This window comes from Pedobacter sp. (genome assembly GCF_045628745.1).
Taxonomy (GTDB): domain Bacteria; phylum Bacteroidota; class Bacteroidia; order Sphingobacteriales; family Sphingobacteriaceae; genus Pedobacter.
In genome coordinates, this window is record NZ_JAZQPU010000420.1 from 1 (window position 1) to 50,511 (window position 50,511).

The window sequence follows — 50,511 nt, forward strand, 5'->3', positions numbered from 1 at the left end:
CCTCATTTTTCTTGGGTTCATTTTGATTACTGAAGTCAGGCATAGGAGGGGGGATGTAAACAGGATAGGCAGGATCCTCAATCCCGAAATAGTAATTCACCTTTCGGTAATAGTTGATTAGCTGCATGTGTTTTTTTTGGATGTACTCCCCAATGTCTAATCGTTTACCGCAGCAATTGACGAACCTCGTGCCCGTTGATTTTGAGGGATCCTCCCAGATCTCAGCTTCGTACAGCTCCTTGAAATTTTGAATGAATACCTGGTGAACCTGATAAATTATGTTTTCTGCTACCGGCTTGGCCAAAGTCATTTTTTTAACCCGGTAGTTTCGCTTTTGGATTTCAACAACATCCTTTCTGATTTTTTTCAGATATTTCAATGCTGTATCATTATCCGCAGCCTTTGGTGCTTCCAGTAGTGGCGTTGCATTTTCAACTTTTAGGGCTAATTGCTGGTGCTTCCAGTAATATTCCACTTGCTCATGCTTGTCAGCCAGGAATCGTTCAAGCCACTTGAAAATGATTGAACTATCCAAACGGTCATACACTTCACCGTATGCGTTTTGTTTTGCTTTAGTAAAACATAATGCCACATCATCGACTTTGAGCTCAGGGTACTCCCTTAAAATCATCATAGCAGTATCTGTAACCTGAAACGCACTCATGTTTTTGCCGATATTGAACGAGTTGGCCAATTCCCCCACCAACACAACCATCAGCGCTAAACCTGCTTTTGGATAGTTTGCTTCGAGATATCCAAAAGTTTTGGATTGACTATGGAAGCAATCAATTTCACTCTTTAGGTGCTGTTCCTCGCAGTAAACCGCGGAGGCTGTCAACAAGGAGATTTCTATCATCCCGCAGTTCATCAGCACGGGCAGCTGTCGTTCTATTTCTTGGGGTGAAATGATTTGGAGTTCCATTTGGGATGTTTTTTACTGGTCTTGGTTGTGATTTTGTTGTTTGGTACTTTGGCACCCAGTAGAGGAAGTGTCTTAAGACTTCATCTTTTGATTTTCCGGAAATTTCGCGGAGCACACTTTTTGTTTCATAAAAAGTTTCAAAAAGCTTAATTACTTCCGGCGGCTTTAAGCTTTGCTGTTTTTGAATTAGGGTAAACATTGAATGACCTTTTAAAAAATTTATCGACGCAATTTTTTCTTCTTCGTTTACCGCACCTTCCACTAGTGGTGGAATAATTATTTCTTCTGTTTCTTCAAAATTTTCATTTTGTAAAATCTCTTCTTCTTCTACTTCTATATTTATTACATTAACATTTACATTACCATTTACATTAACAGTTGATTTTGTTGGTTTTTTTTCAACAGAATCAACATGTGTTGATGTTTGTTTAGGTGTGTTAACACTTGTTGGTTTTGTTGATTTTTGATCGGTTTTGCTGCTTTTTTTCTTAGCCGCAGCACTAGCTTTTCCTGCCTCAGATCTTTTTTCCCTAGTAGCATCCCACTTAACTGAATCTCTATTCATTTGCTGCTTTATAGGCTCGAAAACGATGTCAACTAGTAAATCATTAACTACTGGATTTAAGTCATTAACATACTGGAGAATGATTAAAAAAAGCTCTCCAGCCTTATCTTTTGGCATTTTTGCTACTGTATGCAATAGGTCAGAATACAACACGAATGATTTCTTTCTCTCAGCCATTACACTTTACTTTTTAATGTTATTTTTATTTGATTCTCTTTGGGAACTACTCCGTAATAATGCCGGTACAGGTAGGTGTAAATTAGAGCTGATGGTAGTTTATATTTTTCTGCCAATTCGTCGAGCGCAGCACCTGAAATGAAGCTTTCAAATACATCCGCCATCTCATTAGCCGTAAGCTTTGTCGAGTGGAAAAGGGCTTGAAATTGTTTCATTGCGCTATGCCGCTTTAAGTTGTTGAACCCGCTTGATTATGACTTGCATATTGCTGTTTACCAATTCAATTATCTGATCATGGTATTCAGTCAATTTATTTTGTAGACCTCTTGATTGCAATATCTTCATTCCGGACAATGACACCTCAACTGTTTCGACTGGCTTACCCTTTACTCTGGCCGAAAACACTAACGAGTCTTCTTTTGTAAAGTATCTGTTAGAATACACGCAATGCTTATGTGTATCTGCTTCTTCAATAAATTCCTGAACACTTTCCAAAACTTTAATTTCAAGGTCTTTATCAGTAAAGGATATACCGAAGAAAGCTGCTTTGGCCTTGGCGTATTCCACCTGATCAGATTCAGCCTGCTTCATTCTCTTTTCAATGTCTTGCCTTTTCTGTATTTCGGTTTTCTTCTTAACCAGCCGATCATGTTCATCCTTTAAATTTTTTGGACACACATACTTTGCGTTACGAAGGTCTTTTCCAAACCAGTCAAGCAGATCGAGGTAATCAAGCCAGGTGATGGCATCCTTTACAATGTAGCCAGTACGGATACATATTTTAATGGATGGCCAATGGCGATAACTTCCGCTACTCCGGTCGCCCAGGTGAACACGCAATAGATCCATTTGCTTAGACTTTATAAGCGTTTCAGCTTTCGTGTCATTAACAAGGCTCCTGAGAAGGTTAAAAGGAATTATAGAGGTAACCTTTGAAGTAAATCCGTTACGCATGTACTCCGGCTGCAAATCCATTTCAGGGTATATTTTATAAACCTGAATGTTATACTTCCATTGATCACGCTTACTTTTCAGGCTCATTTCACCACTGCAAAAATGATCATACGACAACCCCATTCCACCCACTTGGACACTCATAATTTCAAACTCCCCGTTAGGCAATATCCAATGCTGCATGATTTCCCTGGTATAGCATTCCGGCTTTTGCTTTGATTTCATACGGCAGTCAATATGAAAGTATCTAACCACCTGAAATTCTTCCATAACTTCGAGAACCGCGAACCTGGCTTGTTGCCTTGATTTTTGCTTTTGTGTGGTTTCTAAACATAATTTCCAATTACACCCAGGACAAACCTCAGATTTAATCCTCAGCGATGTAGTTGGCCACACCTGGCCGCAGCTTAAACAGTTCGTCCACATTTTATTTCTGTACCCAATATGGTCGATACAGTTTTTAAATGCCCAAGCTTCAAGCTTATCAGCCAATTTAGGAAGACGAAGACTAAGGTCATTCACACGTACCTGGCGTTTTGATTGTGGTCTCATAGCTAATTAAAATAAAGAGGTTTGATTAACAGGGACTAATTCTATTGCAGTTGCCTGTTTAGGGGCTTTTTTCTTGTTTAATTTAGTATTGGTATTCGGTATTTTTGCATCAAGCGACTGGTTTACAACCACGGTACAATTTATTTTAGGACCTGGCTGAACATCGTTTTCATCATAGTAATGAACAGCCATGCCAAATACCTCTTCATCACCAAATCCATTACGACCACTTTTCTTGACCTCATTAAGTATGTAGGTAATACATTCTTTTATAGATTTTTTAGGCTTTCCCAGCGTTACAGCAAATAGTGGGTCTTTTTCAGCTAAATTTTTTAAATATGTAGAGATGATGTTCGTGAATATATCTGATGCTTGCATAATGTTACTTTGAAAATATTTGACAATTGCTTTAGCTGTATTTGAATGAAATTTTATTGTGGGATCCGCGATTGTAGATTTCCTCCAGCAGCTCCACATACTGCTTTACATTAATGCATTTTACCAGTGATCTGGATTGAGTTTCAAGTTTCTTTTCCATCACGGCTGGATCATACTTGCCGGTTTTAATCAGCTTATAAATAGCCAGGACAAAGTTTCTATCATAGGCCCAGTCAATGATATTCCGAAACTTCTTTAATACACCGGCAACTTCAGTAGCTTCATTAATATTCAATACATCCACTGAACCACTTTTTAAGGCAGACATGTCACGCTTACCTTCCAGGGATAAAAGCATTAAGGCTGTTGATGGAGGTAATTTTGAATGCTCAGACAAAAACTTGCTTAGCACATCAAAGCCTGGTGCTTTCTCTATGGCCCAATAATTAATGTAATCCATGGTGCTCCAGTTTTTCTTAACCGAATTCAAGTCACTAAGGTCTTTTTTGCTCACAGCAGCATCAACAATATAAAATATTGGTAATCCCAATTTCTCTGCAGCCTCTAAACGGTGTTGCCCATCAATCACTTCCATTCCTGGATTGACTACAATGTGATTTAAATGAAGCAGGTTGTTCTTAGAAATTGATTTAACAAGCTTATTGACGTGCGCCTGATCAACTTCTCTATTACTGACTATCTGCTTGAAAATGCTGTAATCAGTGGTTTGTTGGATGTTTGACATATAATTTAACTAAAGGGACTCTTCTTTGTAATAGACTTTATAATAGTTCAAGCTTTTCTCTTCATCAAAGCCGCGTTCTATTAAATCACTGCTGCCATGGATGTAGATATGAAAGTTTTTATCCAGCTTAATGATGCTCTTGAATTTTTTAGATTGCTTTTTAACCGCAGCCCCAGAGATGTTAAAGCATGATGGAATATTCGCATCAAAATCTTCATCGTAAATGCTTTTATACTGCTTAAAGGATTCCTTTGCCTGTTCATTGTTCAGGACCTCACTGGAGTACTCGTCTACATCAAAGCTTTCCTTATCCTTGAAGTACTGGGCAGACTTGTTTAAAAGGGCTGCTTTTGCGCCTTCTGAAATGTCGAAATCTTCATCCAGTTTGGAGGTAATGAAGTTTTTGCAAAGGCTGATCATGTTTGATGTTTGCTGGTAATCATCATTCACCACCTTTAATCTTAAAAATTCATCTTTCCAGTAAGAACTATCTTTGCTTTTTTCATCCAGGCATAGTACTGTAAATCCTTTTTCAGATTCAGCATTAATGATCAGGCACCCTTTATCCAGGTTGGAAATGTTGACCGCCTCGTTTTCAAACTGAATATTAAAGCCTTCCTGTACTGGATTTACTTTTAGGTAGGTTTCTTTGTTCTCCGATTTGAAAATACCTACAGCATGGTGCAGCTCACCTTCAAATTGAATGTTTTCAAAGTAGGCTACATAAAGCTCACCTGATTTGATTTTAGGATGGTTGGTTACCTCATATAGAAATTCAGCTATACGTTGTGTGATCCAGTGGAAGTCCGGCGAATAACTTTTAAATGCCATGTCAGCTTTGGCATGTATATCGTTTAATCTTAAATCACCATTTGGGTGGTAGAAGTTAAAAACTTCATTGACCTTCGCAAAAGGGCTAAGAAAATAGTGAAGGAAGTAGTTAGCCTGGTCAGCTGTTAATTCCAACTCATTGTCAGAAAGAACAAAAAATTCGTCGTTCGCTTTGTTGCCAACCCTGTGGACTGATAACGACCTTAAAGCCGCTTCGTAAAATGATAACATAGATTTATTGTTTAACCAGGTTTAATGATTGAGCCTCAATTAACCTGGCATTGATATCCTTAATAGTGGATGTGCCGGTTTTGATCTCGTTAATTAATTTTTCCGCAGCGTCTTTTACGTTGGATGGAACGAAGCTGTAGCCTAACATTATAGCTAACTCAGATAAGGTGTAAGCTGACGCAACAGGAATTGAAACGCCAATATCATGTCTATGCTCTTGGTCAATAGAATTGACCGCCTCTGTAGTGTCCGTCCAGATCCACCGCTCATTTAGTTCTGTAATATGATCAGGGTTGCCAAACCATGAATACTTACTTGCCTGGCTAACATTTAAAGCCTTTAATTGAACTGCCTGTTCAAAAGTTATTAATTGCCAGTTCATATTTAACCCCCAATTTCTCTATGTGAAAACTCAGACCTTAAAAGCATGTAAAACTTTTCTTTTATTGTTTTACCGAAGTACAGTTCTTCATTGATGTCATAGAATTTGGATATGAAGTCAAGATTGCCGAAACGGAAATAATTGTTTTCAATTTCCAGCGCCTGAATATCATAGTGCTTAACTTCTGTTAATAAATTAAGGTCCACACCAAACTTTTGAAAGATCACTTTCTCAAACTTTTCTTCTATTGGACCATAGCAGTCCTGGATTAACATTTTTAAAGGCTTAATGACATCGCCCAGGTAAGCCTCCGCAGCATCATGCAATAAAGCGGCTTGTTTTAAGTGATCTGGGCAAAGGTGCCAAACCAACATCGTGTGCTCAGCAACAGAATAGAAATCTTTAATCTGACCTCCGAAGCGGCAAATGTTTGTTAAGCCTGTGGAAATATCCTGAAGGGATATCATTGCAGGGGTAGGGTTGATGTAGTCAATCAGGCGACCTGTAAAGCTGTTTGCTAAGCCTTGATCTGATTGCTGTATCGGTTGAATATAGTGATCCTCATTCATTATATTTTCCTTTTTGGGTTAAACATTACTGGTTCTTTGTTAGCCTTATTCAGATAGTTATTGATCCTTTCGGCTTTTACTTCTGGCCGGATGTCAAATGGTAGTAGCATCCATATGCCCGGTCCTATCTGGCAGGACCGTTGCCCCACAGGAATTACACCTGTTGGATTTTGTTTTTTGTGCATGGCGGGTTGTATATAGGTTTTAAAATAAACTCTGTTGGGTTTTTAAGGCCGTTTTCTGGCCATATTTAGTGCGTTGGTGCAGCAGCTGTAAGTTTTGAAACTGGTTACTCATTCGGTTAAGCTCCTGATCTAAATACCCGCTCAGTTCTTCCTTTTCAAAGCTTAGCCAATAACCAATATTGACGTTGCTGACAATGAAGCCAGGCGATAACAAATCATTGTGCCTGATGTAACCTAACAGCTCTCTAAGTGTCTGAGGGGATATAATTCCCTTGCCAGATGCCTTTAAATGAAACAATAGATCTGCTGTTTTAACCGCTTTCGCTTTGCCTGAATACCTATCCTTAAATACCGACATTAAGTCCTGTACCTGGTTAAGTTTTTGAGTGTCTAAAGTGGTGTGTTTCATATTCAAAGTATTCAAAATTTGAATCAGTTACCTAGTATAGACCAGGCAAACACAATGGTCAAAAAAAAGACTGATAACACTGTTGCCTTGGCCGTAATCTTAATAAGCCTCTTGCGTTCAGCATTCTTAAGCTCCGTGTAAAAGACATTAATAATACAGATGTTAGCTGTGTTTTGGAATTTAGGATTAGTAAAACATTTCATAGCAATAGTTTTAAAAGGTGTTATTCTGCAATTTTAATTCGGCAAGCTGTGCCTCCAGTACTTCAATTTCTTTTATTTCCGCAGCAAACATTTCGTTTGCCCTTATCCGGTCATGAGCTTTTTTGACAGTTAGCGTTTCAACCGCAGCCCGGTGCAGAATTTCTTTTTTAGTCAGCTTCTTAGGTTTTGGTATAGGCTCCTCTTCAGCTATATAGGCAATTCGCATCATTACCTTAGCTCCTTATCTACGTACTCCTTAAAGATATCATCAAGCTTTCCCTTCAGTGATGGATCTTTTTCGATCATATCGCATTTCTCGTTAGCCAGGATCTCAATAATTTCTCCTACTGCAGGGCCTAGTGTATCAAGTAGGGGTGGAAACTCACGGATTGCATCATTAATAATCCCAAGTGAGTGTGTTAATTTTTTGAAGCCTTTTAGTTGCATACGGTGTTCGTGTTCTAAAATGTTACAAGTCCAAGTTTATAAGCCAAGCCAACTAAGGCAGGTTTTCTTTCTAATCCGCTTTTACGGCAGATACTATCTTTATGGTGGCGTAAAGTATGCTCACTGATATTAAGTTTATCAGCAATCTCTTTATCCAGGAGACATTCACCAAGGCATTTCAATACTGCTACTTCACTTTTGGTCAATATGCCGTGTTGAAGTTTAATGGAAGAGCAAAGTTTCCCTTCGTATGGACACATGCCACGGCGGCCGCATTCAATATATTCCGCTGGTTGTATTTTTCCATCGGGAGAAATATCTGGATTACTATCATAACCACCCCATTTGCATGCGATGAACTGACGCATCTGAGTTGCTAAGTCAACCATACCCCAGGCGATCAAACAAGCAATCGCAATTGGATCCTTCTCCATTTCGGCATTTACAATTGCAATAACTTCAGATGGAAAGTCATCAAAAGAATATCTTTTGCCATTGTACATACACATGATTTCAGCCTGAAAAATAAAAAATTCAACTGAACCGTCTACAATACCGGCTGGTATACGTTGGTTGTGGTCGACTAAATTCATTTGATAGCTTTTTTATATGCTGCTTTTTCTTCTGCAACCTGTTGTTTATGCTCTTTAATAACAATTGTAGCCATATCAAATACTTCTTTTCTATATCGTTCAGGATAATTGAATATCATCTTCACTGAAGCCGCAGAAATACCACCACCCAACTTTTCAGCAATGGTTTTATAGGCTCCCTTTGGAAGTTTTTTCTTTATATTATTTAATTCCTTTTTGCTAAACATGGCAGAAAAATGCTATTGTGATGTTACTGTATTTGTTATTTCTTTGTTACTATTAATGCTTAACAAAAGTCAACAACAATATTGACTTTTGCAATAGTAAAACATTTAAAAGTAAACATAAACCATGCAAAAGTATTTAACGTGTTGACTAATAGCGCTATAAATTTGTCATATGTCAAATAAAGAAGGAAAATCCCTGGGAGAACTAATCAAAGAGGCTTTAAAAGACAAAGGATTGAATCAATCTGCCGTAGCTAAAAAGATGAATGTAAGCAAGCAGGTGATTAATCAAATAGACAGAAGAAAGTCCTTTGACTTACCCTTTCTTACTTTGTTAAAGGATGTTACGGGAATTGATTTCACAGATTATTATTACAATTCAAATAAAATTATCTCCCCCAAGCCAGCGGATTTGCAGTCAATAGTGGCTGAGCCAAATGTCAATATGTATAGCTCAAATCAGACGGTAGAAATGTCATTAGCAATAAAAGTTAAAGCAAGTCAACAGGATCTGGATAAGATGGGTGAACTAATACTTGGTTTTAAAAGAGAAGCTACCAGGCTAGGTTTTACATTAATATAAAACACGCATAAGGAATGATTAATAATTGAGTATAAAAAACACGAACATATAATTAACGCAAACAAAAAACAAAAATGGCTTTATTAGACCACAACGGAGAAAGTGAGTTTCCTTTCTCTAAAAACCAAGTATTCGATGCATTATGCATTGCTATACCTTCAATCTCTGGACTCAAAATCGAAAAATCCGACAAGTTAATGGGTAGGGTGCTCGTTAAAGCAGGAGTAAGCTTAGCGTCCTGGGGTGAAAATATTCCAATTCAATTAATTGAAATAAGTGAATCAAAAACTAAAATTCAGATAACCTCTAGCCCTAAGACAGGTATTTTAATGGGCGGCGCATTTGATATGGGTAAGAATAGGAAAAATATAGAAGATATTCTTAGTGCGACGTCAAATGTCTTAGCGAACGGCAGCTTAGCTGGTGGTTTTCATCCGCCATTAATTAAACCCAAAAAGAAACTAACAGTCGGCAAAGTAATACTGTACGTATTTCTTGGATTTATTGCTTTAGGTATTTTAAGAGGAATGTTTGCCAACAGCACTACCCCGGACGACAGCACGTCAACAGAAGCTTCAACAACTCAAATTGAGAATGTATCTCCTAAGCCCGAAGTTCAGGCTGACCCGGAAGATAATGCAATACTTTTAAAATTAAAAGCTAAAGCTAAAGAGGACTGGCCTGATGATTATTCTACTCAGGAATTTTGGGTACACCAAGAGATGGAGGATTATCAGTACATGAAAACTATTAAAGCAGGACCGATTAAACGAAAAGCGCAACGCGATTGGCCATTAGATTTTTCAACTCAAAAATTCTGGTACAACGAACAAATTCAGGCTAAAGAAAGAATGAATTAAAATCTTATTGTTACCTGAGGCATGATGTGAAATATTCACGCCTCAGGTAACATAACTCTATTGCAGCTGTTTAAAATTGAATATAGTGAATAAATTGTAAAATAATAATACCAGCCTACACACTAAAACAACCTGTATAACGCTATAAAATATTATGATCAATCAAGAAAAAGAACGTCTTAGGATGTTTATGGAACTGGAAAATATAGAGCAAAGTGATTTGGTTATCTTAAGTAAAAAGCCACAATCAACAGTCAGCAAATGGTTATCTGGAGATCTTAAAATCCCGCCCACGCTGATCAGAGATATGCACTTTAAATATAAGCTTAACTTCAACTGGTATTATGCTGGCACCGGCAGGCGTAAAGTTAGCGAACTGGATAAGAAAACCTTATTGACGGATACCACTGATTTAAAGGCAAGGATTCTCCAGGATGCCGCAAGAATTGATGACCTGGAAAAAGTTGTAGCAAAATTGGTTAGGGACGTATACAGTTTGGATAAGAAGTAATAAGCTAAAATTTATCATTAACGCTTTTGTTTAGAGGGAACACTCCGCACTTTATCTGACACGACATGGACACAAATAATAAAAAAAATAAAGCAAAATCAAGAAATATTGATAGTTTTGCCCTCTCAAACGGGAATTTAATTGAGCAGGTGGAGTCCCTTCATCCGCACAAAAATTGATTCCTCCGAAAATTTCGGGGGAATTTTTGTATAATTTAGAACTTAAATATTGATTCGGACATATGAATATTACACAGGAAAAAATTAACGACTTAAATGCAGTTGTAAAAATTAAAATAGCACCTGAAGATTATACTGAAAAGGTTGAAAAAACCCTAAAAGATCAAGCAAAAAAAGCCACTCTCCCAGGATTCCGTAAAGGAATGGTACCAGTAGGGCATATCAAAAGAACGCATGGAAAAAGCATCCTTGTAGAAGAAATAAACAACTTATTAAGTGAGACGTTAACGAAATATTTAACTGACAATAAAATTGAAGTCCTTGGTCAACCATTACCGATCATGGATGATGCTACAGCTTACAAATGGGATGGCACAGATTCTTTTGAATTTGACTATGAAATTGGTTTAGCTCCTGCAGTAGAGATTGAAATTTCAGCTAAAGATGTATTTACAGAATATGTGGTAAAGGCAGATGAAGAAACCCTTGCTTCCCGCATTAGAAATATCCGTCGCAGCTATGGCAAAATGACAAATCCTGAAGTTTCGGCAGAGGATGACGTACTTTATGCCGAATTAACACAACTTTCTGCTGATGGTTCAGTTTTTGAAGGTGGCATAACAGCAACAGGGTCTATCCGTTTGGATGCCATTAAAGACAAGAAAATCTTGAAAACTTTAATTGGTTTAAAAAAGGACGATGTTGTTGAATTGGATGTTCAAAAGGCATTCGATAAAAATGCAGGAATCATTGCTAAGTTATTAAACATTAGCGAAGAAGAGGCTGCTGAACTTGATGCTAAATTCCAGGCTACCATTAAAAATGTAAACCGGTTAGAAGAATCAGATTTAAACCAAGAGTTCTTTGATAAAATATTTGGTGAAGGTGTAGTAACAGACGAAGCTGGTTTTATAACTAAAATCACAGAAGAAGTGGAAAGCATGTTCAAACAAGATGCGGATCGCAAATTGCAAAATGACATGTATACACAACTTGTTGATGGTGTAAACATTGAGTTGCCTGATGAGTTTTTGAAGAAATGGCTAAAAGCAACCAACGAAAAATTAACTGATGAGGAATTAGCAGAAGGATACAATGATTTTGCAAAAAACCTTAAATGGACTTTAATTGAGAACAAATTAATTAAAGATAACAACATCGAAATTAAATATGAAGATGTTTTCCAGACGGCTAAACAACGTTTAGATGCACAGTTCAGAATGTATAGCCCTGCTCCAATGCCAGAAGATCAGTTAGCACAGTACACTGCTACTTTTCTTCAGGAAAAAGACAATGCTAACCGCATATTTGAAGAAGTGAAAGCGATTAAAGTATTTGAATACATTAAATCGGTTGCTACTTTAAATCAAACAGAAATAGCTTATAATAAATTTGTAGCATTAGTGTAGATCCTATTTTACACTTCCTGGTATAATTTAAAGATAAGGCGGCTTTTTTAAGGCCGCCTTATCTATATATAAGCTAATTAATTTTAGAATACAATATTAAATCATCAATTTAGTTTTATAAAATATAGATACTTATGAAGATCGATAAAGACGAATTTAGAAAATACGCAGTTAAGCATCATCGCATAAACGGTTTAAACGTTGATAGATTTATTGGTCAGACCAATATGTCGCCAAAAAGCATGACACCCTATATTATTGAAGAACGCCAGCTTAATGTAGCACAAATGGATGTTTTTTCACGTTTAATGATGGACAGGATTATCTTTTTAGGTGATGCGATTCATGAAGGAAACGCCAATATTATACAGGCTCAATTGCTGTTTTTACAATCAACAGATAACAATAGGGATATACAGATTTATATCAATTCTCCCGGAGGCTCTGTTTATGCAGGTTTAGGTATTTATGATACCATGCAATACATTACGCCAGATGTAGCTACTATCTGTACAGGTATGGCTGCTTCAATGGGTGCTGTTTTACTTGTTGCAGGTGCAAAAGGAAAACGTGCAGCATTGAAACACTCCAGGGTAATGATCCACCAGCCATCTGGAGGTGCACAAGGTGTGGCATCTGATATGGAGATCAATTTAAGAGAAATGCTTAAATTAAAGAAAGAATTATATGACATCATCGCCGATCATTCTGGTCAGACGTATGAGTGGGTTGAAAAAGCTTCAGACCGCGATTACTGGATGACATCAGGAGAAGCCAAAGACTTTGGAATGATTGATGAGGTGTTAGGAGGAGTAAACAATAAATAATAAAATGGCTAAACAAAATAAAGAATCCCGCTGTTCTTTTTGCGGTTCTGGTAAGCAGGATACTTTAATGCTTATTGAAGGTTTAGATGCATTTATATGTGATAAATGTGTTGCCCAGGCCAACCAGTTATTGGTTCAGGAGTTAGGTAATAAGAAAGCTAAAAGCTTAGATGCTGCAGTAACCTTATTGAAACCTTTAGAAATTAAGCAGCACATTGACCAGTATGTTATTGGTCAGGATGCAGCAAAAAAAGTACTTTCTGTAGCCGTTTATAACCATTATAAAAGGCTAAGCCAAAAAGTTAACCAGGAAGATGAAGTAGAGATTGAGAAATCTAACATCATGCTTGTTGGTGAAACTGGAACAGGAAAAACTCTTTTAGCAAAAACTATTGCTAAAATTTTGCATGTACCTTTTTGTATTTGCGATGCTACGGTATTGACTGAAGCAGGATATGTTGGAGAAGATGTAGAGAGTATCCTCACCCGTTTATTACAGGCAGCAGATTACGATGTGGCATCTGCAGAACGCGGTATTGTCTATATTGATGAAGTGGACAAGGTGGCACGTAAAAGTGACAACCCTTCTATTACCAGGGATGTTTCTGGTGAAGGTGTACAACAAGCGTTATTAAAGATTCTTGAAGGTACGATTGTTAATGTTCCCCCTCAGGGCGGACGTAAACACCCTGATCAAAAAATGATCCCGGTGAATACCAATAACATCCTGTTTATCTGTGGTGGTGCTTTTGACGGTATTGAACGTAAAATTGCCAACCGTTTGCGTACGCAGGCTGTAGGTTACAAAGTTAAGAAAGACGATGTTGATTTAGACCTTAAAAATCTATATAAATACATTACACCACAGGATTTAAAATCATTCGGTTTAATTCCTGAGTTAATTGGTCGTGTACCTGTTTTAACACACTTAAATCCTTTGGACAAGGAAGCTTTAAGGAACATCCTAACAGAACCTAAAAATTCTTTGTTCCGCCAATATGTGAAGTTATTTGAATTTGAAGGTGTAAAGCTGGTTTTTGAAGACGATGTTTTAGATTTTATTGTTGATAAAGCAATGGAATATAAGCTTGGCGCAAGGGGGCTACGCTCCATCTGTGAAGCCATTATGCTGGATGCCATGTTTGACATTCCTTCTGACCCGACGGTGAAGAACTTGAATATCACACTGGATTACGCAGTAGAAAAATTTGAAAAGGCCGACTTTAAGAAATTAAAGGCAGCTTAAGAAAAATCCCCGGAATATCCGGGGATTTTTTTTTACCTTGTTTTTTAGCCAAAATTGGCGAACAGCTGTTGAGCTGTATTGATTAAATAAAAGATACAATATGAATGAAGAAAAAGAGGTTAAGAAAGTAGCAAAGGCTTCAGGGAAAGTCAAAAAGGTTAAAGAAGTAGATTCTCCCATTAAACCGGGCTTAAAAACAAAAGAAGATATCGTTAAAAACTGGCTTCCACGTTATACAGGCAGGCCATTAGAAGAGTTTAGCAAGTATATATTGCTCACTAACTTTAGCAAATACCTGCAGATGTTTTCTGAATGGAACGACAATGCGCCAATTATGGGTATAGACAAGCCTATGCAAAGTGTAACGGCCAATGGCATTACCATTATTAATTTCGGAATGGGGAGCCCGCTAGCAGCGACGATGATGGATTTATTATCTGCCATTAAGCCCCAGGCAGTGTTGTTTTTAGGTAAATGTGGTGGTCTAAAGAAGAAAAACCAAATCGGCGACCTTATTCTTCCAATTGCAGCCATAAGAGGCGAGGGTACTTCAAATGATTACCTTCCGGCAGAGGTGCCAGCGTTACCAGCCTTCGCGCTTCAAAAAGCAATTTCTACAACTATACGTGACCATTCCAGAGATTACTGGACAGGAACTTGTTATACAACCAACCGTAGGGTGTGGGAACATGATAAGAAGTTTAAAAAGTATTTAAATAGTTTGCGTGCGATGGCCGTAGATATGGAAACAGCGACCATTTTTACCACAGGTTTCGCCAATAAAATCCCTACGGGTGCTTTATTGCTTGTATCAGACCAACCGATGATTCCTGAAGGTGTAAAAACCACAGAAAGCGACAGCAGTGTAACCAATAATTACGTGGAGACCCATCTCAGAATTGGGGTCGATTCACTTAAGCAGTTAAGCAATAATGGCTTAACAGTAAAACACCTTAAGTTTTAAGGTATTCACAAACCTACATGCTATGTTGTATTTGACAAGCTTTAATGCGGTTCTTCTGTGTTTTTAGGGAAATCAAATAACAACATGGTTCCTGTATGGTGACTTATTTCTGCCCAATCGGCCACATCAAAATTCAAGATGACCACACCAGAGGTTGGAATATTATAAATAGCAGTATCAGCAAGATAGTTGGCGAAATCGGTAAAACCGGGGTTATGCCCAAACATGGCTATGGTATCAAAGACATTGGGTAAACCGTTAACCACTTGAAGTAAGGCCGTGGTGTTAGCCTCATAAATGGAAAGCTCTTTTTGAATTTCATCTTCGGGAATATTCCAGGCTTCGGCAAAGTGCCTGGCCGTGCTGATGGCACGTAAAGCAGGGCTGCTGACCAATAAAGGGGCTGTGAGTTCCTTTGAAGCTAATTTTTCTGCCATGGCAAAAGTGTTCTTGTTGCCTTTGTGGTTCAGGGGCCTGTCGAAGTCTTTTAAATGGAGATGACCATGATCTGATTTTCCATGTCTTACCAAAAGTAGTTGTTTAGCCATTAAGTTTCTGTATAATTTTATCTATAACAATAATAGGCGACAAATTGTTCATACAGGCAAAGTCGCCTCTATAGCAGGGGATATTGCCATAAATAGAACACGGTCTGCATTCCAGGTCAATTTGAACCGCATCATTGATGGATTGACCGTAGCCCATAAATCCAGCAAAAGGATGTGTAGCGCCCCAGATGGAAATTACCGGAATTCCTTGAAGTGAAGCAAGGTGCATTCCAGAAGAATCCATGCTCACCATCAGGTCCAGGTGAGTGATCAATGCAAGTTCAGCTTCTAAATTGAGCTTGCCGATAACAGATACTATATTTTGGTGTTTGCTTTCCCATGCTGCGGCAATGGCTTTTTCTGCATCACCACCACCAAATACAAAGACCTTATAACCCAGTTCTGCTAGTTTTAACAATACCATTTCAGTTTTGGCCAAGGGGTAAACTTTCTGGGCATGTTGTGCAAAAGGACTAAAGCCAATGAATTGCTGTGTTTTCACTTCTCCCAGAAAAGGGTGGAGCGCCGGGTTTGCTGTTATGAGCTGCTTGCGGAGTTGATACGACAGTTTAATAGGATAACCTAGCTTTCTAAAGACGTCCGCGTAGCGTTCAACTGTTGTTTTAAGGGGTTGCAGAACTTTATTAACCTTTCGGGTCAGTTTTTTTTTATCAGTACGGCCTTTATCAACACGGCATATTTTTTTGCCGCAAAGAAAAAACAAAATGCACAGGATAGTACTCCTAAGGTTGTTGTGCAGATCGGCAACAGCAGTGATGTCTTGTTGTTTGAGTTCTACGAAATACTTTAGCAACCCAAAAAAGCCTTTATGCTGCATTTTTGGGTTAAAAGAGTGTACATGCAGCTGATCAATACCCTTAAAAAAAGGCTGAAAGAGCCCTCTAGTGGCCATTACAATCGTTGTTTGGGGATGCTGTTCAATCAACTCACGGATAACCGGAGCGGTCATCGCTACATCGCCCATTGCTGAAAACCGGATCACCAAAAGTTTAGATGTCCTGGTCATGACTTATTTTTTTGTATAAAGGATAGGATTAAGGCTAGGGTCGTTATACATTTTCATCTGTTTGTAGACCTTCATGTATTTATCACCATTTTTGATATCTTCCATCAGCTCATCAAGGCTTAAAGAAAGGTCTGTCCGTTGCATTAACAAGGTATTTAACTTAATGGTACAAGTGCTAATGTGTTCTGCTGAAGCATCCGTTCTTAATGTTTCTTCCTGCATATGGAATACTTTCAGCGCCAGGATAGACAAGCGGTCAATAACCCATGCAGGGCTTTCAGAATTGACTTTAGCATTCGTTTTAGGGCTGATATTTGCATATTCCTCTAAGAAATAGCTATCGATATATTCAACTACGTCTGTACGTTCCTGGTTAGACTTATCAATTCTTCTTTTCCATTGTAAGCCTTCTACAGGATCAATATTTGGATTGCGGACAACATCTTCCATATGCCATTGAGCGGTATCAATCCAGCATTTCATGTACAATAAATGCTCAAGGGTATTGATGGCATAAGGATTTTGTACTTGATGATCAATATTGTTATACTGGTGATAATCATTTATCACATCTTCAAATATCTTATTGCAAAGCGAACTTATCATCGGCTAAAGGTAGGTATTATCTCTTTTTTTGTGGAAATATTCTGTAATCTCTGCCAATGAAAAGGCATTCAAACAATTGTGAGCAGTTAAGCCGCCCTTTCTGGCTATTAATGTGCCGTAATGCATGTCGTGAAAACCCTCCATACGGTGAGCATCAGGATTAATAGAAAGCAAAACACCTTTTTCAAGTGCATAGCGATGCCAGCGCCAGTCGAGGTCTAAGCGTAAAGGGTTGGCATTAATTTCAATGACCACCTGGTTAGCTGCACAGGCATCAATTACTTTGGCATAATCTATAGGGTAACCTTTGCGGCTCAGCAATAACCTGCCTGTAGGGTGACCCAGAATAGTGGTATAAGGATTTTCTATAGCTTTAATTAACCTTGAAGTAGCTTTTTCTTCATCTATTTTGATGTTGCTATGTACAGAGGCCACCACAAAATCGAAGGTTTTCAAAATCTCGTCTTCATAATCCAGTGAGCCATCATAAAGGATGTCACTTTCTATTCCTTTAAAGATCTTAAAAGGAGCTAATTTGAGGTTTAATTCTTCAATTTCCTGATGTTGTGCATACACCCGTTGTTCTTTAAGGCCATTGGCATAAAAGGCAGATTTGGAGTGATCACATATGCCCAGGTAGGTTAAGCCTAAATCATTTTTACAATAGTTAGCCATTTGTTCCAGCGTATGGATACCATCGCTATAAGTGGAGTGATTGTGCAGCGTACCTTTAAGGTCGTCCTGTTTAATTAATACAGGTAACTGGTTTGCTTTTGCTAAGGCAATTTCATTAGTCGCTTCTCTTAATTCCGGTGCAATATAAGCTAGGCCTGCTTTTTCATAAATAGCCTCTTCTGTAGTATAAATGCCATTTCCAGCAAGAGCCAGCACTTGCTTTACATGTTCTTCATTTCCGGTTGAGGTTAATAATTGTAGGTAAAAATCTGCCTTACTGACCAACGATAGTTTTACCTCTAAGCCGAAAGGAGTGGCAGCGATATAAGAGAGTTCTGCTTGTTTTTGAAATTCGACACTTTCAAATAGATATAACTTTTCGGCTGTAATTTCCGGGGCGTCGGTACCGATGATGAATGTAATGTCATCAACAATTTCACAACGCCGGCGAAAATCACCGGTAATTTCTACTAAGGGTGCATTTTCAAAGTTGTTGAGCCATAAAGAAATGTCTGCATGAAGTTCGTTAACCAAATGTTCTGCCTGTGCGTAAAGAAACTTACCGGCGGCAGCCATTTTAAATTCAATAACTTTCTTAATCTCTTCTTGCGTCTTTAGTCCGAAACCTTTAGCTTCGATCAACCTATTTTCATTGCAGGCATAATACAGCTCCCCAACATTCTCGATGCCGAGGTCTTTCCAGATGACTACAATCTTTTTAGGCCCGATGCCCTTAATGCCGAGCATTTCTACCACGCCCTCAGGAGTGTCCAGGAGTATTTGTTGCAGATCAGCAATAGTGCCTACTGTTAAAAGCTCCCAAACTTTAGCAGACATGCTTTTGCCCAGTCCATCTATTTGTTCTATTTCCTGGAGACTTTTGTCTTTAATAGCAAAGGGTAATTTATCTATTTTAAAGGCAGCATTAGCGACCGATTTAATCTTAAAAGAATTTACCTGGTGCAGTTCCATTAATTGGGAAAGCAGTCGGAAGGTACGTGCAATGGTTTTATTTTCCATGTATGGTTTTACTGTACTACAATTTGAAAAGGCATGCGTGCCTGAACACCTGAATGAAGGATAGCCTTTTTCATTTGCTGGTAAAGCATAAAGTTATCGCCAAATTCTTGTTGAGCATAGTATAATTTAATTTTATCAGTAGAGCTTTGCATTAAAGAGGCCAGTGGATCTGTTTTTTCTGGATATTCTACTACTCTGTATTCTTTAATATTTGCTTTTTTTGCGGCGGCAACGATGGCATCATTGAAGTTTCCAACACGGTCTGCAAGGCCAATTTTAACAGCATCTGTACCTACCCAAACACGTCCGCCACCAATTGCGTCAATTTGAGCTTTTGTTTTTTTACGTCCATCTGCTACGCGGCCAATAAAAGTATCGTAAATATGGTTAACTTCAGTTTGAATGATGAAGCGTTCGCCCGGTGTCAAAGCCCGGTTGACACTCATGATATCTGCATATTTACCTGTTTTAACTCTATCGAAAGTGATGCCCAGCTTATTGTTCAACAAGTTCTGGAAGTTAGGGATAATTCCAAATACACCTATGGAACCTGTGATGGTGTTAGGCTGCACAAAGATAGAATCTGCAGCAGCACCAATGTAATAACCGCCTGATGCCGCCACATCACCGAAGGAAGCAATAACAGGTTTTACTTTTTTACTCAGGCTAATTTCTCTCCAGATAACATCAGATGCAAGTGCACTACCTCCACCAGAATTTACACGGAGTACAATAGCCTTGATGCTAGAATCTTGTCTTGCTTTTCTAATAGCTCTGGAAACTCTTTCCGAACCTATAGATTCATCATTTCCCTCACCACTAAGAATCTCCCCATTGGCATAGATGATGGCTATTTTCTTTCTGCCAATTTTCTTTTCGTTAGCTACATTTTCAGCATAATCGTTGATAGCAACCATTTTAATTTTATCGTCCTTTTCAATATCACTCAGCGATTTTAACTCGTCGATCACCTGGTCTTTATATCGAAGTCCGTCGACCAATTTATGGCTTAAAGCATCTTGAGGAAGTTGAATTTTATAGTCATTAGCCCAATTGAATAAGCTGTCTTTTGCGATAGATCTTGTGCTTGCAATACCATTTAAGAAAGTGTCATATAAGCCACTTACATAGGCGGTGACTTGCTGACGATTGAAATCGCTCATTTTATCATTGATAAAAGGCTCTACAGCGCTTTTGTAATTTCCTACACGAATAATTTGTGCTTCTACGCCAATTTTTTCCAATGCACCTTTAAAGAACATTAATTCTGAGCTGAAGCCTTTAAATTCAAGGCCGCCCTGCGGGTTTAAGTAAACTTTATTAGCTGCGGAAGCAATATAGTAAGCATCTTGAGAGTACACTTCGCTGTAAGCGATGATTTGCTTTTTGCTGGATCTGAAATCAATTAAGGCATCCCTGATTTCTTTAAGCGTAGCTTTACCTAAAGAAGGAGAGCTTGTTGTCAGGTAGATCACTTTAATATTGTCGTCAGTTTTGGCATGTTTAACAGCCTGGATAAAATCGCGGATACCAATAATATTTTCTCCAGAGCCTATCAGTGGTAATTTCTCAAATTTATTATTTGGCGTCCGTTCCTTAATCCCCTTATCGAGGTTTAAATAAAGGACACTATTGGCAACAACTGCTACTTTTTTGTCATCACCGATAGAAGATACCAGTGCAGAAATAAGTACAATAAAAAACAGGCCAATGACGAAGATAGAAATGATAAATCCAACAACGGTAGCGAAAACATATTTAAAAAACTCTCTCATAGGAAGGTTAATAGTTTTAATAGTTTGTAAATATAGGAATCCTAAATGAGCTCACAGCTTACAAAAAGCAATAAGCTCATAAATGTTTCCTAACTTTAGGCGGTTAAGAAATGACCTTTTATATGTTATTAGATAGTAAAGTAGTTTATTTGTTACTGGGAAGTAATTTAGGCGATCGGGAGCAATTGATTGAAGAGGCTATTACAGCTATTAGCAGTAGAATAGGACAGGTTAAGGCAAGGTCATCCATGTATGAAACAGCAGCCTGGGGAAAAGAAGACCAGCCTGGTTTTATCAATTTTGCACTCGCTGTAGACACTATGATGCCTGCTATTGAAGTATTAGCGGAGGCTTTAGCAATTGAAAAGGAATTGGGAAGGGTAAGGTTAGAGAAATGGGGGTCACGATTGATCGATATTGACCTGATTTTTTATGCGGATGCTGTGATTGATATTCCGGGGAAGCTACAAATCCCACATCCTGAAATGCATAAAAGGAAATTTGTGTTGGTGCCTATGGCAGAAATTGCAGCAACAGTGGAGCACCCTGTATTAAAGAAGACGGTGTTAGAATTATTAGTGAGTCTGGAAGATGATTTAACTGTACAAAAAATATAAACTTATAATTATTATAATGCTTAGTGAAGAAAAAAACAATCAACCCTTAGATCTTTCTTATCTAAGAGAAATTTCTGGCGACAGCCATGAGTTCATGATGGAAATGATAGATATGTTTAAACAACAAACACCTATCTATATGGCAGACCTTAAGCAGGCCCTTGTAAACCAGGATTGGTTAAAAGTATCAAGCTGTGCACATAAAATAAAGCCCACATTTGCTTATGTAGGCCGCGAAGATGCCAAAGCCCACATGCAGGTAATGGAGCATGACGCCAGAGACCAGAAAGATTTGGACGGATTGGAAACTAAATTTGACCAGATCAATGATTTCATCATCGTATTGAATAAACAACTGGATGAGGCAAAAGCAGAACTGCAGAAAAATATAATGCTTTAACGGAAATCGTTAAAGCATTATAAATATTAAATATCGCTGTTTTTGAAGTGTAAAAACGATGAGGCGATATACAAAATCAATACAAAAGGTATGGCTGCAAATTTCATAAATGCTATTAATGCAGCGGATACGATAAGGAATACATATTTAACTTTGTTATCCTGCCATGTTAGTGAACCAAACTTCAAGGAGAAGATTTTGATTTCACAGATCAGCAGCCAGCTCATCAGGATGGTTAAACCTACCAGCACAAAGGTAGATTTAATTATTTCCGGATAATCATTTTGGATAAAGGGCAAAGAAACAATAAACAGCGTATTCATAGGGGTGTTAAGCCCAATAAAATCTTCAGTTTGCCGGGTGTCAAGATTGAATTTGGCAAGCCTGAGGGCAGAAAATATCGTAATCAAAAAAGCCACATAAGGAAGATAAGCTGAGGTGTAATTACTTTGAGTGATCAGTTGAAACATCACTACCCCGGGTAAAAATCCAAAGCTAACCATATCCGCAAGAGAGTCTAATTCCTTACCGATTTCAGATTTCACATGAAGTATTCTGGCAGAAAAACCATCAAAGAAATCAAAAATACCTGACATCAATACTGCGTAAGCGGTTATGGTCAAATCCCCTTTAAAGGCAAATACGATGCCAATACACCCCGAAAGGAGGTTTGCGCACGTTAATGCGTTAGGGATATGCTTCTTCATGGATTAGCTATTCATCGAAATTAGAAATTCTTCATTAGACTTTGTGTTTTTGATTTGTGCCTGAACAAATTCCATCGCTTCCTGTGCATTCATATCTGCAAGGTGGTTACGTAAAATCCAAACACGTTGTAAGGTATCTCTGTCATGCAGCAAGTCGTCTCTACGCGTGCTTGAAGCGGTGATGTCAATAGCAGGGAAAATTCGTTTGTTAGATAATTTACGATCCAGTTGAAGCTCCATGTTACCGGTACCTTTAAATTCTTCAAAGATGACCTCATCCATTTTAGAACCTGTATCGGTTAATGCCGTAGCAAGAATCGTTAAGGAACCACCTCTTTCAATGTTTCTGGCTGCACCAAAGAAACGCTTAGGCTTATGTAAAGCATTAGCATCTACACCACCGGATAATATTTTTCCTGAAGCAGGAGCCGTTGTGTTATATGCCCTGGCTAAACGGGTTATAGAGTCTAAAAGAATCACTACATCATGACCACATTCTACCAGTCGTTTTGCTTTTTCCAAAACAATGTTGGCAATTTTTACGTGACGTTCAGCAGGCTCATCGAAAGTAGAAGCAATGACTTCAGCGCGTACACTTCTGGCCATATCTGTAACCTCTTCAGGTCTTTCGTCAATTAAAAGAATAATCAGGTATACTTCTGGGTGGTTATTTGCAATTGCATTAGCCACTTCCTTTAAGAGGTTGGTTTTACCAGTCTTTGGTTGTGCTACAATTAAACCACGCTGACCTTTACCAATTGGGGTAAATAAATCAATAATCCTGGTTGAATAATTATTAGAGTCGTTAGAAAGGTTAAATCTTTCTGTTGGGAATAATGGCGTAAGGTAATCGAAAGGAACACGGTCACGAACATCAGCAGGTAAACGACCATTGATGGTTTCTACCCTTACCAAAGGGAAATATTTCTCACCTTCTTTTGGTGGTCTGATGCTTCCTTTAACAGTATCGCCGGTTTTTAAACCAAACAACTTAATCTGCGATTGAGAAACATAAATATCATCAGGAGAAGATAAGTAATTGTAATCTGCAGATCTTAAAAATCCATAACCATCAGGCATAATTTCTAATACACCTTCATTGGTGATGGTATTGTCGAAATCAAGGTTTGAATAGCTGTTTTCGTTAGTTTTGTTAGGCTGATTTTTAGGTCTGTTATCCTCTCTTGCAGGTTTTTTATTCCTTTGTTCCGGATGACTAGGCGCAGGTGGAGCGTCTACAGTTTCTGCAGCGGCCTTAGGTTCATTAGCTTTAACCTCAACACTTTCAGCAGCTACAGGACTTGGTGTTTTCTCTTCTGCTAAAACTTCAGGAAGGTTTTCAAATGGTTTAATCAAAGGCTCATCAAACAAGATATCTTTAGTTGGCGTTGGCGTGTCCATTTCATCTTTCGATGCAATACGGGCACGTTTTCTTACAGGTTTTTCTCCTGTATTTACTTTAGATAACCTGGGCTTGGTAATTTTTGCAGGGGCAAGTTCTTTTTCAGCTGCTTCTGGTACAATGTCCTGCTCTTTAATTTGAGCGATAATTTCTACCAGTTCGGCCTTACGCAGCTCATCAGCATTTAGAATACCTTGAGCCTTTGCCAGCTCACGCAATTCAGCAGTGAGCTTTTCATTTAATTCTGTTTTATTAAACATTATATAGTTGTAGAGAATTTTTTATTAAAGTGATTGTTGACTGAACAGCAAAAAAACGCAATAGTGATTGTAATTTAGAAACAAGATGTTGAGATTTTCTGGGAATGATCAGATAACTTTTAGAGAATTATGATGCAATTGTATGTAATTGTAACCTAAACTCCAAGTAAAACTTGAAAATTATTTTAATTTAATTTATAGCAATGTTCAAATATACTGATTATTTACCTGTATAAAATGGCATATTTGCAGCAAAAATTGCCACATGACCAAAGTCCAATTATTTGAAGAAATAAAAAAGAAGCGATCATTCTTATGTGTAGGTCTCGATCCTGTTTTGGAAAACATACCTCCACATTTGTTAAAATACAATGACCCGATTCTGGAATTCAATAAACAGCTGATCGATGCCACACATGATCTATGTGTAGCTTATAAACCTAATACTGCTTTTTATGAAGCCAATGGCATCAAAGGCTGGCAGAGCTTAATAGACACCTGGAAATACATTCCTAAAGAAATTTTTACCATTGCAGATGCAAAAAGAGGTGACATTGGAAATACTTCTGCCATGTATGCCGATGCTTTTTTTAAGGAGGAAAAATCAGGAATGGGTTTCGATGCGGTTACTGTTGCTCCCTATATGGGTGCAGATTCTGTAGGTCCCTTTTTAAATCACCAGGATAAATGGGTAATTCTTCTGGCCTTAACCTCTAACTCCGGGCATAGTGATTTTCAGGTGCAGCCATGCCCTGAAGGAAAACTCTATGAAGAAGTGATCCGTGTGTCATCACAATGGGCAAACAGTGAACAATTAATGTATGTTGTTGGCGCTACAAGAGGTGATGAATTTAAAAACATCCGCAGACTGGCACCAGACAATTTCTTATTAGTGCCAGGTGTTGGTGCCCAGGGTGGAAGTCTTTCTGCCGTTTGTGAATATGGATTGAATGATCAATGCGGTTTGCTGGTTAATTCTTCCAGGGGAATTATCTATGCAGGTAAAGGCGAGGATTTCGCTGAAAAAGCGAGAGCTGAAGCTTTTAAACTGCAGCAGGAAATGGAAACTATACTTCTTGAAAAAGGCCTTATATAAATTGTATAAGCTTTTGTAGAAAAGCTAAGCAACCTGTATAATCAAAGCTACAATGTGAAGGGTTGATTAAATAAATCAATGCCTTTAGACTAGCTTTAAGAGATGCTATTCAAAGAAGATTTTTTGCATTTCATCTGGAAATTCAGGTTATATAACCCCAAGGCACTACAAAGTCAACCTTGGGGTCATCTTCAAATTATTAAAACAGGGTTCTCGCATCATCATGCAGGACCTGATTTCATAGAGGCTAAAATTAGAATCGAGGAGACCATTTGGGTTGGACATGTAGAGATTCACTTGAAGTCATCTGACTGGATGCTGCATCAGCATCAACATGATACTGCCTATGACAATGTGATATTACACGTTGTTTATGAAAATGATCAGCCTATTTACCGCAAAAACGGCAGCGAAATTCCAGTTATAGCACTCAAGGGTATGTTTGATGAGGCTATATGGTCTAATTATAGTGCCTTAATCAGTGCCACTCATTACTTTCCCTGCGAAATGCAGCTCCGGCAGGTAGATCCCATGATTGTCAATGGTTTTCTAACGCGACAATTGATAGAAAGGCTGGAAATAAAAACAACAGTCATATTGCAGCAATTGGAAGTTTATAAAGGTGATTGGGAGCGAACATTCTATTATTTTTTGGCCAAAAGCTTTGGTTTTAAAGTCAATAGCTTGCCCTTTGAGCTGCTAGCGAGTTCTTTAAATGTCCATTTATTGAAAAAATACCATAACCAGCCTTTGCAAATTGAAGCCCTGGTATTTGGACAGGCGGGGTTTTTAAATGCTGATTTTGAGGGTGGCTACCCACAGCAATTAAAAACGGAATATGAATTCTTAAAAATGAAACACCAGTTGTTACCGCTGGATGAGTCTTTGTGGAAGTTCTTAAGAATGAGGCCACACAATTTTCCCACCATCAGGCTTGCTCAATTTTCTGCACTATTTTTGCGGACACCAAATTTGTTTTCTAAACTTCTGGAGGTGGATGCTTTTTCTGAATACTACGCTCTTTTCCAACAGTTACCGGTGCATACGTATTGGGAAAATCATTTTCATTTTCACAAAACAACGAAGAAAGTAAATCATCAAATTGGCAAAGCATCAATAGAAAGTATTTTGATCAATACCATTTGTTTGTTTTTATATGTTTATGGAAAATATACAGACCAGCAACGATATGTGGATAGGGCATTTGATTTATTAAGCTATTTACCTGCTGAAAAAAATGCCCTTGTTGAAAAATATAAACTTGCTGGAATACAGCTGGAGAGTGCTTTTTTATCGCAAGCTGTTTTGCAGTTAAATAAAAACTATTGCAGTCAAAAAAAATGTTTAAATTGTAGTATCGGAATCAAAATACTAAAGAAATAACTATGTTTCAGCAGGTGGTCACTTATTTTGAAAAACAGAGTTTTGGCGTTTGTACTTATCTTGCTGAAAGATTAGGGATGTCTATCAGTAGAATACGGCTTTTCTTTATCTACTCTTCCTTCCTCGCGGTGGGATTTCCAATCATTTTTTATGTACTCGCAGCGTTGGTACTAGATGTTCGCCGATACATTAAAAGGATAAGGTTAAGAATCTGGGATATCTAAAAACGTGTCCACATCAGCAATTTTATATTTTTTATAGCACTGTATTTAGAATCCTGAAAATACATCCTACTATATATTTATATTTGTTGATTATAAATACGAACAAAAAAGATGGCGTTAAAGGGAAACCAGTTTAAATCTAATTCATTCAAAAACGATTCCATAGATGGTGCAGGGGCAAGATCATCTGCAAAACCACAAAAGGAGAGATTTGAATACATGCCTCGTTTTGATTTTCAGGATGGAAGATTCATCAAAATATTGGGGCTGTTTTTTATCATCCTGGCACTTTATTTCCTCATTGCTTTTACTTCGTATTTATTTACCTGGCAGGATGATTACAGCTATGTAATGGAGGCCAATGGTGGCTGGAGTAATTTATTTAAGACCGCTGAGGAGTTGAAAGCAGTGCAACTAGCACCTGTTGTCCAAAATTGGCTCGGTAAATTTGGCGCACTATTGTCTCACCAATTCATTTATGAATGGTTTGGTCTGGCCTCCTTTCTCTTTATTTTTGTGTTTTTTGTGATCGGCTATCGCTTGTTATTTAAAGTGAAAATCTATCCATTAGAGAAAACGCTGGGTTACAGTTTATTTTTTTTACTGTTCTTATCCCTATCCTTTGGGTTTTTCCATTCCTTAATTGCTGAAGCACCTCATTTTTTAGAAGGAGAGTTTGGTTATTGGGCAAATCGTTTACTGGTTGCGCAAATAGGAACAGCAGGAGTGGGTGGTTTACTGACCTTTTTAGCCCTTACTATTTTAATTATAGCCTATAATATTGATTTTAAATGGCCCGCCCGAAAGGTTGTTTTAGCAAATGATGTTGATGCTGAAATAGAAGTTGATGGTCCGGAGCCTGTAATGGTGGTGAGCAACGAGGTTAAATCTGAGCCTGTGGAGTTTTCCATCAATGACAAGTTTTCTAATCAGAAAAGAAAAGAGCAAAATATCGTATTAACACCTAATCGTTTTGAAGAGCCATTGGTAGAAGAAGTAATTCCACCGATAGTAGAGCGTGTAAAGGAAACCGTGAAAGTGGCAGAGCCGGTTAAAAATGTAATACATGTGCCGCTGGTTGTGGAAACTGAAATTGAAAAGCCTTTGCCACAGCTGACCATTGAAAAGACAGAAGAAGAGAAAAAATCTGAAGAACTGGTAGAACAGTTTGGCAATTATGACCCTACTTTGGATCTTGCCAGTTATAAATTCCCGCACCTTGACTTGTTAGAAAATCATGGATCAAATAAGATCTCTGTGAATGCGGAAGAACTGGAGATTAATAAAAATAAGATTGTTGAAACCCTGAATCATTATAACATTGAGATTGATAAAATTAAGGCTACCATTGGCCCAACGGTAACCTTATATGAGATTATCCCTGCACCAGGGGTAAGAATCTCTAAAATCAAAAATCTTGAAGATGATATCGCTTTAAGTTTAGCCGCATTAGGGATCAGGATTATTGCCCCTATGCCAGGTAAAGGAACTATTGGTATTGAGGTTCCAAATTTGCAGCCTGAAATGGTTTCTATGAGAAGCATTTTGGCAACGGAGAAATTCCAATCCACCACGATGGAGTTACCTATAGCCTTAGGGAAAACAATTTCTAATGAAGTGTATATTGGTGATTTGGCAAAAATGCCCCATTTACTTGTTGCCGGGGCAACGGGTCAAGGTAAGTCGGTAGGGATTAACTCCATCCTGGTGTCGCTTTTGTATAAAAAACATCCCTCGCAACTTAAATTTGTTTTGGTTGACCCTAAGAAAGTGGAGCTTACCTTATTTAATAAAATTGAGAGACACTTTTTAGCGAAGCTTCCCGGAGAGGCCGATGCGATTATTACAGATACCAAAAAAGTAATTACAACCTTAAATTCATTGTGTATTGAAATGGATCAGCGTTATGATTTATTAAAAGATGCACAGGTTCGGAATTTAAAAGAATACAATGAGAAGTTCATCAAAAGAAGGTTGAATCCGAATAACTCACATCGCTTTCTGCCTTATATCGTGCTGATTGTGGATGAGTTTGCCGACTTAATGATGACTGCAGGTAAGGAGGTTGAAACACCAATTGCCAGGCTGGCACAATTAGCAAGGGCTGTTGGTATTCACCTGGTGCTTGCTACACAAAGACCATCGGTAAACATCATTACAGGTACTATTAAAGCGAATTTCCCGGCAAGGCTTGCCTTTAGGGTATTGTCAAAAATTGACTCCCGTACTATTTTAGACAGTGGTGGTGCAGACCAGCTCATCGGTAGAGGAGATATGTTGTTATCGACAGGAAATGACCTGATTCGACTACAATGTGCCTTTGTGGACACGCCGGAAGTAGACCGTATTTCTGAGTTTATTGGCAACCAAAGAGGATATCCAGAGGCCTATCAATTGCCTGAATATGTAGATGAGGCAGCAGAAAATGCAAAGATGGATTTTGATGCTTCAGACAGAGATGTGATGTTTGAAGACGCAGCAAGACTGATTGTTATGCACCAGCAGGGCTCCACTTCATTGATACAACGGAAGATGAAATTGGGTTATAACAGGGCGGGAAGAATAATAGATCAATTAGAAGCTGCAGGAGTTGTAGGGCCCTTTGAAGGAAGCAAGGCTCGTGAAGTGTTGATTCCTGATGAATATGCTTTGGAACAATTCTTGGATAACCTTAATAGTAAATAGTACAAAAATATACCCATGAAAAAGATTATCCTGTTGTTCGTATTGTTAACTGGTGTTGCGTTTTCAAGCTTTTCACAAAGTGCGGCTAAAGCGAAATCCATATTAGCGGAAGTCAGTAAAAAATACAAATCATATAATGTAGTGAAAGCAGCGTTTACTTTGACTATAGACAACCCTAAAGCTAATCTTAAAAGAACCGAGAAAGGTACTTTATACGTTAAAGCTAACGCCAACAAATACAAAATGATCATGACTGAAAGAGACCTGATCAGTGATGGGAAAAACCAGTGGACCTATTTGAAAGACGACCAGGAAGTTCAGTTAACCGCAGTAGATCTTACGCCGGATGCCTTAAACCCTGCTCAAATTTTCACTTTATATGAAAAGGGATTTAATTCTTCGTATGTTGGGGAAACTAAAGTAGGCAGCAAGATCTATCAGACTATTGATTTAACGCCATTAGATGCTAAGAAAAGCTATACTAAAGTGAAGCTAAGTATCGATAAAACAGCAAAGCAAATTGCCAAAGTATTGATATATGATAAAGATGGCAGCAAATATACTTACAGTGTGCAATCATTTTTGCCAATGGCAAGTATAGCCGAATCTACTTTTGTGTTCGACGCTAAAAAATATCCTGGTGTTGAGGTCGTAGATTTAAGATAAGTTTTGATATTTTTAGCCTGACCTTATTGAATAGATTTTGAAAATAACTTTTTTAGGTACTGGAACCTCTCAGGGGGTGCCCGTTATCTGTTGTCAATGTGCGGTTTGTACTTCAACAGACTATAGAAACAATAGGTTAAGGACTTCCTTACTCCTGGAAACTGGCGATAAAACCGTCGTTATTGATAGCGGACCTGATTTCCGTTACCAAATGTTGCGCGCCGGAGTTAAAGACCTTGATGCCATAGTTTTTACCCACGAACATAAAGACCACATAGCAGGCTTAGATGACATCAGGCCTTTCAACTATTTGCTTAAAAAGAATATTGAGATCTATGCCGATGTAAGGGTGGAGAAAGCCTTAAAAAGGGAATTCTCTTATATATTTTCTGAAATACAATATCCAGGCTTACCTCAAATAAATCTTCATGAAATTGATGGCGAACCTTTTTCAATAGGGGAGAACTTATGGATTCCCATTGATATCATGCATTACAAGCTGCCTATTTATGGTTACCGCATCAATGATTTTACTTATATCACTGATGCCAAAACAGTTGCTCAAAGTTCTATTGATCAAATTAAAGGGACTAAGGTTTTAGTGGTCAATGCTTTGCAAAGGGCAACGCATATTTCTCACTTTAACCTGGAACAGGCAATTGCCTTTGCCAAAGAGATTAATGCCGAAATGACCTATTTTACCCATATCAGCCATAATTTAGGTTTGCATGAAGATGTAGAAAGTCAATTGCCGCCAAATATCAGACTGGCTTATGATGGATTGACTTTTGATGTTTAAAATTTAACTTTTCTTGATAAACTTTAGCGAATAAATCTATATTTGCAGTATCATACCCAGGTGGCGGAATTGGTAGACGCACCACCTTGAGGGGGTGGCGCTTGTAAGAGTGTGGCAGTTCGAATCTGCTTCTGGGTACCATTAGGTCCCGTATCATGAAGAATGGTATGGGACCTTTCTGTTTTAGACACCTTTTTGGCAAATAATATTTACCTAATCGGTGAGCAGGTATTTGGAGGGCATTAACAGGGCCTTCAGTTATCAATCGATATAGGAAGGCCCTACGAAGGCCCTACCAATGCCCTCTAAATGATATGGAAACTATTAGCTGCAAATTACCTTAAAGACATGTGGGCACACCCTTATTCATCGATTCGTTTGTAATTTCTATGTTAACCAACCCACTAACATTAATTTTAATGCTAACTTTAAATGAGTTATATCATTCACCTTAATTGTTATCTTATGGCAACTATTTATCACAAAACCCTACTTACAGGGATTACTTTTATGGCCGCAATAGTTGGCTGTAACAACAGTGAAGGAATTTCTAAAGCACAAAATCCTGTAGATACCTCTACCGGTGCATCAGTAGAAACACAAAAACCCAATACGGACTATAAACCAGCAGTACCTGGTCAAACCCGTGCACCGGCTGTTAAAACAACTACCCCATTAAATATTACAGTCATCAACAGCAGCTTAAAACAACCATGGTCAATCTGTAATCTACCCGATGGTCGTTTTTTGGTAACCGAAAAATCCGGTATCATAAAAATCCTCAACGCAGATGGCACTACAGCACACTCCGTTACGGGCTTGCCTGCAGTAGTTAATGAAGGTCAGGGAGGCTTGCTCGACGTGATCATTGATCCTCAGTTTACAAGCAATAGAATGTTGTATTGGGGGTTTTCACAAGCTACGCCACAGGGTAATGTTTTAGCTATTGCTAAAGGGAGGTTGGCCAATGATGAAAGTAAAATTGAAAATGCTATTGTCATTTACCAGGCAACCCCTGCTTATAATGGTACTCTTCATTATGGCTCCCGCATCCTGTTTGATGCACAGGGAAACTTGTTTGTGAGTGCTGGAGAGCGCTCCTCTGAAGAAACACGCGTTAAAGCACAAGACCTTTCCACTTCCCTGGGCAAGATTCTACATATCACGAAAGAGGGCAAGCCAGTTCCTAATGGCCCCTTTGCCAATACAGCCAATGCGAAGCCTGAAGTTTATGCTTACGGCCTTCGCAACCCCCAGGGGCTGGCATGGAACCCTATTACCAATGAATTATGGGAGGCTGAATTTGGCCCCCGTGGAGGTGATGAAATTAATATCATCAAACCGGGGAAAAACTATGGCTGGCCGGTTATTACCTATGGCCTGGAGTATAGTGGCGAAAAGGTAGGTGAGGGCATCCAGCAAAAAGAGGGCATGGAGCAACCTGTTTACTATTGGGATCCAAGTATCTCTCCTTCTGGAATTACTTTTTACAATAACGATTTGATTGCTGAATGGAAAGGTAATCTATTTGCCGGCGGATTAGGGGGCGCGCATATTGCCAGACTAGTCATCAAAGACAATAAAGTGATTGGTGAAGAGCGCTTATTGAAAGATCTTGGTGAACGCTTCAGGGCATTAACAGCAGGAAAAGATGGTGCCTTATATACAGTTACCGATGGAGGTAAACTATATAAAATAACTAAAAAATAAAACAAAATCTGCATGAATATTTTAATTAACAGCACGCTAAACCTCGACCATCAACTTAAACTAAAACAAGAGCTAGCTGGAGATAATAAACTGATATTTAAGAATAACCTTTCTAATGAAGAACTTTCAACGGAGCTGGGCTCCGTTGAAGTAATTTTTGGTAATCCTCCGCTTTCCATTTTCAACAATGAACTTCCCCACTTACAATTCTGGCAAATAGACTCTGCAGGTTTTGACCAGTATCAGCAACTTAAACTGGACATTCCTGTGGCCAACATGGGTACATTTTTTGCCCTCAGTTGTGCTGAAACTATTGTAGGAGGAATTCTATGCTTTTACAGGCAAATACACCAGCTGGTGCGGCTGCAAAGCCAAAAGAAATGGGAAGGAAAAATCATCAGGACACAACTTCAAGGGATGAAAGGTAAGAATGTTCTTATTTTAGGCACAGGTGCCATTGCCTTAGCCGTAAAAAAATTGCTGTCACGCTTTGATTGTCAGATCAGAACCACCGCCAGAAACAACCCTCTTGCAGACCTGCATGATACACAAGAAATACTTGACATATTACCAAATATTGATGTAATAATCAATACCTTACCTGGTACAGCAGATAAATATGTTGCTACTGAATTCTTTGAATCCCTTAAACCAGGGAGCCTCTATGCGAGTGTAGGGCGCGGTAACACTACTGATGAAGCAGCCCTTACTAAAGCCCTTCATAACGGCGTTCTGGCTGGTGCTGTGTTAGATGTTACGGCCATTGAACCATTGCCCACAACTCACGTCTTTTGGGATATGGAGAATATAATTTTAACCCAGCATACTGGGGGTGGTGATGAAAATGAAGACGATGGTAAACTCGACCAGTTCATTAAGAATTTCAATAAATTTGTTGCTGGTGAGCCTATTGATGACCTGGTGAACCTGCAACAGGGCTATTAAATCCATAGCGCTGAACAAACTATATGGCCAATGTCTTGTTATCTTTCACAAAACAGGCAAATATGAAAAGCAAATATATCTACCAGGCCATGGCACTTGGCTGCATTGCAGGAATGAGAAGTATTTCAGCATTAGTGATCAGTACTAACCTCGCCAGTCAGGCCTCTATTTTTAAACCTAAAAATCCATTACTGAAGTTTCTTGCAAAACCATCGTTGAAGATTGCTGCCTATTTGATGGCTGCAGGAGAAATGGGTGGCGACAAATTACCAAGTACACCTGACAGAATTAAACCTGCTCCCCTCTCTGGAAGAGCCATAATGGGTGCTGTTTCTGGTGCTGTAATTTATAGCCTAGCGAGGAAAAACCCCTACGAAGGGGCATTAATTGCTGGCTTAACAGCGATAGCTTCTTCCTATACTTTCTATTACCTGCGTAAGGAAATTAAAGCGAAGACTGGAGCGCCTGACCTGCTATTAGGCTTAACGGAAGATGCTATTGTAGCATCACAGGTCATCCGCTCCAGAAAGGGATAATTATCCCATTTTAAGTTTTTTCTCAATATCGTTCACGTAAGTCCTGAACTTCTTGTCAGTCTGGATCAGGTCTTCTACGGTCTGGCAAGCATAAATTACAGTAGAGTGATCTCTGCCGCCAAAAAATGCACCGATAGTTTTTAAGGAAGACCTTGTCATTGCTTTAGATAAATACATAGAAATCTGACGTGCCTGAACCACTTCTCTTTTACGGGTCGACGCTTTAAGCAAGTCCATAGGAACTTCGAAATATTCGCAAACCAATTTCTGGATCACATCCATCGAAACTTCTTTATTGGTGTTTTTGATGAAGTTTTTCATCATTGCTTTAGCCAATGGAAGATCGATTTCTTTTTTATTTAAAGTAGATTGAGCTAGCAAAGATACCATGGCACCTTCAAGCTCTCTTACGTTATTATTGATGTTATGCGCCACATATTCAACTACTTCTTCTGGAAGATCTATACCGTCTACATACATCTTCTTTTTAAGAATAGCAATTCTGGTCTGTAAATCTGGTAAGGTTAAATCTGCTGAAAGTCCCCATTTAAAACGACTCAACAAACGCTCTTCCAAGCCAGATAAGTCTTTTGGTGCTTTATCGGAAGTAATAATGATTTGTTTTCCTGACTGGTGTAAGTGGTTGAAAATATGGAAAAAGATATCTTGTGTTTTCTCTTTTCCAGCAAAGTTATGCACGTCATCCATGATGATTACATCCATTGCCTGGTAAAAGTTCACAAAATCATTGATCGTATTGTTTTTTAAGGATTCTACAAACTGCTGGCAAAATTTTTCACAAGAAACATAAATGACTAGTTTATCAGGAAGTGTTTGTCTGATCTGGTTACCTATGGCTTGCGCTAAGTGAGTTTTCCCCATCCCAGACGGACCATAAATCATTAAAGGATTGAATGATGTTTCTCCAGGTTTTGCAGCAACAGCGTGACCCGCAGAGCGTGCCAGGCGATTGCTATCGCCCTCTACATAATTCTCGAAAGTATAATTGGCATTCAGTTGTGGATCTACCTGAATTTTTTTTAATCCTGGAATGACAAAAGGGTTTTTGATATCGCGGTTAATGTTAACCGGAACCGGCATGCTTTGTTTGCGGTTATCAGAACCATTACCACTTGAAGGCATTTTAGTAGTATATGGCAAAACCCCATTTGAGCTTTGATCAACTACAATATTGTATTCCAAACGTCCTTCTTCACCTAGTTGCAACTTCACAGTACGTCTAAGTAAACTTACGTAATGCTCTTCTAACCACTCATAAAAGAATAAACTCGGCACCTGTATGGTTAGAACTTTCTCCTCCAATTTAAGAGGCGCTATCGGCTCGAACCAGGTTTTGAAACTCTGGGCCGGGATATTATCCTTAATAATTTGAAGACAGTTATTCCATACTTGTATACAAGTGTTATTCATAGTTATGCTTTCGTTTTATTGATTTCTAAACTCCCGGAGTAAGAAGAAATACTCGTGGTTGGGGATGCGAAGATCACAAATTTTACTAACATTGAGTAGGAATATTTTGTCTTTTTTCTAACTAATTCATTTGCACAATCATACGAAGTAGTTTACAGAAAAAATTGTGGATAAGTGTTTGAACAGATAATTTTTTGTGGAAAAAGGTAACAAAAATCATTGTAAAATAAAAGTAGGCATGAAATTTATTATACAAGAGTATGATTAAAAAAAATTACGCTAAAGGAATAAGTTTCCACGCTTCCCTCCTCTTGCTGGTGACCCTATTTACACTGCAAGCCTGTAAAAAAAGCCGTTCGGATATAGGACAGGTTTTTTTCAAAGAAACAAAAAATAAAGTTTTCAAAAAAGTAGAAAATGATGCTTTCGTTGCCGTTTTCAAAAAAACCCTCGAAGAAAAGAAAGCACATTTAAGAAATCCTAAATTCATTACTGCTTTTTATGAAAGCAACGATTTTGACCCTGTTTTGGTTTCCCAGCATTTGCCAAAAGACCAGTTGAAAAATATGGCTACTTATTTCTCTAAAGCAAATACACATGGCCTGGATCCACAGCTGTTTGCCGCGAATACAATTAATAATCTCCTAACAAAAGTATATGAGAAAGATTCGATAAAATCTGTAGAAGCTGCCTATAAAGTTATTGCCGAACTGGAAATTATGACCGCGAACTCCTTGATCGATTATAGCAACGCTTTAAAATTCGGCGTAATCAGTCCCAGGAAAATTTATGCTAGTTACCATACGGAAACAAAACGCCCTGACAGCAGCTCCATGATGGCTGTGTTAAATGTGACTGACCTGAACAGTTATTTAGACAGTATTCAACCTAAGGGTGCCCAATACCTTGCCCTTCAAAAAGGCTTAGCCAATGGTGTTACCGCAGCAGGACTTACTGCAGAAGAGACGGCAAGGGTATTAGAGGTAAACTTGGAAAGACTAAGATGGAAGAACAGAAATGATGACAAGAAATTTGTAATCGTCAACATTGCAGATTTTAGATTAGATGTTATTGAAGATGGTAAATCTACTTTAAACATGAAAGTATGTGTGGGTGAAGGCCGCAAATTGAACAGCACTGACATCTTGAAAGAATATGATGAGAATGATTTAAAGAAAGATCGTCCGTTTTCAAGAGAAACACCACAATTGGGCAGCATGATCCATAGTGTACAAGTGAACCCAATATGGAATATTCCAGAAAGCATAGCTACAAATGAAATTTCTAAACATGCTGCTGCCGACAGGTATTACCTGGCTAACAATAACATTGATGTATATAAAGATGGAAAGATCATAGAAGATACGGAGTTGATAGACTGGACGGCTGCTGATGCAGGCAAAACTTATGCATTTAAACAACGTGCTGGAAATGACAACTCTTTAGGAAAGATCAAATTCTTATTTAACAATGAATTTGCAGTTTATCTACATGATACGCCAGCCAAAGCAGCATTCGACAAATCAGTGCGCGCAGTAAGTCATGGCTGTGTACGTGTAGAGAAACCATTAGAACTTGCTCAAGCCTTATTTGGCAACGGTGCTACCTTTGAGAAAATCAAAACAGAGATGGCGCAAACAGAAAATCAAGAGGCAAGAACGGTAGCCCTGCCAAAGCAAATTCCTGTTTACCTTACTTATTTTACTTGCTGGGCAGCGGAAGACGGTGCATTACAAATTAGAAAAGATGTATATGGTCTTGATGTAGTGCTTTACTCCTACCTGCAAAAACTAAAAGCAAGCTAGGGATTAACCCAGCCTGCTTTTAATTTATAAATATAAATAGAATTTAACCTTAGATGCTGGATACAGTGTCTAAGGTTTTTTGTTGTCCTAAAGAGTTACTGGCAAGTTGAGCAGCCAAGCCTTGATTTAAGTATTTTGAAGAGTAAGACTCATCACTCACATTAATGAAAAGTACAGTTTTACCTCCAATGGCATCAATAACGGTATTAGCTAGTTCAGGCGCTACAGCAGGGCACCCCTGACTACGACCTAATCTTCCTAAAGCATTAATTGTACCCTGGCTTACATAAGATGCACCATGAACAACAATTGATCTTTTACGGGCATTGCTATTAAAGCCTTCATCCATTCCATCTAAACGTAAAGACCTACCATGTTGTCCATTATAAATCTCTCCGGTTACATAGAAGCCAATACTGCTTTGGAATGAATTATTAACATTAGAAAAGTGTGTAGCTTTATCGGCTCCACTATGTTGGCCATGAGCAACCCAGGTATTTAAAATCAACCTCTTTTGGTTAAGGTCAATAATCCATAAACGTTTTTTAGTGCTGTTCTGGTCAAAATCCGCAATTGATAAAATTGATTTATCTTCAGCTACTTTTCCAGAAATTTTAAGGTTATAAAACCCGGTAACTGCCTTTTCAAAAACTTCCATAGATAAACCATTCTGTCCAAGTGCCGCTGAGTCATAAATATCCCTAAGGTAAATATTGTATTCACTGTCTGCAGTGGCGGTAGCGCTGATTTTTTCAATAGTGGTAATTTTTCCGGCAGATTTCCAGCTAATAGAGGTAAGTGCAACTAAGATGACCAGGATTCCGGCTATTCCTACAACGTATTTTTTCATAGTTATCAGGTTAGGTGGTGCGATGAATAAGACAATTTTGTTTATGTCTTTAACAAATAAGTTATACAAATGTACGAAAAAGAATTAACTTAAAGAATTACCCTTAATCTATTACTTTTTTGTGACTTATAGAAATTTTTTATTTTATTTATTTTATGTTGCAATTAAGTGAAAACTTATTTCCCAGGATCAGGAAAACAACCTTCCCTGGTAACCCTCGTGCTGGTTCCCTAAGGTATCCTCTCCAAAATTAGAGGTTGTAATGCCAAGCAAACGCACACTTTGACCTTGCATGTCAACTGTAGCCAACAGATTTTTGGCTGCTTGAAAAATAAAATCATAGGAGGCAATGGCCCTAGGAAAAGATTTACTTCGGGTAATGGTTCTGAAATCACTGAATTTGATCTTCAGCGTAATGGTTCTGGCCTTGAGCTGATTTTTGTTGATCCGGGTTTCCACAATCCTGGCTATTTTTTCCAGTTCGAGATGCATTTCTTCCTCATAAACCAGGTCATGTGAAAAGGTGTCTTCTGCGCCTACAGATTTAGTTTCCCTGTTTGACTCCACTTTTCTATCATCCAGTCCGCGAACAATTTTGTAGTAAAAATGACCAGATTTGCCGAAAAGGTGAACGAGTTCAGCCTCTGTTAGTTTCTTTAAATCAGCCCCGGTATGTAATCCACGAAGTTTCATTTTTTCGGCCGTCACCTTCCCTACCCCATGAAATTTTTCTACATGCAGCTTTTCCATGAAACTTTCAATTTTGGAGGGACCAATAAAGGTTAGACCATCGGGCTTATTAATATCGGATGCTATTTTGGCTACAAACTTATTGATAGAAACACCGGCAGAGGCTGTTAATTGCAGTTCCTCCTTGATCAGCTGTTTAATTTTCGCCGCAATTTCCAGGGCTGAGCCAATACCTAATTTATCCTGAGTTACATCTAGATAAGCTTCATCTAGCGATAAGGGTTGGATTAAATCTGTAAATCGACTAAAGATTTCGCGGATATGGATAGAGGCTTCTTTATAGGCATCAAAACGCGGGCGCACAAAAATAAGGAAAGGACACAGCTGGATTGCCTTTTTTGAAGACATTGCAGAATGTATACCATACTGTCTAGCTTCGTAGCTTGCCGTAGCAATCACTCCCCGGCCTTCAGGGCTACCGCCAACAGCAATAGCTTTACCTTTATACTCAGGAAAATCGCGTTGCTCTACGGACGCATAAAAGGCATCCATATCAATATGGATAATCTTTCGGTACCTTTTTTCATCTTCATCATTCATAAAAAACAAAAAAAGGTCTACAGTTGCAGACCTTTTTATCAATGCTCATAAAGCTTATTTCGCACTATTTTTTTTCTCAGTTACTTCTGTACGGATATCCTGAGCTAATGTTTTTAGATCTTGCATTGCTTTACGAACTCTAGTACCAGCTGCACCATTTCCTGAGTTATAAAATTTCTCTGCATCTGCCTCAACTCCGGCAATTAGTTCTTTTAATTTTGAAAATTTTTCCATGGGTTTCTTATAAAAAATAAAGTAATTATTGGTTTAAAGATAATAAATATTGGTTTTTAAACAAATGAATAACGTTTTTACATCTTCATCAGCATACTATCTTTCCCCTGTTAAAACCATTAAGGTGGTATTTTGTTTAACAGATATCACATTAATCAATCCAAACCATGAAAAAAGAAGAGCAAAAAGACAAACACAAAGGGCCTGGTAATGAGGATTATGATGTAAATCATCCACAGCATATTGCCCAACCCAGCTTCCGTAGCGATAGTAAATTTCGTGATAGTTCAGGGAATCCATCTACTGAAAATTTAAATTTAGAAAATGACCATAACGACCAGTTAAAAGCTGCAGATATGGCCTCACTTCAGGAAGATACGCCCAAAACAGACCTTGGTAACAACACCAAAAAGGATGATGACAAGGAAGATGAGCAGCTGATCAAAAAATAGAAGTAAGGGTTGTTCCTTGCTTCTGCACCTCCAGGTGGTGGACTACGCCACACTTTAAGGCGTAGTTATTTTTTTGATGTCCTACCGGGAATTGAAAGCAAACGGGATAACTAAATTCCTTCACTTTTTCTGATACAATTTCCTGAATGGTTTTTCCAAAATCATCACCACCTTCGGTAAGTTTAACTTTAAAGCCTCCAATAATTAAACCCTTTAATTTATCTAATTTCCCACTACGCTTTAAATTCCAGAACATACGATCAATGCTATATAGATATTCTCCTGTATCTTCAAGAAAGAGAATTTTTCCATCAGTGTTGATATCAGAATCGCTACCAGCTAAGGTTTCTATAATACTCAGGTTACCCCCTATCAATGGGGCTTGCACATCGCCTAACCTGTTTAGTTCGTCATAAGGGGCTGTGTAGCGTAATGCCTGCCCTGCCAAGGCTTGCCTTATGGATAAGATAGTCTCAATTTGTATAGGTTCTGCCTTGGTCCAATCTGAAGGAAAGCTATTACACATCTTGGAGTGAATAGAGGCGATTTTAAATTTTCTATCAAGGTGAGCATGCAGTACGGTAATGTCACTGAAGCCGATAATCCATTTTGGATGAGCCTCAAAGCGTTTAAAATCTATTAAATCAATAATCCTCACCGCCCCATAGCCACCTCTGGCACACATGATTGCTTTAATATCAGGATTATCTAACATTTCTTGCAAGTCCATGGCTCTCTCCTCATCGGTACCCCCAAGGGTAAAATAATGAGCACCTACGGTCTTCCCAATTTTTACTTTATAACCCCAACTTTCCATCAGCTGGATGGAAGGTAAAACTTCTTCAAGTGTAATCGCTCCTGCCGGACAAGTAATGCCAATGGTGTCACCCCCTACAAGATAAGAAGGGATTTTATGTCTGCGTTTGGCTTCATTGGCAGTAATTGTTGCTGCCTCCGACAGGTTACTTATACCAGGAATAGAAATACTTGAAATTGCCAGCGCGGAGAGGAAATATTTACGGTTCATTAAAATTTTTATCTTTTTTACATCATTTATGAGCCATCTAAAGTCGAAGACCTCTTATGATTTGCCAATAATAATGCAAAAAGACTAAAAACCCGTTAATTAAATTGCAAATTCTCTTTAAAGACGATTAATAAGATATGGGCACAGGCAATCTGGATTTTAAATTGATAATAGTTCTGTGGATAAAAGGAATCAATGCCACAATGAGTACTACAAGCACCAGTAAACTACCTATCCAATTAAAATAATCAACAGCAGACTGCAGTTGTGCTTGTATATCGATTGACTCTGACAACATTTTATTTGACATTTTTACGGCCTGGTCTTCTGGAATACCTTTAGCCACAAACATTTGTTTATATATCGCTAGTCGTTCAAGAGCCACTGCATTGAGCGTACTTAACTGTCCCTGCAGGCGATTGATATGATCTGTTTTTCGGTAAAGCGAAAAGTAGTTAATGAGCGCTATGCTGGTACAAAAACCAATAAACCTAAATACAGCTGTAATACCTGAGGCTGTATTAGCCATGGCCTGAGGCACAGCAGAAACGGAAAATATGATAATTGGTGTCATTAGCATGCCCGCGCCTAATCCTTGTAAAGTTAAAGGGACGATGAAACTCGAAGCATCTGCTACTGAATCGAACAGAAAGGACATCATCACATGAAATACCAGTAGAAACACAAAGCCATAAATTAATATTAACCTCAAAGGTCTTTTTGACAGCAGCATTCTTGACGAAATGATTACACCCAATACAATGCCCACTATGTTAACTGCCATTAATTTCCCGATGTGTATAGGATCCATTTTTAAGGCAGTGCCAAAATATTGAGTAGCTATGTTCAAAGATCCCCTGGAAACATAGAGCACAAACATTAAAAATATGCCTATTAAAAAATTTTTAAAATTGAACACCCTTAAGTCATGAGCAGGCCTTTTTAAATTACGCTGCCTAAATAAGTGTAGCCCTAATAAGGACACCATAGCAACGGTACTCCAAACTATTCTTTGATCTTCAAACCATAAGTATTGTTGACCATAAATAAATATATACCCCAACAGGCACAAAAAAGAGGAATAAATAATAAAGCTAGCCCAATCAAGCTGATACAAGGGGATCCTTTTATGGAGTCTAACCGTATTTAAAATATTATATAAAATAACAGCACCAGGAATATAACAGAAAATGGCTGCCTTATATAAAAACCTGAAATCATAGGTATCTATCAAACTCGAAGTCAGAAACATTGACATTGGAGCCATACACACCAACATTCCATAAAATACAGAATAACCAATCTCTCTGGCTTTATCAGAATGTAGCCTGCTAAATATCAAATTCAGGCTTATACTTGTCGTACCACAATTTGCCATCCCCTGTATAAATCTAAATACAAGCAGCACATAGAAATTTGAGGTCCTGAAACAAACATAGGCAGCAAGCATTTGAATTAATGTACCTACAATAAAATATTCTTTGGCAGCAACAAAAACAAAGAAGCGTTTTTCAAGGGAAATATAACTGACTAGGGCAACATAAAAAACGATCATGCTATATTGAACATCAGCAGGCTCAATGCCATAATATCCTGTAGCAGCGTTAACATTAACTAAAGAAAGGTTAAAGAGCAACAATGTTGGCAATACGACGATAAAAATGGTAAACTTGATGAACCAATCAGGCACCCAGGACTTAAAAAGCGGCATGTTTTTGCTCATTATTATTTTACAGCAGTAACATTAGCATTCATTCCAGCACGCAGTTTATCTATCTTAGCTTTAGAATCAGTCAATACAATTTTCACAGGTATACGTTGTACCACTTTTATAAAATTACCTGTAGAATTATCTGGAGGCAGTAAAGAAAACCTTGCTCCGGTAGCAGGAGACAATGAAATCACTTTACCCTTAAAAGTTTCGTGAGGAAAAGCGTCAGTTACAATTTCTACTTCAGTATTGATATGCATTTCAGCAATCTGTGTTTCCTTAAAATTAGCAATTACCCATTTACCAGCTTTCTGGTCAACAATGAAAGCTAAGGTTTGACCAGCTTGTATCAATTGACCTTGCTGAATTGTCCTTCTACCCATTTTACCATGGTATGGGGCAGTAATAACAGTATAACCCACATCTAATTTATTTCTTCCTAACAAAGCATCTCTACGTTTAATTTCTGCCTGGTAAACCCCTTTTTGAGATTTAATATCATCCACTTTTGAAATGGAAGCCTCATAATTACTCCTGGCAGAAAGGTATTCTGCATTAGCCACATCCAAGGCTGCTTTACTGTTTTCTAGTTGTTGCAGCGTAGCAGATTCGGCTTTGAAAAGTTTAGAATAACGCTCATGATCTTGTTGTTGCTTTAATAACTTAGCTTTTGCGGCAGCAATTTGCGCCTCACTAACTTTAGCTATACGTCTGGTAGTTTCCTCATTACTTTCCAACACTTTAATTTGTGCCTGCGCATTCATTAAAGCAGCTTCAGCTTCCTGCTCTCCAAGTATATATTCACTGTTATCAATAATCAGCAAGGTATCACCTTCATTTACCTCCTGATTTTCTTCGTATTGTATTTTTCTGATGTACCCTGTTACCCTCGAAGTAATAGGATTAATGTATTCTTCAACCTGTGCATCATTCGTTTCTTCATATTTATACAGATCCCATAAGGAGCTTGCCCCCCAAATCAATAATAGAACGCCAATAATGGCAGCAATCCAGGCAGTAACTTTAGTAATTAACTGATCAGTAGTCGTGTAATTCTTTTTCATTTAAAGTTCACCTGTGGCTTTTTGTAATTTATAATATTGTAGTTGTGCGGCAATTTGCGAAGCTGCCAAATCGAAACGAGTTTGTAAGAGTTGTGTATCTGCGTCTAATAAATCCGTTAGCAAGGAAAGTTGATTGAAATAGGTATTGTTTATAATTCTTAAATTTTCTTGTGCATGTCTAATGTTTTCTTCAGCCACTTTAATTCTAGTCAGACATTCTTTGTAACGTAAGTAAGCCTCCTTAACGTCTTGTCTTACCTGGTCACTTGTAGCCGAATGCTCAAGTTCCTGGTAATGTAATGCTATTTTAGCCTCTTCGGTTTTATGTTTATTATGATAGAATTCAGATACAGGAAAGCTTGCTTTTAAACCGCCTAATCCTAAACCATATAATGAAATAGCATAAGGATAAAATTGTATTTGAGGATAGGAATATTTATAGGTAGCAAACAAACCCAGTTTCAAGGAAACATTAGATTTTACATTCTTCAGTTCCAGCTTACTCAGTTCCGTTTCCTGTTCAGAAATTTTTAACTCATGTGAGTTAGCCATCCCATCATTAAGGTAATCTTCATATTCCTTAACTTTGACATCCGCTGTGCCAATTGGATCCGGTTGAATTTGAAAATCATCAGGTTCACCAAGTAAAATAGCGAGCTTTTGATTAGCAATGGTAAAATCATTTTCTATTTCTAGCAGCGACATCTTTTGTCTTGATAACTTTAATTCAGCACGCAGTACATCACTTTTTAATACTACACCATTTTTTAATAGTGCCCTGATTTCTTCTAACTGTTTTTCCTGGTCGCTGATATCTTTCAGTAATAAGGTTTTGAAGACAATGCTTCGCTGCATTTCAAGGTAAAAACCAGCACAACGCAGTTTAATTTCAGAGATCGACAGGTTCAGCTGTTCTTGAGCCAACTGCCTTTTTTCCTCTTGTGCCTTGATTTTAAGGTTTGTTTTATTTCCGTTATAGAGGTTAAGGTAAGCCTCTGCACCAACGGTATAAGTAGTATGAATCACTTCTCCCTGATCATGCGTATGTAAAAGACCATTATTATAAATGGGCATATTAGTTACTTTAGCATATTCGCCTTCTACCCTAACTTCAGGCAGGCGTTCAGCTTTTGCATCTAATATGGCTTCTTCAGCCCCCGCCACCTTTCGGTTTTTCATTTTTAATAACTTGTTACTTACCTCTGCTCTTTGCCATACTTGGGTTATAGAAAGTGGTACGGCAATCGTTTTTTGCTGGCCATAAACAAGCCCGGAGGCAAAAAATGGAAGGCATAAAAGCGCAATTATTTTTCGGCTGAAATACATATATTTTGAGAATGTGCAAATGTAGATAAGCTGAAGGCCGGCAATTTTATCTATATTGCCAAAAATTAGTCTATTTCAGCCAATGAAAACTGATCACACACAATCCTACCTGGATGCAATTGACGAGAATAAAGAAGGTATTGTTGTGATACATGAAAAGATTGAACGCAAGTTACCCCTGCATTCCCATCAAAAAGGGCAATTAACGTATGTTCAGGGAGGAATAGCCTATATACATGCTAAAAACATAAGTTATATTATTCCAGCCAGGCACTACGTTTGGGTACCTAAAGCATTGCCCCATTACCTCGAAGTTCGACACCATGGCACGGTGATCAGAAATATTTATTATAACGCTGAAGGAGATGAAAACAATCCATTTTTTAGTGAGCTGAGCATATACCCAATAAATAACTTGCTTTTTGAGATGATCATTTTTACGGAACGATGGAATGGATTAATTACCGCCAAAGACCAGGGCTATCAATTTTTATCGACCATTAAAAATCTTTTGCCTGTATTGAACACACAGGCATTTCCTATAGCACTACCTACGACAAAGAATGAAAGGCTAAAACCGATTATCCTTTACATGAATTTAAACTTTGCTCATGCTTTAAACCTCGAAGATTTGAGCCATCTTTTCGGGATGAGTGAACGAACCTTTTCCAGGTTATTCCAATCGGCAATGAGTATCTCTTTTCTGCAGTATCTCAAATTATTAAGAATAGTAAAAGCCATAGAGATGATTTTGGAAACGGAGAAATCCACCAGTGAAATTGCCTTTGCCACCGGATACAATAGTTTGGCCGCTTTCAGCAAAGCATTTTATCAGCAAACTGGCAGTAGACCTTCAGATTTCCGAAAAAGCAGCTTTATTTACAAATAACGCTATTCTCCTCTTCTGTAACTTCATTATTGTCAATCCTTTTCAGCTCAAAATCTGTTGGAATGTCTACCACCAGAGGAACCTTTTCTACCGTTACAAAGCTCAAATCTAAGCCAAACCCTTTTTCTTCAGGAACACTAAAATTCTTGAGAATCTGATGATACACCATTGTGCCTCTTTCAATTAAACTCAGGCTATAAGCACTTGACATTACTTTTTCAAGGACTACGAATCTAAAATCACCGGCAATTTTATGCTCACTTAAGGAGGCATACCTGCTCGAAATATCTACCTCGTTATTTTTCACCATGTCTTCCACTACTTTTCTAAAAAGCACATTTACCCTTGGCTCAATGCGGAATCCCAACCTGAAATCTACCCTGATCAGTTTTCCTTTAATTAAAGGACTCACTTTATATTCCATGGTATAAGGCTCATCAGTTACATCTACGTGAAGTAACCAATACACATCTGCTCTTTTTGGATGTTTCTGGATGATGGAATACATGATAGAAGATTCTATCTCTGACTTAAAATTAGCACTTGTTAAATACACCAATTGCGAGGAGTATTTTGGAATTGTGACATCATTAGATATTTTCTCAATAATAGGATAATACTTCTCAATATCATCAAAACGAAGGTAGCGGTTGCGAATTCTGCGACCATTATGCCAGGCATACATAATAGAAAACAAGGACATGCCTAATAATACGGTAAACCAGCCACCATGGAATATTTTGGCAATGTTACCAGCTAAAAAGGTGAGTTCAATTACACCATATATAGCTAAAAAGGCAAGGATAAAATACATGGGCACCCTTTTTCGCATTAAAAAGACAGCGACTAAAATGGTCGTCATTAGCATGGCGACTGTGATGGACAAGCCATATGCAGCCTCCATATTGGTAGATTCTCTAAAAATCAATACCACAATGATACAGCCTATACATAACAGCCAGTTCATAGACGGAACGTACAGTTGCCCCTTTTGATCACTTGGATAATTGATTTTAACCTTAGGCCATAGGTTCAAACGCACGGCTTCCGCAATTAATGTAAAAGAACCTGAAATTAAGGCCTGACTTGCAATAGCAGCAGCAACAGTAGCGATGGATATTCCATAAATAAGGAACCAATCTGGCATTAAATGGTAAAAAGGATTGACATCATTTAGGTGTGTACCCTGTAATTTCCATAACCAAACACCCTGACCCATATAATTTAAAATTAAACAGGTCTTCACGTAAATCCAGCTTATCCGGATATTTGATCTACCGCAATGCCCTAAATCTGAATATAAGGCTTCAGCACCTGTAGTACATAAAAAAACAGCACCAATAATGAGAAAAGCCTCTGGATTGGTCGTTAGGATATGATAAGCATAATAGGGGTTGACAGCCTTAAGTATTTCTGGAAATTGTAAAATGTAAACAGCGCCTAAAACAGCAATCATGGTAAACCAAAGCCACATTACAGGTCCAAAGGCTTTACCAACGAGTGAGGTGCCAAATTGTTGCAAAACAAACAGAAACACTATAATGGCCAATACAATAGGTACAGTAGGCAGATCCTGATAAATAATCTGCAAACCTTCAATTGCTGAAGAAACAGTAACGGCAGGTGTCATTATACCATCCGCGAGCAATGCAGCCCCACCTATCATCGCAGGGATAATTAACCATTTTGCTCTCCGTTTCACTAAAGAATAGAGAGAAAATATGCCACCCTCTCCTTTATTGTCTGCTTGTAACGTAATAGCAACATATTTAATTGTAGTCTGCAAGGTTAAGGTCCAGATAATGCAGGATAAGCCTCCTAAGATAAGCTCTGGGGTAATGAGCCTGTCGCCAATAATAGCTTTAAAAACATATAATGGTGAAGTACCTATATCACCATAAATTATTCCTAGACTAATTAATACACCTGCTGCTGACAGCTTATTCGCACCTTTAAGATTTGACATGGTAATTTTTTCGAGTGGCCAAAGGTATAAAATTGACCTATCATTTTTAGGATTATAATTCTGAGCAGAGATGTAAAGAAATCACCAGCAAAATTAGAAGTTTTATTTACGAAAATGGCGCTGATAATGAATGCATTATATTAATAAATCAACATTATCAATTAATTAATGTTAATTTTGAAACAAATCAATTTTAATATTTTGGCAAAGATCAAGAAGAATTCCCATAAAGTACTTTACAGAAAGTATTCATCAAATATCAAATACATGATGATGGTGCTCACTGTGTTGATCATCACCTATTTTTTACCAAAGCAACCCAGGTTCAGGTATGAATTTGAGAAAGGTAAAGTATGGTTAAACAAAGACCTGATCGCCCCCTTTAGCTTTGCCATCTTAAAAACCAGTCCTCAGGTCATTACCGATAAGCAAGATGCTTTAAACAATGTATTACCCATCTACAGGTACAATGCAGATATTAACAAAGCGATTGAGAATGCTTATTTAGATGAGTTTGATGTAAAATGGAAAACAAGCAGCCTTCCAGAAGGCGAAATGCAAAAATACAAAACCGCTTCCTTTAAGATCCTTTCGAATATTTATACCAAAGGAATAATTGCCATCAATACCAAACATCAAAAAGAGAACAAGAACTACGACCTCACTTTATTGAATAACAATATTTCAAAAACCATCAATACGCAAGACCTATATACGGTTCAATCGGCTTTAGCTTTTTTTAATAATAGTTTTAACATCAAAAATGAGCAAATCAAAACCATGGTTCTTGGTTTGGTAGAGGATCATCTACAACCTAACATCATTTTTGATGAGCGAATGACTACCATTGTTCAAAATAATACCGTCAACAGCTTGTCAACAACACATGGTATGGTTCAGAAAGGCGAATTGATCATTGCCAAGAACAATGTAATTGATGAAGAAACATATCAGAAATTACAATCCTTCAAAGCAACCTACGAGGCGCAAACAAAAATTATTGGCGACAGTAGCCTTGTTTACTTAGGTCAGATTTTACTGGTCGGTTTTAATTTATGCCTGCTCATGGTATTCCTATACATGTTTAGAAAGGATATCTTTGCAGACAACCGTCAGATTTCCTTGTTGTTGCTGGTCATTACAACCATGTTATTAGCCTTAACATGGGCCATCAAATTAAATTTACCCACTTTATATTATATTCCTTATTGCATAGTACCTATTATCATCAGAATCTTGTTTGATACAAGGCTTGCCTTATATCTTCATTTATTGGTTATTTTAATTGCAGGTTTTTTTGTACCCAATAGTTTTGAGTTTGTTTATTATGAGATTACGGCGGGTATGGTAGCCATTTATAGCATTCGTAACCTGGTAAAAAGGGAACAACTGTTACTTTCAGCACTTTTTATCCTCACCTCCTACTTCATCTGTTTCATTGGTATTGGTCTGCTACGTGAAGGATCTTTCCAGGAAATTGAATGGATAAACTTTGTTCCTTTTGCAGTCAGTGTTTTATTGTCCTTAATTGCCTATCCATTAATTTATGCTTTTGAAAGAGTATTTGGCATCACCTCAGATGTAGCCCTCATAGAGTTGACCAATACTAATAATAAATTACTGCGCGAGCTGGCCTTTAAAGCACCAGGCACTTTTCAGCATTCCTTACAGGTAGCTAACCTTGCCGAAGCCGCAATCTTTAAAATTGGCGGAAACTCTTTATTAGTTAGAGCTGGTGCCTTGTACCACGATATTGGTAAAATTGAAAATCCTCAATATTTTATTGAGAACCAAAATACAGGTAAAAGTCCGCACGACAAGCTGCCTTATGAGCAAAGTGCACAAATCATCATCAAACATGTGCTTAAAGGAATTGAGATCGCCCGAAGGCACCAATTACCAGAGAGTGTCATCGATTTTATCAGAACACACCATGGTAATACACGTGTAGATTATTTTTATCAATCCTTTTTAAAGAATTCACCGGAGAAATTTGTGGATGAAAATATTTTCAGGTATCCTGGACCTATACCATTTTCTAAAGAAACAGGTGTGTTAATGTTGGCAGATTCTGTCGAAGCAGCGTCCAGAAGTTTGAAAAATCCAGATGCTCAAAGCATCAATGACCTTGTGGAACGCATCATAAATTACAAATTGGAACAAAATCAGTTAGATAATTGCGATTTAACGTTAAAAGATTTAGAAACTATTAAACTGATATTCAAGACGATGCTGATGAGCATCTATCATGTTCGCATAGATTATCTACAAACTGTGTAATTTTCTTTTGCAAAAAGGAATCATTTACTATATTTGCACTCCCTCACAGCAAGTAAATGAAGGGAAATGGAGAGATGCCTGAGTGGCCGAAAGGAACAGTTTGCTAAACTGTCGTACTGGCAACGGTACCGAGGGTTCGAATCCCTCTCTCTCCGC

Annotated in this window: 52 protein-coding genes and 2 tRNA genes; 24 read left to right on the forward strand and 30 right to left on the reverse strand. The window is 38.1% G+C overall.

What is annotated here, in order from left to right; genetic code table 11:
- The 14 genes from ACR2F7_RS15150 to ACR2F7_RS15215 form a co-directional block, all read right to left on the reverse strand.
- Nucleotides 1–868 (reverse strand): DUF6633 family protein (locus ACR2F7_RS15150; protein WP_432714436.1); only part of this gene is annotated, 868 nt, incomplete at its 3' end.
- The gene (locus ACR2F7_RS15155) at nt 792–1,664 is read right to left on the reverse strand and encodes a DUF6291 domain-containing protein (protein WP_432714386.1); all 873 of its coding nucleotides are present in this window, start codon (nt 1,662–1,664) and stop codon (nt 792–794) included. The genes ACR2F7_RS15150 and ACR2F7_RS15155, both read right to left, overlap by 77 nt.
- Nucleotides 1,664–1,879: a hypothetical protein gene (locus tag ACR2F7_RS15160; RefSeq protein WP_432714387.1), complete on the reverse strand. Its 216-nt coding sequence runs from the start codon at nt 1,877–1,879 to the stop codon at nt 1,664–1,666. The genes ACR2F7_RS15155 and ACR2F7_RS15160 overlap by 1 nt, the downstream gene beginning before the upstream one ends.
- A gap of 4 nt (nt 1,880–1,883) precedes the next feature.
- A complete protein-coding gene (locus ACR2F7_RS15165) occupies nt 1,884–3,170 on the reverse strand; it encodes a PcfJ domain-containing protein (RefSeq protein WP_432714388.1) in 1,287 nt (428 codons plus the stop codon).
- 6 nt (nt 3,171–3,176) lie between these two features.
- A complete protein-coding gene (locus ACR2F7_RS15170; protein WP_432714389.1) occupies nt 3,177–3,548 on the reverse strand; it encodes a PcfK-like family protein in 372 nt (123 codons plus the stop codon).
- 31 nt (nt 3,549–3,579) lie between these two features.
- Nucleotides 3,580–4,293 (reverse strand): ParB/Srx family N-terminal domain-containing protein, encoded by a 714-nt coding sequence (locus tag ACR2F7_RS15175; protein WP_432714390.1) that lies wholly within the window; start codon nt 4,291–4,293, stop codon nt 3,580–3,582.
- A 9-nt stretch (nt 4,294–4,302) separates the two neighbouring features.
- On the reverse strand, nt 4,303–5,355 hold the full coding sequence (locus tag ACR2F7_RS15180) for a nucleoid-associated protein (RefSeq protein ID WP_432714391.1): 1,053 nt from the start codon (nt 5,353–5,355) through the stop codon (nt 4,303–4,305).
- A gap of 4 nt (nt 5,356–5,359) precedes the next feature.
- Nucleotides 5,360–5,737 (reverse strand): hypothetical protein, encoded by a 378-nt coding sequence (locus tag ACR2F7_RS15185; protein WP_432714392.1) that lies wholly within the window; start codon nt 5,735–5,737, stop codon nt 5,360–5,362.
- Nucleotides 5,738–5,739: 2 nt separating this feature from the next.
- Complete coding sequence (locus ACR2F7_RS15190) at nt 5,740–6,306, reverse strand: hypothetical protein (RefSeq protein ID WP_432714393.1); 567 nt, start codon at nt 6,304–6,306, stop codon at nt 5,740–5,742.
- A 204-nt stretch (nt 6,307–6,510) separates the two neighbouring features.
- Entirely contained in the window at nt 6,511–6,900 is a 390-nt protein-coding gene (locus tag ACR2F7_RS15195) for a hypothetical protein (RefSeq protein ID WP_432714394.1), read from the reverse strand.
- A 213-nt stretch (nt 6,901–7,113) separates the two neighbouring features.
- Complete coding sequence (locus ACR2F7_RS15200; protein WP_432714395.1) at nt 7,114–7,332, reverse strand: hypothetical protein; 219 nt, start codon at nt 7,330–7,332, stop codon at nt 7,114–7,116.
- A complete protein-coding gene (locus ACR2F7_RS15205) occupies nt 7,332–7,550 on the reverse strand; it encodes a hypothetical protein (protein WP_432714396.1) in 219 nt (72 codons plus the stop codon). The genes ACR2F7_RS15200 and ACR2F7_RS15205 overlap by 1 nt, the downstream gene beginning before the upstream one ends.
- A gap of 14 nt (nt 7,551–7,564) precedes the next feature.
- Nucleotides 7,565–8,143: a response regulator transcription factor gene (locus ACR2F7_RS15210; RefSeq protein WP_432714397.1), complete on the reverse strand. Its 579-nt coding sequence runs from the start codon at nt 8,141–8,143 to the stop codon at nt 7,565–7,567.
- Complete coding sequence (locus ACR2F7_RS15215) at nt 8,140–8,370, reverse strand: hypothetical protein (RefSeq protein ID WP_432714398.1); 231 nt, start codon at nt 8,368–8,370, stop codon at nt 8,140–8,142. Before ACR2F7_RS15215 ends, ACR2F7_RS15210 begins: the two co-directional genes overlap by 4 nt.
- A gap of 172 nt (nt 8,371–8,542) precedes the next feature.
- Between ACR2F7_RS15215 and ACR2F7_RS15220 the strand changes: the two genes are divergently transcribed.
- The 7 genes from ACR2F7_RS15220 (at nt 8,543) to ACR2F7_RS15250 (ending at nt 14,949) form a co-directional block, all read left to right on the forward strand.
- Entirely contained in the window at nt 8,543–8,953 is a 411-nt protein-coding gene (locus tag ACR2F7_RS15220) for a helix-turn-helix domain-containing protein (RefSeq protein ID WP_432714399.1), read from the forward strand.
- Between the two features lie 74 nt (nt 8,954–9,027).
- A complete protein-coding gene (locus ACR2F7_RS15225) occupies nt 9,028–9,813 on the forward strand; it encodes a hypothetical protein (RefSeq protein ID WP_432714400.1) in 786 nt (261 codons plus the stop codon).
- Between the two features lie 154 nt (nt 9,814–9,967).
- The gene (locus ACR2F7_RS15230) at nt 9,968–10,324 is read left to right on the forward strand and encodes a hypothetical protein (protein WP_432714401.1); all 357 of its coding nucleotides are present in this window, start codon (nt 9,968–9,970) and stop codon (nt 10,322–10,324) included.
- A gap of 241 nt (nt 10,325–10,565) precedes the next feature.
- Complete coding sequence (gene tig / locus ACR2F7_RS15235; protein ID WP_432714402.1) at nt 10,566–11,912, forward strand: trigger factor; 1,347 nt, start codon at nt 10,566–10,568, stop codon at nt 11,910–11,912.
- Nucleotides 11,913–12,046: 134 nt separating this feature from the next.
- Nucleotides 12,047–12,739 carry an ATP-dependent Clp endopeptidase proteolytic subunit ClpP gene (gene clpP / locus ACR2F7_RS15240; RefSeq protein ID WP_432714403.1) on the forward strand — a complete coding sequence of 231 codons (693 nt, stop codon included), beginning with the start codon at nt 12,047–12,049 and terminating at the stop codon, nt 12,737–12,739.
- A gap of 4 nt (nt 12,740–12,743) precedes the next feature.
- Complete coding sequence (gene clpX, locus ACR2F7_RS15245) at nt 12,744–13,985, forward strand: ATP-dependent Clp protease ATP-binding subunit ClpX (protein WP_432714404.1); 1,242 nt, start codon at nt 12,744–12,746, stop codon at nt 13,983–13,985.
- A 100-nt stretch (nt 13,986–14,085) separates the two neighbouring features.
- Nucleotides 14,086–14,949 (forward strand): AMP nucleosidase, encoded by an 864-nt coding sequence (locus ACR2F7_RS15250; RefSeq protein ID WP_432714405.1) that lies wholly within the window; start codon nt 14,086–14,088, stop codon nt 14,947–14,949.
- A 41-nt stretch (nt 14,950–14,990) separates the two neighbouring features.
- Here the strand turns inward: ACR2F7_RS15250 and ACR2F7_RS15255 are convergent, their stop codons facing one another.
- From ACR2F7_RS15255 to sppA, 5 genes are read right to left on the reverse strand one after another with little or no spacing between them, the layout of a single operon-like run.
- Nucleotides 14,991–15,497 carry a SixA phosphatase family protein gene (locus ACR2F7_RS15255; protein ID WP_432714406.1) on the reverse strand — a complete coding sequence of 169 codons (507 nt, stop codon included), beginning with the start codon at nt 15,495–15,497 and terminating at the stop codon, nt 14,991–14,993.
- A complete protein-coding gene (locus ACR2F7_RS15260; protein ID WP_432714407.1) occupies nt 15,490–16,524 on the reverse strand; it encodes a glycosyltransferase family 9 protein in 1,035 nt (344 codons plus the stop codon). Before ACR2F7_RS15260 ends, ACR2F7_RS15255 begins: the two co-directional genes overlap by 8 nt.
- A gap of 3 nt (nt 16,525–16,527) precedes the next feature.
- On the reverse strand, nt 16,528–17,130 hold the full coding sequence (locus tag ACR2F7_RS15265) for a DUF4254 domain-containing protein (protein ID WP_432714408.1): 603 nt from the start codon (nt 17,128–17,130) through the stop codon (nt 16,528–16,530).
- 3 nt (nt 17,131–17,133) lie between these two features.
- The gene (locus ACR2F7_RS15270; protein ID WP_432714409.1) at nt 17,134–18,825 is read right to left on the reverse strand and encodes a helix-hairpin-helix domain-containing protein; all 1,692 of its coding nucleotides are present in this window, start codon (nt 18,823–18,825) and stop codon (nt 17,134–17,136) included.
- An 8-nt stretch (nt 18,826–18,833) separates the two neighbouring features.
- Entirely contained in the window at nt 18,834–20,600 is a 1,767-nt protein-coding gene (gene sppA, locus ACR2F7_RS15275) for a signal peptide peptidase SppA (RefSeq protein WP_432714410.1), read from the reverse strand.
- A 122-nt stretch (nt 20,601–20,722) separates the two neighbouring features.
- Here sppA and folK point away from each other — a divergent pair, with 122 nt between their 5' ends.
- Both folK and ACR2F7_RS15285 read left to right on the forward strand, forming a co-directional pair.
- Nucleotides 20,723–21,217, forward strand: a complete 495-nt coding sequence (gene folK, locus ACR2F7_RS15280; protein ID WP_432714411.1) for a 2-amino-4-hydroxy-6-hydroxymethyldihydropteridine diphosphokinase — start codon at nt 20,723–20,725, stop codon at nt 21,215–21,217.
- A gap of 16 nt (nt 21,218–21,233) precedes the next feature.
- Nucleotides 21,234–21,617, forward strand: a complete 384-nt coding sequence (locus ACR2F7_RS15285) for an Hpt domain-containing protein (protein ID WP_432714412.1) — start codon at nt 21,234–21,236, stop codon at nt 21,615–21,617.
- A 26-nt stretch (nt 21,618–21,643) separates the two neighbouring features.
- Here the strand turns inward: ACR2F7_RS15285 and pssA are convergent, their stop codons facing one another.
- Together pssA and rho are read right to left on the reverse strand one after the other, a co-directional pair.
- Nucleotides 21,644–22,324: a CDP-diacylglycerol--serine O-phosphatidyltransferase gene (pssA, locus tag ACR2F7_RS15290; protein WP_432714413.1), complete on the reverse strand. Its 681-nt coding sequence runs from the start codon at nt 22,322–22,324 to the stop codon at nt 21,644–21,646.
- A gap of 3 nt (nt 22,325–22,327) precedes the next feature.
- Nucleotides 22,328–23,986: a transcription termination factor Rho gene (rho, locus tag ACR2F7_RS15295; protein ID WP_432714414.1), complete on the reverse strand. Its 1,659-nt coding sequence runs from the start codon at nt 23,984–23,986 to the stop codon at nt 22,328–22,330.
- A 265-nt stretch (nt 23,987–24,251) separates the two neighbouring features.
- On the opposite strand from rho, the gene pyrF reads away from it, so the two are divergent.
- From pyrF to ACR2F7_RS15345, 10 genes are all read left to right on the forward strand, one after another.
- Nucleotides 24,252–25,082: an orotidine-5'-phosphate decarboxylase gene (gene pyrF, locus ACR2F7_RS15300; protein WP_432714415.1), complete on the forward strand. Its 831-nt coding sequence runs from the start codon at nt 24,252–24,254 to the stop codon at nt 25,080–25,082.
- A gap of 102 nt (nt 25,083–25,184) precedes the next feature.
- Nucleotides 25,185–26,465 (forward strand): DUF2851 family protein, encoded by a 1,281-nt coding sequence (locus ACR2F7_RS15305; protein WP_432714416.1) that lies wholly within the window; start codon nt 25,185–25,187, stop codon nt 26,463–26,465.
- A 2-nt stretch (nt 26,466–26,467) separates the two neighbouring features.
- Entirely contained in the window at nt 26,468–26,689 is a 222-nt protein-coding gene (locus ACR2F7_RS15310; RefSeq protein ID WP_432714417.1) for a PspC domain-containing protein, read from the forward strand.
- 111 nt (nt 26,690–26,800) lie between these two features.
- Nucleotides 26,801–29,374, forward strand: coding sequence for a DNA translocase FtsK 4TM domain-containing protein (locus ACR2F7_RS15315; RefSeq protein WP_432714418.1), 2,574 nt, complete (start codon nt 26,801–26,803; stop codon nt 29,372–29,374).
- A gap of 15 nt (nt 29,375–29,389) precedes the next feature.
- Nucleotides 29,390–30,040: a LolA family protein gene (locus tag ACR2F7_RS15320; protein WP_432714419.1), complete on the forward strand. Its 651-nt coding sequence runs from the start codon at nt 29,390–29,392 to the stop codon at nt 30,038–30,040.
- Between the two features lie 37 nt (nt 30,041–30,077).
- The gene (locus tag ACR2F7_RS15325; RefSeq protein ID WP_432714420.1) at nt 30,078–30,839 is read left to right on the forward strand and encodes an MBL fold metallo-hydrolase; all 762 of its coding nucleotides are present in this window, start codon (nt 30,078–30,080) and stop codon (nt 30,837–30,839) included.
- A 54-nt stretch (nt 30,840–30,893) separates the two neighbouring features.
- Nucleotides 30,894–30,980, forward strand: a tRNA-Leu gene (locus ACR2F7_RS15330).
- Nucleotides 30,981–31,304: 324 nt separating this feature from the next.
- Nucleotides 31,305–32,549: a PQQ-dependent sugar dehydrogenase gene (locus tag ACR2F7_RS15335; protein ID WP_432714421.1), complete on the forward strand. Its 1,245-nt coding sequence runs from the start codon at nt 31,305–31,307 to the stop codon at nt 32,547–32,549.
- A 12-nt stretch (nt 32,550–32,561) separates the two neighbouring features.
- Entirely contained in the window at nt 32,562–33,494 is a 933-nt protein-coding gene (locus ACR2F7_RS15340; protein WP_432714422.1) for a D-2-hydroxyacid dehydrogenase, read from the forward strand.
- Between the two features lie 62 nt (nt 33,495–33,556).
- Entirely contained in the window at nt 33,557–34,030 is a 474-nt protein-coding gene (locus ACR2F7_RS15345) for a hypothetical protein (RefSeq protein WP_432714423.1), read from the forward strand.
- Here ACR2F7_RS15345 and dnaA read toward each other — a convergent pair whose 3' ends face one another.
- Entirely contained in the window at nt 34,031–35,461 is a 1,431-nt protein-coding gene (gene dnaA, locus ACR2F7_RS15350; RefSeq protein ID WP_432714424.1) for a chromosomal replication initiator protein DnaA, read from the reverse strand.
- Between the two features lie 260 nt (nt 35,462–35,721).
- Between dnaA and ACR2F7_RS15355 the strand changes: the two genes are divergently transcribed.
- On the forward strand, nt 35,722–37,266 hold the full coding sequence (locus ACR2F7_RS15355) for a L,D-transpeptidase family protein (RefSeq protein ID WP_432714425.1): 1,545 nt from the start codon (nt 35,722–35,724) through the stop codon (nt 37,264–37,266).
- A 49-nt stretch (nt 37,267–37,315) separates the two neighbouring features.
- On the opposite strand, the gene ACR2F7_RS15360 is transcribed toward ACR2F7_RS15355, so the two are convergent.
- From ACR2F7_RS15360 to ACR2F7_RS15370, 3 genes are all read right to left on the reverse strand, one after another.
- Nucleotides 37,316–38,116: a murein L,D-transpeptidase catalytic domain family protein gene (locus ACR2F7_RS15360; RefSeq protein WP_432714426.1), complete on the reverse strand. Its 801-nt coding sequence runs from the start codon at nt 38,114–38,116 to the stop codon at nt 37,316–37,318.
- A gap of 189 nt (nt 38,117–38,305) precedes the next feature.
- Nucleotides 38,306–39,406, reverse strand: coding sequence for a DNA polymerase IV (gene dinB, locus ACR2F7_RS15365; protein WP_432714427.1), 1,101 nt, complete (start codon nt 39,404–39,406; stop codon nt 38,306–38,308).
- Nucleotides 39,407–39,460: 54 nt separating this feature from the next.
- A complete protein-coding gene (locus tag ACR2F7_RS15370) occupies nt 39,461–39,640 on the reverse strand; it encodes a histone H1 (protein WP_432710850.1) in 180 nt (59 codons plus the stop codon).
- Nucleotides 39,641–39,807: 167 nt separating this feature from the next.
- Here ACR2F7_RS15370 and ACR2F7_RS15375 point away from each other — a divergent pair, with 167 nt between their 5' ends.
- Nucleotides 39,808–40,092, forward strand: coding sequence for a hypothetical protein (locus tag ACR2F7_RS15375; RefSeq protein ID WP_432714428.1), 285 nt, complete (start codon nt 39,808–39,810; stop codon nt 40,090–40,092).
- Here ACR2F7_RS15375 and ACR2F7_RS15380 read toward each other — a convergent pair.
- The 4 genes from ACR2F7_RS15380 to ACR2F7_RS15395 form a co-directional block, all read right to left on the reverse strand.
- Complete coding sequence (locus tag ACR2F7_RS15380; RefSeq protein WP_432714429.1) at nt 40,082–41,119, reverse strand: S66 peptidase family protein; 1,038 nt, start codon at nt 41,117–41,119, stop codon at nt 40,082–40,084. The two genes, ACR2F7_RS15375 and ACR2F7_RS15380, sit on opposite strands and share 11 nt — an antisense overlap.
- 127 nt (nt 41,120–41,246) lie before the next feature.
- Nucleotides 41,247–42,842 (reverse strand): MFS transporter, encoded by a 1,596-nt coding sequence (locus tag ACR2F7_RS15385; RefSeq protein ID WP_432714430.1) that lies wholly within the window; start codon nt 42,840–42,842, stop codon nt 41,247–41,249.
- 2 nt (nt 42,843–42,844) lie between these two features.
- Nucleotides 42,845–43,894 (reverse strand): HlyD family secretion protein, encoded by a 1,050-nt coding sequence (locus ACR2F7_RS15390; RefSeq protein WP_432714431.1) that lies wholly within the window; start codon nt 43,892–43,894, stop codon nt 42,845–42,847.
- The gene (locus tag ACR2F7_RS15395) at nt 43,895–45,220 is read right to left on the reverse strand and encodes a TolC family protein (protein ID WP_432714432.1); all 1,326 of its coding nucleotides are present in this window, start codon (nt 45,218–45,220) and stop codon (nt 43,895–43,897) included.
- Between the two features lie 82 nt (nt 45,221–45,302).
- Between ACR2F7_RS15395 and ACR2F7_RS15400 the strand changes: the two genes are divergently transcribed.
- Nucleotides 45,303–46,109, forward strand: a complete 807-nt coding sequence (locus ACR2F7_RS15400; protein WP_432714433.1) for a helix-turn-helix domain-containing protein — start codon at nt 45,303–45,305, stop codon at nt 46,107–46,109.
- Here the strand turns inward: ACR2F7_RS15400 and ACR2F7_RS15405 are convergent.
- Nucleotides 46,096–48,075 carry a KUP/HAK/KT family potassium transporter gene (locus ACR2F7_RS15405; RefSeq protein WP_432714434.1) on the reverse strand — a complete coding sequence of 660 codons (1,980 nt, stop codon included), beginning with the start codon at nt 48,073–48,075 and terminating at the stop codon, nt 46,096–46,098. The two genes, ACR2F7_RS15400 and ACR2F7_RS15405, sit on opposite strands and share 14 nt — an antisense overlap.
- A 201-nt stretch (nt 48,076–48,276) precedes the next feature.
- Here ACR2F7_RS15405 and ACR2F7_RS15410 point away from each other — a divergent pair, with 201 nt between their 5' ends.
- Both ACR2F7_RS15410 and ACR2F7_RS15415 read left to right on the forward strand, forming a co-directional pair.
- Nucleotides 48,277–50,355 carry an HD family phosphohydrolase gene (locus ACR2F7_RS15410; RefSeq protein ID WP_432714435.1) on the forward strand — a complete coding sequence of 693 codons (2,079 nt, stop codon included), beginning with the start codon at nt 48,277–48,279 and terminating at the stop codon, nt 50,353–50,355.
- Between the two features lie 68 nt (nt 50,356–50,423).
- Nucleotides 50,424–50,510, forward strand: a tRNA-Ser gene (locus ACR2F7_RS15415).
- The last annotated feature ends 1 nt before the right edge of the window (nt 50,511 follow it).

Bases quoted from the DNA above. Each gene is read 5' to 3' on its own strand.
- ACR2F7_RS15155 (WP_432714386.1), bottom strand. From the start codon at position 1,664: ATGGCTGAGAGAAAGAAATCATTCGTGTTGTATTCTGACCTATTGCAT.
- ACR2F7_RS15160 (WP_432714387.1), bottom strand. From the start codon at position 1,879: ATGAAACAATTTCAAGCCCTTTTCCACTCGACAAAGCTTACGGCTAAT.
- ACR2F7_RS15165 (WP_432714388.1), bottom strand. From the start codon at position 3,170: ATGAGACCACAATCAAAACGCCAGGTACGTGTGAATGACCTTAGTCTT.
- ACR2F7_RS15170 (WP_432714389.1), bottom strand. From the start codon at position 3,548: ATGCAAGCATCAGATATATTCACGAACATCATCTCTACATATTTAAAA.
- ACR2F7_RS15175 (WP_432714390.1), bottom strand. From the start codon at position 4,293: ATGTCAAACATCCAACAAACCACTGATTACAGCATTTTCAAGCAGATA.
- ACR2F7_RS15180 (WP_432714391.1), bottom strand. From the start codon at position 5,355: ATGTTATCATTTTACGAAGCGGCTTTAAGGTCGTTATCAGTCCACAGG.
- ACR2F7_RS15185 (WP_432714392.1), bottom strand. From the start codon at position 5,737: ATGAACTGGCAATTAATAACTTTTGAACAGGCAGTTCAATTAAAGGCT.
- ACR2F7_RS15190 (WP_432714393.1), bottom strand. From the start codon at position 6,306: ATGAATGAGGATCACTATATTCAACCGATACAGCAATCAGATCAAGGC.
- ACR2F7_RS15195 (WP_432714394.1), bottom strand. From the start codon at position 6,900: ATGAAACACACCACTTTAGACACTCAAAAACTTAACCAGGTACAGGAC.
- ACR2F7_RS15200 (WP_432714395.1), bottom strand. From the start codon at position 7,332: ATGATGCGAATTGCCTATATAGCTGAAGAGGAGCCTATACCAAAACCT.
- ACR2F7_RS15205 (WP_432714396.1), bottom strand. From the start codon at position 7,550: ATGCAACTAAAAGGCTTCAAAAAATTAACACACTCACTTGGGATTATT.
- ACR2F7_RS15210 (WP_432714397.1), bottom strand. From the start codon at position 8,143: ATGAATTTAGTCGACCACAACCAACGTATACCAGCCGGTATTGTAGAC.
- ACR2F7_RS15215 (WP_432714398.1), bottom strand. From the start codon at position 8,370: ATGTTTAGCAAAAAGGAATTAAATAATATAAAGAAAAAACTTCCAAAG.
- ACR2F7_RS15220 (WP_432714399.1), top strand. From the start codon at position 8,543: ATGTCAAATAAAGAAGGAAAATCCCTGGGAGAACTAATCAAAGAGGCT.
- ACR2F7_RS15225 (WP_432714400.1), top strand. From the start codon at position 9,028: ATGGCTTTATTAGACCACAACGGAGAAAGTGAGTTTCCTTTCTCTAAA.
- ACR2F7_RS15230 (WP_432714401.1), top strand. From the start codon at position 9,968: ATGATCAATCAAGAAAAAGAACGTCTTAGGATGTTTATGGAACTGGAA.
- tig (WP_432714402.1), top strand. From the start codon at position 10,566: ATGAATATTACACAGGAAAAAATTAACGACTTAAATGCAGTTGTAAAA.
- clpP (WP_432714403.1), top strand. From the start codon at position 12,047: ATGAAGATCGATAAAGACGAATTTAGAAAATACGCAGTTAAGCATCAT.
- clpX (WP_432714404.1), top strand. From the start codon at position 12,744: ATGGCTAAACAAAATAAAGAATCCCGCTGTTCTTTTTGCGGTTCTGGT.
- ACR2F7_RS15250 (WP_432714405.1), top strand. From the start codon at position 14,086: ATGAATGAAGAAAAAGAGGTTAAGAAAGTAGCAAAGGCTTCAGGGAAA.
- ACR2F7_RS15255 (WP_432714406.1), bottom strand. From the start codon at position 15,497: ATGGCTAAACAACTACTTTTGGTAAGACATGGAAAATCAGATCATGGT.
- ACR2F7_RS15260 (WP_432714407.1), bottom strand. From the start codon at position 16,524: ATGACCAGGACATCTAAACTTTTGGTGATCCGGTTTTCAGCAATGGGC.
- ACR2F7_RS15265 (WP_432714408.1), bottom strand. From the start codon at position 17,130: ATGATAAGTTCGCTTTGCAATAAGATATTTGAAGATGTGATAAATGAT.
- ACR2F7_RS15270 (WP_432714409.1), bottom strand. From the start codon at position 18,825: ATGGAAAATAAAACCATTGCACGTACCTTCCGACTGCTTTCCCAATTA.
- sppA (WP_432714410.1), bottom strand. From the start codon at position 20,600: ATGAGAGAGTTTTTTAAATATGTTTTCGCTACCGTTGTTGGATTTATC.
- folK (WP_432714411.1), top strand. From the start codon at position 20,723: ATGTTATTAGATAGTAAAGTAGTTTATTTGTTACTGGGAAGTAATTTA.
- ACR2F7_RS15285 (WP_432714412.1), top strand. From the start codon at position 21,234: ATGCTTAGTGAAGAAAAAAACAATCAACCCTTAGATCTTTCTTATCTA.
- pssA (WP_432714413.1), bottom strand. From the start codon at position 22,324: ATGAAGAAGCATATCCCTAACGCATTAACGTGCGCAAACCTCCTTTCG.
- rho (WP_432714414.1), bottom strand. From the start codon at position 23,986: ATGTTTAATAAAACAGAATTAAATGAAAAGCTCACTGCTGAATTGCGT.
- pyrF (WP_432714415.1), top strand. From the start codon at position 24,252: ATGACCAAAGTCCAATTATTTGAAGAAATAAAAAAGAAGCGATCATTC.
- ACR2F7_RS15305 (WP_432714416.1), top strand. From the start codon at position 25,185: ATGCTATTCAAAGAAGATTTTTTGCATTTCATCTGGAAATTCAGGTTA.
- ACR2F7_RS15310 (WP_432714417.1), top strand. From the start codon at position 26,468: ATGTTTCAGCAGGTGGTCACTTATTTTGAAAAACAGAGTTTTGGCGTT.
- ACR2F7_RS15315 (WP_432714418.1), top strand. From the start codon at position 26,801: ATGGCGTTAAAGGGAAACCAGTTTAAATCTAATTCATTCAAAAACGAT.
- ACR2F7_RS15320 (WP_432714419.1), top strand. From the start codon at position 29,390: ATGAAAAAGATTATCCTGTTGTTCGTATTGTTAACTGGTGTTGCGTTT.
- ACR2F7_RS15335 (WP_432714421.1), top strand. From the start codon at position 31,305: ATGGCAACTATTTATCACAAAACCCTACTTACAGGGATTACTTTTATG.
- ACR2F7_RS15340 (WP_432714422.1), top strand. From the start codon at position 32,562: ATGAATATTTTAATTAACAGCACGCTAAACCTCGACCATCAACTTAAA.
- ACR2F7_RS15345 (WP_432714423.1), top strand. From the start codon at position 33,557: ATGAAAAGCAAATATATCTACCAGGCCATGGCACTTGGCTGCATTGCA.
- dnaA (WP_432714424.1), bottom strand. From the start codon at position 35,461: ATGAATAACACTTGTATACAAGTATGGAATAACTGTCTTCAAATTATT.
- ACR2F7_RS15355 (WP_432714425.1), top strand. From the start codon at position 35,722: ATGATTAAAAAAAATTACGCTAAAGGAATAAGTTTCCACGCTTCCCTC.
- ACR2F7_RS15360 (WP_432714426.1), bottom strand. From the start codon at position 38,116: ATGAAAAAATACGTTGTAGGAATAGCCGGAATCCTGGTCATCTTAGTT.
- dinB (WP_432714427.1), bottom strand. From the start codon at position 39,406: ATGAATGATGAAGATGAAAAAAGGTACCGAAAGATTATCCATATTGAT.
- ACR2F7_RS15370 (WP_432710850.1), bottom strand. From the start codon at position 39,640: ATGGAAAAATTTTCAAAATTAAAAGAACTAATTGCCGGAGTTGAGGCA.
- ACR2F7_RS15375 (WP_432714428.1), top strand. From the start codon at position 39,808: ATGAAAAAAGAAGAGCAAAAAGACAAACACAAAGGGCCTGGTAATGAG.
- ACR2F7_RS15380 (WP_432714429.1), bottom strand. From the start codon at position 41,119: ATGAACCGTAAATATTTCCTCTCCGCGCTGGCAATTTCAAGTATTTCT.
- ACR2F7_RS15385 (WP_432714430.1), bottom strand. From the start codon at position 42,842: ATGAGCAAAAACATGCCGCTTTTTAAGTCCTGGGTGCCTGATTGGTTC.
- ACR2F7_RS15390 (WP_432714431.1), bottom strand. From the start codon at position 43,894: ATGAAAAAGAATTACACGACTACTGATCAGTTAATTACTAAAGTTACT.
- ACR2F7_RS15395 (WP_432714432.1), bottom strand. From the start codon at position 45,220: ATGTATTTCAGCCGAAAAATAATTGCGCTTTTATGCCTTCCATTTTTT.
- ACR2F7_RS15400 (WP_432714433.1), top strand. From the start codon at position 45,303: ATGAAAACTGATCACACACAATCCTACCTGGATGCAATTGACGAGAAT.
- ACR2F7_RS15405 (WP_432714434.1), bottom strand. From the start codon at position 48,075: ATGTCAAATCTTAAAGGTGCGAATAAGCTGTCAGCAGCAGGTGTATTA.